The organism is Rhabdobacter roseus (assembly GCF_014202275.1).
Taxonomy (GTDB): domain Bacteria; phylum Bacteroidota; class Bacteroidia; order Cytophagales; family Spirosomataceae; genus Rhabdobacter; species Rhabdobacter roseus.
Genome location: NZ_JACHGF010000001.1, coordinates 1157712 through 1198712 on the forward strand (window position 1 = coordinate 1157712; position 41001 = coordinate 1198712).

Below are 41001 nucleotides of genomic sequence, written 5' to 3' on the forward strand. Positions count from 1 at the left end.
ACCAGTCGCCGGAGGTAGCCGCGCTGGTGCGTGATTTCCTGCGCCAGCGCCCGGCGTATAATCCCCGGCTGAAAGCCAAGCTGCTGCAAGCGGCCGACGGTACCTTTCGGGCCAGCCGGTTGCTGTACGAGTGAAAGGGAGCGGCCCGTGCATACTGGTATAATTATTTAACGCTACTCCTGCTGTTCAGGTAGGTACTTGGCCACTTTTCCTATCCCGACAGACCCTTTTCATGGATAACTACTTCATTGTCATAGCCCTCATTGGCCTGGCAGCCTTAGGGATGGCCTGGATGCCTTTGCTCACCAAAAAGACCAAAGTCTCGTACGCCATTCTTTACGTACTCTTTGGGGGACTAATCTACACTTTTTCGGAAAGCCTGCCGTTGCCCAATCCCATTCGGCATCAGGAGTATACCGTACACCTGACCGAGCTCGTGGTGATCATTACCCTGATGGGGACCGGCCTGAAAATCGACCGTCCTTTTTCAGTGGAAAACTGGGCCTTGCCGCTCCGGCTGATCAGCCTCACGATGGTGCTGAGCATTGCCCTGATCACCCTGATCGGCTGGAGTTTACTGGGCTTCAACCTGGCTTCGGCGCTGCTGCTGGGTGCGGTATTGGCCCCTACCGATCCCGTGCTGGCCTCGGATGTGCAGGTAGGGCCGCCGCGGGAAAAAAAAGAAGACGAGGTACGCTTTGCGCTCACCGCCGAGGCCGGCCTGAACGACGGCATGGCGTTTCCGTTTACGTGGCTGGCCATTTTGCTGGCGATGCCCCCTTCGGGCGAGGTCAACGTACTGGAGTGGCTGGCCGTGGATCTGATCTTCAAGATTGTGGCGGGCGTGCTGGCGGGTATTGTGCTGGGGCGGGTGCTGGCCTGGGCTATTTTTGGGGGCGGAAAGGTAGGCAACGTCATGGATGCTCAGAACGGGTTCATTGCTATTTCGGCTACGCTGCTCATCTATGGCCTCACGGAGCTGCTCCACGGCTACGGTTTCGTGTCGGTTTTTGTGGCGGCGGTTACCATCCGAAATTACGAGCTCCAGCACGCCTACCATACCGAGCTACACGCCTTCACCGACCAAATCGAGCGCATCCTGGTGGCCATTGTCCTGATCCTTTTTGGCGGAAGCCTCGTAAACGGCGTCCTGGATGTACTTACCTGGCCCATGGCGCTGGCGAGCCTTTTATTTATCGTGCTGGTGCGCCCGCTGGCGGGCTACGTGTCATTGTGGAAGAGCGGCCTGCATCCCAAGCAAAAGTGGGCCCTTTCGTTTTTTGGCATCAAAGGCATTGGCTCGTTTTACTACCTGGCCTTTGCCCTGGCCCAAACCCATTTTCAGTACGCGGACGAAATATGGGCCACGGCGGCCTTTACGGTGCTGGTGTCGCTGGTGCTGCACGGTACTACCGCCGCCTTGACCATGGAAAGCCTGAGCAGGCAATTTAACGAAGAAATCAACGAAGACGAGGTCTCGGTCAAAGACCGGAAACCCAATCCCTGATCGATCCCAATCCATTCTCGTTTGTACTACGGATTCCGTAAAGCAATATTAATTGCCGATGGGGTGGTTAAATTCCGCGCGCAGGTGGTCTTTTAACTTGCATAGAGGTCATATTAAAAGTACCCTTCCCTTCTGAATGATTTTGGATATGATAAAAACCGCTTACGTTATAGGAGTCGATTTTGGAACGGATTCCGTGCGGGCGCTGGTGGCCGATGCCCAAACGGGCGAAGTACAGGGCACGGCGGTACACGCCTACCGCCGCTGGGCGCAGGGCCTGTACTGTGACCCGGCCTCGTCGCAGTTTCGGCAGCATCCGCTCGACTACCTCGAAGGCCTGGAGCAGTCTGTCCTAGGAGCGCTGGCCCAGGTACCTGAGCAGGTACGAAAAAGCGTGGTAGGGATCTCGGTTGATACCACCGGCTCTACGCCCGCCCCGGTGGATGAGCAAGGTACCCCCCTGGCGCTTTTACCCGCCTTTGCCGACAACCCCAACGGCATGTTTATTCTCTGGAAAGACCATACTGCCAACCGGGAGGCGGATGAAATAAACGCCCTGGCGCGCCGGTGGTCGCCGGACTATACCCAGTACGTAGGAGGCATCTATTCGTCCGAGTGGTTTTGGGCCAAAATGCTGCGCACGCTGCGGGTAGATGAGCAGGTCCGGGCCGGGGCTTTTTCGTGGGTAGAGCATTGCGACTGGATCTCGGCCGTGCTGACGGGCCATACCAACCCCCTGAGCATGAAGCGAAGCCGCTGCGCGGCGGGCCATAAAGCCATGTGGCACGCTTCCTACAACGGCCTGCCGTCTGAAGAGTTCCTGTCCGCGCTGGACCCGCAGCTGGCGGGCTTGCGGCAGCGCCTCTACACGGAAACCTACACCGCTGACGAGCCGATGGGTACTTTGTCGGCCGCCTGGGCCGAGCGGCTGGGGCTTTTGCCGGAGGTAGTCGTGGGCGTGGGGGCCTTCGATGCGCACATGGGAGCCGTGGGTGCACAAATCGAGCCCTACACCTTTGTGCGGGTCATGGGTACTTCCACCTGTGATATGCTTACGGCCCCATCCGACGAAATGGGCCAGCGGCTCGTCAAAGGTATTTGTGGGCAGGTAGATGGCTCCATTGTGCCGGGCATGATCGGCATGGAAGCGGGCCAATCGGCTTTTGGGGATGTGTACGCCTGGTTTGCCGGGCTTATTACCAAGCCCGTTCGGGAGCTGCTGGGCGATGAAGCCGCCGACCGGCTGGCCGCTCAGCTCATCCCGCACCTGTCGGAACAGGCCGCCCAACTACCCCTCCGAGAAACCAGCCCCCTAGCCCTCGACTGGATCAACGGCCGCCGCACGCCCGACGCCAACCACACGCTCAAGGCGGCCATCCGAGGGCTTCACCTGGGTACCGACGCCGCCCAACTATTTAAAGCCCTGGTAGAGGCGACGGCCTTCGGTTCCCGGCGCATCGTGGATCGTTTTCGGAGCGAAGGGGTACCCATTCATCACGTCATAGCGTTGGGTGGCGTAGCCAAAAAATCGCCCTTCGTGATGCAAACGCTGGCCGACGTGCTGGCCATGCCGATTCGGGTGGCGCGCTCGGAGCAGGCTTGTGCCCTGGGAGCAGCCATGTGCGCGGCCGTAGCGGCGGGCGTACATCCTTCGCTGGAAGCGGCGCAAAAAGCCATGGGCTCGGGCTTCGATGCCGAGTACCTGCCCCGGCCCGAGGCCTCGGCCTTTTATCAAACGCAATACGAGCGGTACGTACAGCTGGGCGATTTCATCGAAAGTACCCCCTGAACGGCCGCGCTAAACTCCCACGAAACAAAGAATTTCCATGCTCAATCTTAGTCAATTCGAAGTTTGGTTTGTTACTGGCAGCCAGCATTTGTACGGGTACGAAACCCTCCGGCAGGTAGCCGAGCATTCGCAGCAGATAGCCCGCTACCTGGACGAAGCGCCGGAAATTCCGGTACGGGTTGTTTTCAAACCCGTGCTCACTACCCCCGACGAAATATACCGCCTGTGCCAGGCGGCCAACGCCGCCGAACACTGCGTGGGGATCATCACCTGGATGCATACCTTTTCGCCCGCTAAAATGTGGATCGGAGGCCTGAACGTGCTTCAAAAACCCTTGCTGCATTTGCATACCCAGTTCAACCGGGACATTCCGTGGGGCGAGATCGACATGGATTTTATGAACCTGAATCAGTCGGCGCACGGCGACCGGGAGTTTGGCTTCCTGATGGCGCGGATGCGCCGCAGCCGGAAAGTGGTAGTAGGGCACTGGCAGCACCGCGACGTGCTGGACCAAATCGAGGTGTGGGCGCGCGTAGCCGCCGCCCGCCACGACCTGCAAGGGGCGGCCTTTGTTCGCTTCGGGGATAATATGCGCTACGTGGCCGTTACGGATGGCAACAAAGTCTCGGCCGAAATCACTTTTGGCTACTCCGTCAATACCCACGGCGTGGGAGACCTGGTACGGGTCATTGACCAAATGTCGGACGCTGCCGTGGAGGCACTCTGTGCCGAGTACGCCGATACCTACCAGATGGCCCCCGAGCTGCTTCCTACCGGCGACCGCCATGCTTCCCTCCGCGAAGCGGCCCGCATTGAGCTGGGCCTCCGGGCGTTTTTAGAAGACGGAAACTATAAAGGCTTCACCAATACCTTCGAAGACCTGCACGGCCTGAGCCAGCTCCCCGGCATCGCTACCCAGCGCCTCATGGCGGCGGGCTACGGATTTGGTGCCGAAGGCGACTGGAAAACCGCCGCTTTGCTCCGCGCCATGAAGGTGATGGCGAGTGGCCTGCCAGACGGCAATTCTTTCATGGAGGATTATACCTACCACCTGGCCGAGCCGCTGGACCGAGGTACCCGCGACCGCTTCAGAAACCAGTGGGTACTGGGGGCGCACATGCTGGAGATTTGCCCCACAATTGCTGCCCAAAAACCTATTTGCTGCGTCCATCCCCTGGGCATTGGGGGCAAAGATGATCCGGTGCGGCTGGTGTTTTCTACTTTTGCCGGGCCGGGGCTGAACGCATCGCTGATCGACCTGGGCAACCGCTTTCGGCTGTTGGTAAACGAAGTGGAGGCCGTAGTACCCCCGCACGACCTCCCCAAACTACCCGTGGCAAGGGTACTTTGGAAGCCCCAGCCCGACCTCCCTACCGCCTGCGCGGCCTGGATTTTGGCCGGGGGCGCGCATCATACCGTTTTTAGCCAAAACCTGACCACGGAGTACCTCGAAGACTTTGCGGACATGGCCGGGATTGAACTGGCGGTGATTGATCGGGACACCCGTTTGCGTACCTTCAAAAACGAACTCCGCTGGAACGAGGTAGCCTACCGATAGTGCCGGTAGTTAACCCATGCGCGAATTGTTGTTATGTCAAAATGTACAAGGTACCTGTGGGTACTTTTTTGACTATAATTTTCATAAAAAATAGTTACAAATAAAGCCATGTATACAAGCCTGAAGGAAGAATGCTACGAAGCAAACCTGCAGTTGCCGAAGCTGGGTCTGGTCCTTTTTACGTTCGGGAACGTGAGCGCCGTGGACCGGCAAAGGGCCGTGTTTGCCATCAAACCCAGTGGGGTTTCCTACGAAACGCTGACTCCCGCCGACATCGTGATCTGTGACTACGAAGGAAAAGTGGTGGAAGGTACCTTGCGGCCTTCTTCGGACACCAAAACCCACGCGTACCTCTACAAACAGTGGGAGGCGATCGGGGGCGTGGCCCATACGCATAGTACCTACGCCGTCGCCTGGGCGCAGGCCGGACTAGACATCCCGGTCTTTGGAACTACCCACGCCGACCACACCCACCGGGACATACCCTGCGCGCCGGTCCTGACCGACGCCATGATCCAGGGCGACTACGAACACGAAACCGGCTGCCAGATCCTAGATTGCCTCACCGAAAAAGCGCTGAGGTACCAGGAAACGGAGATGGTACTTTTGCAAAACCACGGCCCCTTTACCTGGGGAAAAACCGCGGCCAAGGCCGTTTATAACTCGGCCGTGCTGGAAGAGCTGGCCAAAATGGCCTACCTGACGCTCCAAATTAACCCCGCCACGCCGCGCCTGAAAGACGCCCTCTGTAACAAGCACTACGAGCGCAAGCACGGCCAAAATGCCTACTACGGCCAGGGGTGCTGAGGTGATTCAGTAGGCCAAGTACCCCCCGGCTCAATCCTCGATTTTTTCTTTCTCGTAATCCGAGTCATTCACCCAGCCGGTGGTGAGCTTTTCGCCGTTCATGAAGCGCTCGTAAAAATTCCGCAGCTCCGTGACGGGGTACTGCTCGTAGAGATAGCCGTAGCCGCTCATGCGCAGGTCGCCCTCGGCGCGCAGGCGGGTTTCCATTTCGGTGCGTAGCTTCTGGATGGTGGGGCGGTAGGCGGGGGTAGTTGCGAGATTTTTCACGCAATCCGGGTCTTTCCGCAGGTCGTAAAGTTCTTCGGCGGGGCGTTTGCCAAAGTTCAGTGCCCAGTAGTGCGTGTCCACGCCGTTTCGGCGCAGGTTGAGCAGCAGCGTTTTGGTGGGGCTACCGTCGCAGTTGAGGTAGCCGGTTTCGGGGTTGCACACGGGCCAGCGGCTGGTTTCGTAGTTTTTGAGGTACAGCATCCCGTTTTTATGAAGGCCCCGAATGGGGTACCCTTCGTCGTTGGGGCGGCCCACGTCGTGGCGTTCTTGCCCTACCAGCACAAAGTCCCGCGCGGCTTCTACTTGCCCGTTTTTGCTAGATTGCAAAATCGGGAGCAAGCTTTTTCCGGCGGCGGGCTGCATCCCGGATTTCTGCCAGTTGAGGCCCGCTATTTCCAGAAACGTCGGTGCCAAATCCACGAAGCTCACGTAGTCGTCGATTTTGCGACCGGTACTTTTCAGGCCGTTTTTCCACATGAGCGCCATCGGCACGTGGTTGGCGTGCTCGTACTGGTTGCCTTTGACGCGCGGAAACGGCATGCCGTGGTCGGAGGTGAAGACGACGAGGGTATTTTCCAGCTGGCCGCTTTTTTCGAGGGTTTCAAGTACCCTGGCTACGTGCGCGTCCATGTACTCGATCTCGTAGGCGTAGTCGAGCAGGTCGGTGCGGATGCGGGTGGAGTCGGGCCAGTAGGAGGGTACTTTGGAAATCATGTCCAGGCGTTTTCCTCCTTTTCGAATACCGGCCCCATACTCGTAGTCGCGGTGAGGCTCGTGAAAGCCCAGCCAGAATGTCCACGGCTGCCCACCAGGTACCTGGCCGAGGAAATCGGCGAAATTGGCCGCGTAGTCGTTATTGGAAATAAACTGGGCGGGTGGGGTAGTTTGGTGGCGGTCGTAAGCTTTGCCGAGGAGGGCGCGCGGGCTGCCGTCTTCGTGCAAGGCCTTGCCGGGGGCGTAGCCTTTGCCGGTGTAGCCGGTGGCGTAGCCGTGCGCCGCCAGGGCTTCGGCGTAGGTTTTGAACTTCGTGGGGAAATAAATGACGTGGTTGGCGGCGGCATCGAGCTGCCAGGAGTTGCGGCCCGTGAGCAGGCAGGAGCGCGAAGGCGCGCACTTGGCATTGGGCGTGTAGGCCCGGTTGAAAAGTACCCCCTCGCGGGCGATGCGGTCGAAGGCGGGTGTGCTCACCCAGCTGCGCCCGTAGGCACTCATGTCCAGACCGGCGTCGTCGGCCACGATCACCAGGATATTGGGGCGGGGTACTTCCGGGGTACTTAAAAAAGAAAAAAGTACCAGACCACTGAGCAGTGCCGCGCCGGCCAAGCTAAGTTTTTTCATGAAAAAGGGTAAGGATACCGTTGATGACTCCCACAAAGAAAGGGCAGCAAAAGGATAACCTACCTGGTTTTTTCGTAAAACGCTTTAAAAAAAGTAAAAGTACCTTACCGGCTCAAAGGTACCTTGAGCAGGAAGATCTGCTTGGTAGAATCGGAGCCGGTGGTGGATTTGACGTAGCGGTTGTAAGCGAGCGTTTGCCCGTCGTGCGCCCACACCAGGTTGGTAGGGCCGGGCTGGCTGGCGGACGTCAGGCGCTGGGCGGAAGCATCGTCCGAGGTAGTTTCCAGCGCACATAGCACAATGCTGCCGTCCCAGACGTACGCCAGGCGCTGGCCGTCGGGGTGCCAGCGAAAGTACCCCTGCACGTCGGACGAGTGGCGGGTGAGCTGCCTGGAAGTACCTCCCGTGGGGCTGATGACAAACAGCTGCTGAATCCCGGCCTGGTCGCGGGCGAGGTAGGCCAGCTGGCTGCCATCGGCGCTGGACCGCACGATGCCCGAGCAGCCGGGGTACTGGGTGTCGGCAGTGCGGGTGAGGCGGCGCTGGGAAGTACCTTTAGGCGGCATGGGTAGTTGGGTAGAGGTACCTTCCAACGGGCCGTACTCGCCTGGCTGGTCTATTTCCTCGGGAATATCTACCACAAATACCTCGTTGACGTCTTTTCCCTGTTTGTCTTTTACCGTACCCAAAAAGGCCCGGGCTATCTGCCGGGTACCGTCGGGTTTCAGGTACCCTTGCTGGCCCACCCAGCTGTCGCTGGCGGCTCGGCTGATCTCGTCGGAGCCCGGCTGAGGCTGGGGTACTACCCGCACCACCAGCACGCTGTACCACGCGCCGGGGTAGTTTTCGCCGGTGGCGGTGTCAGGTACCTGCACGGCTTTTCCGCGCTTGGACACGCCGATGGTGCGGAGGTTGTGGGGCTGGCCGGTGGTTCGTTCCAGAGCTTCCATCAGGGCGTCGTTGTAGGTATAGCCAATCCACTGGCCGTCGTGGCTCCACTCGTGGCGGTGGGTACCTCCGCGCAGCGCACCGGGCGTGAAGTGCGGAACCACGTGGCGGGCATCCAGGAAGGTAGCCTGGCCCGGCCGCTCGTCCTGGACGATGGCCCCCAGCCTACGCCACTGCTGGTAGGGATTGCTGGCCGTGACGGACGGCAATCCGTGGATAAAGGCCACTTCGGGACGGGTGGGGCAGTAGCTCACCGCTCCAGCTCCGGGGCCCCAGTCTTGGTTGTGGGGTAGCTCGTAAAGTACCTCCTTCTCGCCCGACGGCACACGTACCCGCTCGATGCGGCTGGAAGCCGCGATGCCGCCCGCGTGGGTGCGGGTGTCGTAAACGAGCCACTGGTTGTCGGGCGAGAAGTTGTCGTTGTTGTCCAGGTCGTGGTTGTAGCGGAGGTCGCGGGTCAGCTGGATTTCTTCCGGCTGGGTGGCGGTGTGGCAGTGGCTCATGAGTAGTAGGAGAGAAAGCGCGAGAAAGGTACTCCGGGTCGAGAGAGGCATCGCTTTTTTACGTTAATCGGTAGTACCCTCTTGGCGAGAAGAAAGGTACTACCGATGAGAATATATTAAAGATAGAATGGGACCTAGGCGCTACACCAGCACGTTGGTGGCTTTTTTCTCAAAAAGGAGGTTCAGCAACTGCTCGCCCTGCGAGAAATCCGGGATGATCAGGTGCGCCCCCGCCCGCACGAGCCGGGGCCGCTTGGCCAGGTTGGGGCCGTAGCGGCGTACTTCGTTGCTGATGATGCCAATGGCCACACCCCCCGAGCGCCGCCCTTCCCGAATCTCATCGGGGCCGTCGCCAAGTACCATCAGCTCTTTACCTTCGAGCTGGTTGTCGGCAATGATTTTTTCAATCACCATCCGCTTCGAAAACTTGGTGTAGTCGCGCAGGGCCCCGTAGATTTTCCCTTCAAACAAATCGGCGTAGCCAAGTACCCTGGCTTCGTTGATGACGTCGTCGACGTCGGTACCGCTGGCCAGGTACAGCTCCACGCCCCGCGCCTTGAGCGCCCGCAGGAAGTCCACGGCTCCTTTGAGCGTATAGTCTTCGGTGCCCAGCTCGCCGGAGAGGCGCTTGTTCATGCGCTGATCCACCTGCTCCATGAGGGCGTCGTTGTAGATTTGCTTGTACTGAAACTTGTCCAGTACCTGGTCTTCGGGTACGTAGCCAAACTCCCGCACCATCTGGGCCAGGCCGTCCATCTGGTAGATGGTCTGGATGCCCGTTGTTTTGTTAATAAAATCCCTTACATCCTCGAGCAGGCTCGCAAAAGTACCCTGATCTACCTGGTCGTACTGATCGCCCAGGATGGCCTTCATCATCACCGGCTCCATCACTTCTTCCCAGCCTTCGCGCAGGGTACTGATGGTGCCGTCGTGGTCAAATACGGCGTATTTGATGTGGCCCAGCTGCTCCAGAATGGCCGGATCGCAGAGCTCAAACTCTGTTCCCGGCACGTACACCGCCTCGCGCGGATTGTTGGCCAGGTCCACCTGGAAGTTGTAGTCAGGGGCCTGGCTGATGGCCAGGATTTCCTCGCCGCTGGCGGTACCCGTCCGGAAGAGTTTCTGTACGGTCACGGCCGAGGCAAAATTGGCCAGCTCGGCGGCTTCGCCAGGGGCAATTCCGGCCGCCAGGCAAAGCGTAATGGCGCTGATCGCCGTATCGCCCGCCCCCACGGTATCGAGCTTGGCGGTGAGCTGTAGGCCGGGTACTTCGTGCACCCCCGCGGCATCAAAAGCCCGGATACCCCGCGCGCCGCAGGTTACGAAGACCGGTTTCTGGCTTTGCGCAAACACCGCCTGGCCGTACTGAAGTACATCCTTAATAAGTACCGTAGCCGAAGGCTCTACCAGTACGCCGTTCAGGGCGGCTATTTCCTTTTCGTTGGCCTTCAGGCAGGTACCCTGGAAGCGGTCGTTGAAATGGCGCGAATCCAGCATGATGATCTTGTGGTCGTAGCGCTGGAAGAGCGCGTTGGCGGCCTCAATGAAGCGGTCGTTGGTGATACTACCCAGTACCTGCTGGTTAAAGATGAGGGCGTCATAGCTTTCCAGGGCCAGCTCCAGCCCGGCCAGAATACCGCGGTCCGTTTCTTCCGAACGCTGATTATATACGCCGAAGTCGATGCGGGGCGCTTCTTTTCCATCGGTGTACCTTTTCAGATACGAATAGGTATTGAAATTTTCTTCCTGTACCACCAAATGGTCCGTGTTGGCACCCAAAGCGCGGAGCTGGGCCGTGAGCTCCCGGCCGTGGAGGTCGTCGCCCACGACCCCGATCACCTTGATCTGGGCGGGCTCCAGAGCGGCCAGGTTGGCTACCACGTTGGCGGCTCCACCCAGGGAGTAGTAGTGGCTGGCTACGGCTTCGGCCGGCAGGCCAGTTTCAATGGAAACCTCCGAGCCTCGCTGGTCCATGATCCAGTAGGCATCCAGGCAGAAATCTCCGTAGACGGCTATTTTAACGGCTTTAATTTTTTCAAGAATGGCACTAATACGACTTTGATCCATAAGTACTTAATAAAAAGATGATGGGGTGGCTCGGTAGCGTTGCTTCCGCTGGCGAAAGTAGGTACGGAACGGCCCCGGTTTGAGTTTCGGATACTCTTTTATACTCACTCCGGGCGGGGGAGTACTATTTTTTCTGGTTTATATTTTGCAAAAATCCCGTTCAAAAGCGGAGGGACACCAGGGTTTAAGTCCGACGGCCGGGGCTGTCTGCCCGCCGTTTCTTATATAAGGATTAAGAGAAAGTACCTTGAGGGAACGGAATCGGCAGGTCATGGCTTTTTTACCGGATCATTAAACCTGCGTGAATAAACGGTGAACTTTAAAGTGTGTGCGTGATTTGAGGGTATATTTACGCATTTTACGCTGCATAGTAGTTGGTAAGTACGTAAATTTATCCTCATAAAATGACAGCTAAGGATAGGTACTTCTATTGATCAGCCGTCACGCCGTCGAATCTGCCGTTCTTCTCTGGGGGCCGATTCTCTTATTCCCACCACTCCAACTACCAAGGTACCTTGGGCGCACAGTAGCCAGAGCGTATTCTCATGTCGGAATGTATATAGGAGTATTTTTATTATTTGTATTGTTTTTTGTATAGAAAGTAAACCCAACTTGATCTGAAAAACGCACTACCCTCATGGCTATTCCTACCGAACATCTGCTACGCAAAGTGTCACAAGGTGATCAGGCGGCCTTTGCTGAACTGTTTAACTACTACAAGACGCCCGCGCTTAAGTTTTGTAATTCGATCCTGAAAGATGAAGAGGAGGCTGAAAATGTGCTACAGGAAATCTTCATGAAGATCTGGGATCGTAGGACTTTCCTGAAGCCCGATCATAACTTTCATTCGTACCTGTTTACCTGCCTGCGGAACCTGTCGTTTGACTACCTGAAAAAAATTGAGAAAAACCACAGCCTGCGGCAGCACTACCTCGAGCGCATGGAGCTGAGCCGGGAAAACGAGAAAGACGAAAAGGAGCTGCGGCTGCAGTTTTTGCAGACGGCCATTGACTCGCTTTCCGTCAAGCGCAAGCTGATCCTGATGCTGAACGTGGAGCAGGGCAAATCCTACCAGGAGATTGCCGAGCACCTCAATATTTCCAAAAATACGGTCAAGAACCAGCTGGTGAAAGCCAAGCAATTCCTGCGCGACCGCGCCGAGCAGGCCGCCTATTTGTGAGGTACTTTTCTTTCCAAAGTACCTCACCGCTACTTATTCAGGTACCTTATGCAGCCTTACTTCCCCGCCAGGTACCTATTGCGGTATTCCATGGGGTTGCAGCCTTTGACCTGCTTAAACTGCCGGGCAATGTTCTTGCCGTCGCCCAGGCCCAGATCCAGCGCGATCTCAAAAACCGTCATGTCGGTTTCCAGTAGTTTTTTGGTGAATTTCTCGATCCGCAGGTTGGCAATGTACTTGTAGATGGGGTAGCCGGTCGTGAGCTGAAAGCGCTTCTCCAGCGCCCGGCGCGAGAGCGGAATCTGCTTCACGACGTCGTCCACGTGCAGGTTTTTCTCGATGTTCTGGTGAATGTACTTGAGCGAGGACGCCACGTAGTCGTCTTCGGTAGCGTAAATATCGGTCGACTGCCGCGTAATGACCTGCGTGGGTTTCACCACGATGTTGTGCCAGTCGGCCATGCCGTTTCGGATGAGGTGATCGAGCAGCCGGGCGGCGTCGTAGCCACCCTTTTCGACGTCGAGCCCGATGCTCGACAGCGGCGGGTCCGACAGCTCACAGAGCATCACGTCGTCGTCCACGCCCAGCACGGCCACTTCTTCCGGAATCCGGATGCCCGAGTGCCGACAGGCCTCGGTAATGTGCTGGCCCTGGTTGTCGTCGCAGGCCATGAGCGCAATGGGCTTGGGAAGCTCCTTAAGCCAGCGGCTCAGGGAGCTGGGCTTGTAGTACCATAGCTCGCTGGAGCGCGACTTCTTGTGCTCGAAGTAGTGTACCTGGCGGCCGGCGGCATTGATGCGCTGCTCGAAGCCCTCGGCCCGCTCGCGCGACCACACAATGTCGCTGAAGCCGTAGAAGGCAAAGTGCTGAAAGCCTTTTTTGAGAAAGTACTCCGCGCCCATAACGCCCGTTTCGTGGTAGGCCCCGGTGATGTTGGGGATTTCGCCGAAGCGCTCCTTAAAGTCCTGCGCAATGACCGGGATGCCCGCGTCCACGATCTTACCGATGTCCTTGTCGTTGTAGAGCTGCCCAATGATGCCGTCTGCGCCCCACTCGCGGGCCCAGGCCAGAATCCCCTCGATCCCGACGGTTTCGCGGTGGTAGAGCGGCATGCGGCAAAAAGCCCAGGGCCCGTGCTCCTTGGAGTACTTAGTAATGCCCTTCAGGAGGCTTTTGCTGTATTCTTCCGCAAAATCCAATAAGAGTATGATCTTGTACATGGGAAGTATCGGGCTAGCAAGCTACACGGTGCTCTCGAACAAATCTTTCCAGCGCCGCACGGTGGCGTTCGTGACGAGGGGGCGCGCCCAGATGCCGATGCTGAGGATGTACCCCAGGGTAATAAATAAAAATAGCATCCCCATGCGCAGCCCCAGCCAGTCACCCAGTACCCCTACCACCAGCGGCACCAACGCCCCCCCGGCAATGCCGGTACACAGAATACCGGAAAAAGTACCGTGGTGGTGCGGCACGGAGTTGAGCGCCAGCGACACAATGACCGACCACATGACCGAGGCAAAAAAGCCCGTGAGCGGAAAGGCCACCAGCGATACCTCCCTCGGCCCAAACAGCGCCGCCAGCAAAGCAAAGATAGCCCCGATGGTGAAGATAATCAATACACGGCGGCTATCGACGAGCTTGAGCAGCACCAACCCCAGCAGACAGCCGATGGTGAGCAGACCCCAGAAATAGGAGATCACCGAAGCGCCCACCGTAGCCGGATCGACGCCGTGGTAGGTCTGTAAGAACTTGGAGGCCCAGTTGGCAATGCCCTGCTCGGTACCTACGTAGGCGAAGATGCCAAAGAAAAAGAGGTACACGGCCTTGTTGCCCAGCAGGTCTTTGAAGGCCTGGCCGGTGTCGATGCGCTCGTCTTCTTTGAGCTCCACCGTGGGAAACGACACAAAGTAGATCACCACGACCATCAGCAGCGCAATGACCGCAAATACCCAGTACAGCGACACCCATTTGAGGTTATCCGGAACGAGCTGATCGAGTAGGGCGAGGAGCGTTGCCGGGTTGCCGGTGTGGACGTTCTGAACCAGGTAGCTGTACAGCAAAGGGCTCAAAAACGAAGCCCCGCCGAAGAAGAGCTGCCCCATCACGGAGTTGAAGGCAAAGTGCGGTTCGCCGCCCGTAACCCGCAGCAGCGGATTGATCACCACCTGAAGCATGGCCATGCCCAGGCCGATCAGAAAGAGCGAGAGTAGCGCAATGGTAAAAGTAGGGATAAGCGCAAAGAGCAAAGCCCCCGCAAACGCCAGCGCGAAGGCCGCCAGCAGTACTTTCTTTTCGCGGTACTTTTCTACCAGAAGCCCCGACGGAATGGACATGACCCCGTAGGCCACAAAAAACGCAAAGGGCAGAAAACCCGCTAACCCGAGGCTGAGGTCAAAACTATCGACAATATCGGGAATGAGCGGCCCCAGGATATTGCTCAAAAAAGAGATGACGAAGAAAATAAGGAAAATCAGCCAGACGAGCAGCGTGTTTTTTTTCATGGGTATTGAAATAAAAATAAAGAGGGTGTCAGGGAAATAAGAACTAGGGCCGGGCTAATATACCTACCGGCGGGCACATTCCCGAGAAGTACCTACCCAAAAGTAGAGATGGACGCGACCTGCTTCCGCAGCTGCGAGTGGGCCAGCGCCGCCGCGCCGAGCAAAGCGATGCCCTCGTTTTGGGTTTGTAGTACGTTCAGGTTGCGGATGGATTCCGGGTAGGCAAAGTCCTGAAGGGCTTCCTGCATGGCACACTTAAAAAAAGGATACGCTTTGGTGATGGAACCTCCCAGTACGATAGCCTGCGGGTCGTAGGTATACAGGATAGCCTTCACTACCTGCCCCAGATGGGTGCCAAACTCCGCCCACTGCCCCAGGGCGGTGCGGTCGCCGGCCTGCGCGGCTTCGTAGGCTTTGTGGGCGCTGATGCCGTGAAGCAATTCAAAGAAGCGCCCGCTGGTGTACTGCTCAAAGTTGCTGTCGAGGTAGGGCAGCATCCCGATTTCCCCCGCCCCGCAGTTGTGGCCCGCGTGCAGCTCTCCGTTCACGATTATTCCTGAGCCCAGTCCGGTGCCTAAGGTAATGCCCACCAGGGAGTTGAATGACTGCCCGATGCCAAAATGAAACTCGCCCAGCGTGAAGCAGTTGACGTCGTTATTGACAAACACCGGTACGCCAAACTCCTTTTCCAGGATGTCCTTTAGCTCTACCCTTTTCCAGGAAGGAATGTTGACGACGTCGTAGACGATGCCTTTTTCGACATCCACCACGGAAGGTACCCCTACGCCGATTCCGGTAATTTCTTCATTGAATAAAGGCCTAATGAGTTCAATAAGCTGTTGTAACGTAGACGATAGAGAATCTTTATCTACAAGCAGACGACTCTCCTGACGAATGATGCTGCCTTCGTGTTCCAGGCCCGCTCTGATGTTGGTTCCCCCTAAATCAACCCCGATGATCATGTAATAATAAGCTAGTATGGTTGGATGGTACGGCCCATTGGCTGGGCGGTATTTGTTTTACATTGGATTCTATTCCAGATTGACGACCCGGCTCGGTCGTCCTGCCGCATCAAAGCTTCGAAGCCTGACCGCCCCCGTAGGTACCTTGACCGGCCCGGTGTATACCGTGGAGCGCGCACTGGGCTCGGAGCCGTCGGTGGTATAGCGGATGGTGAGTCCGGGTAGCTCGGTGTTGGCCTTCAAAGTACCCTCTTCCCACACGGCTCCCGGCGGAGGTACCCGGTAGGCATAGCCGCCGTTGAGCAGGCTCAGGCGGGGTAGTTCGCGCCGGGCCAGGGTGGTAGCGAAGGCGTCCCATTCGGTCTGGATCGCCTGCGCGCGGTTTTTGGCGTTCTCGCTGGTTTCCCACTTCCGCGCGGGTGCCCAGGCACTTTCGGCAAAACCCAGCAGCTTAGGCAGCAGGTAGTACTCCAGCATGTCGCGCCCTTTGACGGTTTCGCTCCAGAGCTGAGCTTCCAGGCCCAGGATATTTTTCCGGGCGGCCGGTTTGAGGCGTTCGCGCCGCGGAAAGTCACGGGCCCAGTCGATGGGCTTCCCCATGGAGGTATGGGTAGTTGTTTTGAACATGTCAAAAGGTGCAAACGCGTAGGCATCGCGGGTATTGACAAAGCCCGCCCAGTACAGCCCCGGCTCCTGCGGATCGTTGTCATAGGCCAGGTCGAAGTAGAAATTGGACACGTTGCACAAAATCACCGGGTAGTTGGCGTTGGCGAGGCGGTACCCCAGGTCGGGGTAGTCGAAGAGGTTGTTCCAAATGTAGATAGCCACCCCCTGGCCCGCAAATTCAGGATTGGCCTGGTAGGAGCCGTCGGGCATTTTCAGCAGTGCTACTTCTTCCCAACCGTGTACGGTAAGGTTTCGTTTCTGGAGCCGGGCCAGCAGTTTTTTGAAAAAGTACGCGTGCAGGTTATGCGGATCGCCCACTTCGGGATGCTGCTTCAGGAGCTGGGCCGCCAGCGGAGACTGCGTCCAGGCCCCTTCGGGTACTTCGTCGCCTCCGGCGTGGATCACGTCCATCGTCAGGCCCGCTTCGCGGTACATCTTGGCCATTTCGTCCACTACTTTTTCGTAAAAGCGGTAAGTCGACTCCCGTGCCACGCTCACGACGTTGTCCTTATATCCTTGGGCCGACAGGTACACCGAACGGTCGTCCGGGTCGATGAGGCGGTACTCTTCGGCCTCCTCTTTTTTGCCAGCTTTGAGCAGGCGCTCGTAGCGGGCCTCCATGGCCTTGATGGCCGCCCGGGCGTGGCCGGGGAAGTTGAGCTCGGGGATCACCTTGATGTGCCGCGCTTTGGCGTACTTCAGGATCTCAACGAAGTCGGCCTTGCTGTAGTACCCGCTGCCGTGCTGGCCTTCGGCGTAGGCCACGGGGCCCGAGCCGTAAGCGGGGTGCAGGGCGGCGGCTTCTGGTCCGGCTACGTGCTGGCGTTGGGCACCTACCTCCGTGAGCTCGGGCAGGCCGTCAATTTCCAGCCGCCAGCCTTCGTCTTCGGTCGTGTAGAATAAAAAATGGTTAACCTTGTAAAAAGCGAGCAGGTCAAGTACCCGCAGGATGCTTTCTTTGGTCTGGAAGTTGCGGCTCACGTCCAGGTGCAGACCCCGGAAATGAAAGCGCGGCGCGTCTTCGATGTGTACGTAAGGTACCTTCACGGCGGGTGTTGGCTGGGCCGTAGTCCGCACCGGCAGCAGCGCCAGCAGGCTCTGGGTGCCGTAAAAGACCCCCGCGGCGTCGCTCCCCAAAATATCCACCCCTTCGGGCTGTACCCGTAGCTGGTACGCTTCCTGGCTGGTTTCGTTGACCGTAACGGCCCCCGTGCGCAGGGAAATGCCCGGTCGCTGGCGGGGCTCTGGGGTAGTGGGTAGGCGCAGCCCGCTGAGTGCTTCGAGCTTTTCGGCCAGGAGCCGGGCTTCGGTTTCGAGGCCCTTGGTGTAGTGAATGGCAAACTGACTGGTCAACGCCAGGGTACCGGGCTGGGTTTCGAGCTTCACGGGGGTAGGAAGTACCTTGAGCCACCGGGCCGAATCCACTTCCGTGGTGGCCAGGTTGGCCTGGTAGCGTTGGGCCGCGCTGGAAGCGGGCTCCTCGTCCTGGGGGCCGCGCCGGGTTTGTTCGGTAGTGGTAAAAGGCAGGACCTGGTAGTCGTCGATCAGGACAATCTGCTCCTCGCCGCCGTTTTGGTCATAAAAGACCAGGTACAGCCCCAGCGGCGCGTCCGTTTCCTTAATGACCCCCTCGGTACCTTCGTAGGAAATGACTACGCTGGAGTCGGCGGCAAGCCGGAAGCCCTCGTTGGGTACCAGCTTGTACCAGTCGCCGTTGAGGTGCTGAACGGTGGCGGGCTGGGGTGTTTTGTTGGGCAAAATGGGGCGGGGGGCCATGTTGAAAAACAACGCCCAACGGGTACCTTCCAGCGGCTTGTTGCTTTTGTTGATGAGCTCAAATTGGGCCCGAAAACCTTCTTCGGTATCCGTAAAGTTGCTGAGCAGCTTCCAGGATACCGCGATCGGACTGTCTGAGGCTGACCGGCCTGAGGGCTGGCAGGCACCCATCCAGAGGCTAAAAAAGAGGATTCCGTACGTAGCTAGAATTTTATTCATAAACCGGGCTGGCAAATAGCCCTAATACTACGGTAAGAAGTATTAAAAGGACTACAACCCCTTCAAGACTTTTTCATGAAATTACCCTCCGAACGGCTCTTTTCCCTGGATCTCCTGCGGGGATTTACGATGGCGGCCATGATCGTCGTCAACTTTCCGGGCAGCGATGCGCACGTATACCACCCGCTGAGCCATTCGCGCTGGAACGGCCTTTCTTTTACCGACCTCATCGCGCCCTTTTTCCTTTTTATCGTGGGCGTGTCCATTGCGTTGGCTTACACCAAGCGGCTGGGCACCGGTACCCCTAAGTCCGGCCTGTACGGCAAGATCGTGGTGCGGGCGCTGAAGATCTTTGCCATCGGGATGTTCCTGAACCTGCTGCCCGATTTTGACTTCACCGACCTGCGCTGGACGGGTACCTTGCACCGCATCGCCATCGTGTTTCTGGTGTGCGCGCTGCTGTTTCTGCACACCAGCTGGAAGGCCCAGGCCTGGATTGGCGGCCTGACATTGGTACTTTACTGGCTCGCCATGACGCAAATCCCCACGCCGGGCCTCGGGCGGGTGGCGCTGGAGCCGGGCCAGAACCTGGCCGCCTGGGTAGACAGCAAGTACCTGCCCGGCAAAATGTGGCAGGGTACCTGGGACCCCGAGGGCATCCTAAGTACCTTCCCGTCCATCGTGACGGGCATCACCGGGATGCTGGCCGGGCGGCTGATGCTCACGGGCTTCACCCGAAACGAGAAGACCAACTACCTCATGACGGCGGGCCTGCTCTCGGCCGTGGCGGGGTACTTTTGGGGGCTGCATTTTCCAGTCAACGAAAACCTTTGGACCAGCTCCTTCGTACTAGTTACGTCGGGCCTGGCGGCGCTGCTGCTGGGGGCGGTTTACTTCCTGGTGGATATTCAAGGCCGTACTAAAGGTACCTCGGTGGGCCTCATTTTTGGGGCCAATGCCATTACGGTGTATGTCCTGGCCGACGTCCTGGCCCTGATCTTCTACGGCTGGCGCGTGCAGGGGAGCTCGCTGAACGAGCATTTCGTAAGTACCTTCACGCAGGCAGGCCTGGCACCCGAGCTGGCCGGACTGCTGTATTCCCTGCTTTTTGTGGGCGTTAATTTTATCCCGGCCTGGTGGCTCTACCGCAACAAGATTTTCATTAAGCTTTAATAATAGCGGATTTGAGGCTATAAAAAGGGAAACGATCGGCTACGTGTAGACGTAGCCGGAGGTACCTTTTTCTTAAAGTACCCAAGCCCGATAGTGCAGGATAGAGCCTGCCTGGTTATTTGATTAATTGCACTAATAAAGGTATATGTAGGATAATTTGAAATCCACTTAGGCTGCAATTCATGAAGAACGGGGCAGGCGGCGAATCGGAACAAGCGCTTCTGGAAGCGCTGAAAGAAGGTAGTCGGGAGGCGTTTACGGTCATCTACGAAAAGTACTGGTATGACCTGTACCTGACGGCTTTTCGCCGCCTGAAAAAAAAGGAAGTTGCCGAAGAGCTGGTGCAGGATGTCTTTGTGAAGCTCTGGGAAAACCGCCAGGTACTGCACGTCCAGCAGCTCGAAAACTACCTCTTTCGGGCCATCAAGTACTCCGTGATTGACTACATTCGGGCCGAGCTGGTCCAGAATCGCTACCTCGACTACCACAAAGCGTTTGTTTCCCTGCAAGATACCCAAACCGAAGAGACCGTCGCGTACCACAACCTGCAACTGCTCCTGGAGCAGGGCCTGATCACGCTGCCGCCGAAGTCGCAGGAGATCTTCCGGCTGAGCCGTATGGAAAGCTGGTCTACCCACAAAATTGCCCTTCATTTTAGCCTGTCCGACAAGGCCGTTGAATACCACCTCACCCGGTCCCTGAAGGTACTTCGCCTTTATCTGAAAGAGCTGGTCGTGTCGTTGCTGTGGCTGCTTCAAGCCTAAGTACCCTTTGGTGGCTTGCTTGGTACTTACTAAAGAAGTACCGGGGAAAAGCGGCATTTATTTATAATTAAACAACTATTTTCTAAAATAATTTAGGGGTTGCGCCTGATTGCCCGACTTCTGTATAGACCCGTTGAAAAAACGTATGCGCCCATCGAAGCAAGAGTTCCAGGAATTATTACAGCGCTATCTACAAGGAGCGTGTAGTGCCGAGGAGATGGAGAAGATTCAGGCGTGGTACGAAGTCATCGGGGCGGAAGAGCTGGCAGCGCTTTCGGAAGGTGAAAAAGAGGAGATGCAGGAGCGAATGCGGCGCGGCATAGCCCAGCGTACGGGCGGGGAGCCGTCAGCGCCCAAAGTACCCTGGAGCCGACGGGTTGGGACGCGTTGGCGTTATGGGTACCTGGCTGGGCTGGCCGCCAGTACCTTACTAGCGGTAGGGTGGGGCTGGTACAGCCAGCAAGTACCCCCGCAAAGTACCCCCGTGGCGGGGTCGACGGAGGAGGTAGTGCCGGAAGCGCAGCGGCAGCAGATCAATAACACAAGTACCCAAGAGCTACGCCTGACGTTGGAAGAGGGAAGTACCGTGGTGCTGTCGCCCGGAAGTACCCTGTCGTATCCGGCTCATTTTGAAGGCGACCGGCGGGAAGTCGCGCTCGTAGGAGATGCTTTTTTTGATATAGCCCGGCAGCCCGAGCGTCCCTTTCTGGTCTACTGCGGCGGGGCCGTAGCGCAGGTATTGGGTACCAGTTTTTGGGTCAAAACTACCAAAGAAAGCGGAGCGGTAGAGGTAGCCGTAAAAACGGGGCGGGTGTCGGTCTATGAGCATACCCCCGGCACCGGCCCGGCGCAAGTACCCCCCGGCACCGCCCGCATCAACGGTGTGATTCTGACACCGAACCAGAAGGTGGTTTTTTTTCCGAAAGAGCGGCACCTGGTGACGGGCCTGGTACAGGCCCCCACTTTGCTGCCTTCGGTAAAAGTACCTCCCGGCTTTGCCTATAACGATACGTCGCTGCAAGAGGTACTTGCTGAGCTCGAAGAAGGCTACGGAATCCAGATCGTGCTGCTGTCGGAGAAGCTGAAAAAATGCACGTTCAGTGGCGATTTAGCCGATCTGTCGCTGGACGAAAAACTGCTGTTGATCTGTAAGTCGGTAGGGGCTACCCATGAGCTCATCGGTACCCATATCGTGATCAACGGCCCCGGATGTGATTAAAAACCAACCTATTACATAACGCTTCCTAAACCAACCGACCGATGAACAAAACCTAATACTTCCCCCCCAAACAAAGCAACCGATAGTGAGCCACCACTACCGGTTGAGAACACACCTGCTATAAGCGTAGTCCAAGAACCTTTTTCAAGGCTCTCAGGAGGTGTTTTGTCTTATTTTTTCCAAATAAAACCTTCAAATCTATGAATGAATCGCGACAATTCCAATTGTACGCCAGGCTGTACATGCTTATGAAACTATCTCTAATTCAGCTACTCATCGCCTGTTTCCTGACCGCCCTGGCCTTTGCGGGCCCCACCCGCGGACAAGAAATACTGAGCAAGAGTGTTACGCTTAAAGCCGAGCGCGAAAACCTCAAAACGGTACTTCGCCGCGTGGAGGAGCTCACCAACGTGAAGTTCGTATATAGCAAAGAGCTCATCAAAACCGACCGACGGGTGTCGCTCAACGTGACCAACCAGCAGCTATCCGTAGTACTGGAACAACTGCTGGCGCCGTTGCAGATTTCTTACCAGATTGTGTCCAACCGCATTCTGTTGCAACAGAAAACCGCCGATGCCGCCCCCACGAGCCAACTTGCCGCTCCCTGGGCCCTGACGGTGCGCGGGCGCGTCACCGACGAAGCCGGGCAGGGCCTGCCCGGCGTGAGTGTGGTACTTAAAGGTACCAACACCGGCACGAGCACCGACGGCTCAGGGGCCTACAGCCTCACGCTGCCGGGCAACGACGGCATCCTGGTGTTTTCGTTCGTAGGGTTTATTTCGCAGGAGATCCCCGTCAATAACCGCACCACCCTCGACGTCCAGATGGCCACTGATACCAAGGCGCTCTCCGAAGTGGTGGTAGTGGGGTACGGTAGTCAGCTCAAGAAGGAGGTAACCGGCGCGGTGCAGACCATTAGTAGCAAGGAAATCCAGGACATTCCGGTTTCGCAGGTGACCCAGAAGCTGCAAGGGCAGCTGGCGGGCGTGCAGATCAACCAAACGACCGGCCGACCCGGCCAGGGGATGTCCGTTCGGATTCGGGGGCAAATGTCGGTCTCGGCCGGTAGCGAGCCTTTGTACGTCGTGGATGGCTTTCCGATCACGGGCAATATTGGTTCGCTGAATCCGGATGAGATCGAGGATATTTCGATCTTGAAAGATGCTTCTTCTACTTCCTTGTACGGCTCAAGAGCAGCCAACGGGGTCGTGCTGATTACCACCAAACGCGGCAAGACCGGGCAAACCAACGTTAGCTTCAATGCCTTTTATGGCGTTCAGAACGTACCCCAGCGCGGCCGCATCGAGATGATGGACGCCGTAGAATTTGCGCAGTTCAAAAAAGAAACGTTTGAAGATCACGGCAAGGTAGTTCCCGTGGAGTTTCAGAACCCGGCTCAGTACGAAGGTAAAAACAACGACTGGTTCGATGCCTTACTAAGAACGGCCCCCATGCAGAGCTATAACCTGACCGTGACCTCTAACAAGGAGAATTTTAGAACGGCGATCGTAGCGGGTATTTTTGACCAGGAGGGCGTGGTGTTGAACACCAAATACAAGCGGTACTCGCTACGGATGAATACCGATTACGCCATTTCGGATAAAATAAAGATAGGGTTCAATATAGCGCCCAACTATATTTTTGACAATACCCCCCGCACGGACGGTACCCGCGGTACGGGTATCTTGTTCAATGCCCTGCACACCTGGCCTATCATGCCCATCCGGGATGCCAAGGGCGAGCTGACGTTGTTCAATCAACTACCTGGTAACACGGGAAATATTTACGCGTACCCAAACTGGGTAAGGGCGGCGGAAGAACTGGTGAACGAAACGCGCCAAACCAACCTGCTGGGCAATACCTACCTACAGTATAACCCCATCAAAGGGCTGACGTTGAAATCGACTTTTAACGTAGAATTCCTGAATTCGAAGTTCTTTTTCTTCAACCCCTCCACGGCCACCAGTGCCATCAATGTGCCCATCCCGACTACGGCGGTTTCGATCCGGCAGAATTCGGACGACCTAAGTTGGCTCAACGAAAACCTGGCTACGTACGCCACGAGCATCAAGGAGCATAGCTTTGAGCTGCTGGCGGGTTTTTCCAACCAGAGCTTTCGTCGCGAAGTAACCCGTATCCAGGCTGATACCTATGCCGATGACCGGCTGCCTACCGTTCAGGGAGCCTTGAATATCAACCGGGCGGGCACGACCAACTCCGTGGGACAATGGGCGCTTACTTCGCTGATTTCCCGCTTAAACTACAACTACAAAGGCAAGTACCTCTTTACGGCGGCCGTTCGCCGGGATGGTTCTTCGCGTTTTGGTTCGCAAAATCGCTGGGGTACTTTCCCGTCCGTTTCGGCCGGCTGGGTGGTGTCGGATGAGAATTTTTTCATAAGCAGCGTTCCAAAGGTATCTTTTGCTAAACTGAGAGCCAGCTACGGCATCATTGGCAATAACAACATTGGCGACTACACGCAGTATGCGTTGATCAACAATACCGTTAATTCCGTGTTTGGGAATACCATTGCTCCCGGAGCCATCATAACGTCACTGGCTAACCCTAATTTGGGCTGGGAAACTACCCGCCAGCTGGATCTTGGGCTGGATTTGGGGCTGTTCAATGACCGGATACAATTCACGTACGACTACTACACCAAGCGTACTACCAACTTGCTCTACAGCGTACAAGTACCTCAGGAGTCGGGTTTTAGTAATTTCAATGACAACATCGGCGAGATTAAATTCTGGGGGCACGAGTTTGCACTGACGACCCGCAACCTGGACGGACGGCTGAAATGGACTACCAACGCCAACATATCCATTAATCGCAATAAAGTGATGGCTCTGGCCGATGGCATCGATCGCGTCTATGGTACTTTCCACATCACGCAGGTAGGCCAGCCGTTTGGGATGTTCTACGGCCTGCAAGCAGATGGTGTGTACATGAACCAGGAAGATTTAAACAATTCGCCTAAGGTACCTGGTCGCTCTACGGTAGGTAGTATTAAGATAAGGGATATCAACGGCGACGGAATCATCACCTACGGTGGCAACGAAGACGACCGCACGATTATCGGCAATCCTTTTCCTAAGTTCACGTACGGTATTGTCAACAATTTCCGCTACGGCAACTTCGATTTGTCCATCGTTGGCTCGGGCTCTTACGGAAACCAGCTGCTGGTGCGCCACTTGTATAGCACCGCTAACCTGGATGGCGTCTTTAACATGGTAAAGGAAGTGAAGTACCGCTTCCGGTCGGAAGCGGATCCGGGAAAAGGCTTTTACGGGATTGCGCACAAGGACGGAGGTACCATCACGGGCGTAGAGCGCGACTGGATGAATAGCCGCTTCATTGCGGACGCCTCCTTCTTTACCATCAAGAACATCACGCTGGGTTATACCATCTCAAGGAGCAATAAATTCTTTAAGTCGGCCCGTTTGTACACGTCCATTCAGCAAGCCTTTGTCTTTACCAACTACTGGGGCGGGCCTAACCCCGAGACCAGCGCGCAGGACAACGGCGCCGGTGATGGTGGCAACCTAAGCCAGGGGGTAGATCTCTCCAACTACCCCGTGCCGCGTACCTTTACACTGGGGGTTAATCTCAACTTCTAGAAGAGAAGATAGGCTACTGAATCAATTGTTTTTAATCGCTTTATCGTACGTAAAGAATGAAAAAAAGAATCATACTGGCTACCTGGCTCACCGGCCTGGCCATCACCAGCTGTCAAACTGACTTTTTAGAAATATATCCCGAAACGGCTTTGAGCTCGGCTACCTTTTTCACCCGGGAGGCTGATTTTCTGCAAGCCGTCAACGCGGCCTATGTGCCGTTGCGGGGTATTGCCAACGAGCGCTCCTGGCTCTTGGGCGAGCAGCATTCTGATAATACCTACTACGCCCGGAATACGCTGTTCGGCGCGGTAGATAACACGCAGAACATCGCTGACTTCGCCGTTCCGTCGGCTCAGGGAATCACGACCAACACCGTGGTGCGGGACCAGTACCGGCTAGACTATCAGATCATTGCCCGGACCAACCAGATCCTGACAACCATCGACGGGGTTGATTTTAGCGCCGATTCGAAAAATAACCTAAAAGGCCAAGCTCTGTTTTTACGAGCCTATGCCTACTACGAGCTAGTGAGGTACTTTGGCAAGGTGCCGCTACACTTAACGCCCGTTACGGTAAGGCAGGAAGCGGCGCTGCCGTTAGCGTCCGTTGAAGAGGTTTATGCGCAGATCATCAAAGATGCCAGCGAAGCGGCCACCCTGCTGTTGCCCAAGTCCAAACAGGAGCCGGGACGCGCCACGTCCGGAGCGGCCAAAATGTTACTGGCTGATGTGTACGTGTTTCGTAAAAATTGGGCAGAGGCCGAAAAGCTTTTGAAGGAAATCGTAACGAGTGGCGAATACTCCCTCATGCCCGACTACAACAATGCCTTTTCGAATACGTCCAGCAATAAAAACAACCAGGAGTCGGTTTTTGAGATTCAATTTCTGGAAGGCTCCGCCGGTCTGAACGGCAATTTCATGTACCGCTTTTTGCCCCGCCCGATGTTAGCCGCTGAGTTAGCTCCTATATCGGGTACTTCTAACCCGCAGTTGCTGTCCGAAGAAGGCAATAATATCCCGACGCCGGACATCATTGCCGCCTACGAAGCGGGCGATAAGCGTAAAGAGGCCTCTATTGCCTACGTAACACTCAGCGGGAGCGAGCGTGCGAACAAGGTGTATCCTTACATTAAAAAATACGCTCGTCCTCACGCCTTGCATAACAATACGGGTAATAACTGGCCGGTCTATCGCTACGCCGAGGTACTTCTTTTCCTGGCAGAAGCCTTGATCGAGCAGAACAAGCTTTCGGAAGCGGTACCTTACCTGAACCAGGTTCGGGCCCGGGCCGGACTGGCCGCTACTACGGCCTCCTCGCAGGCCGATTTGCGGACGGCCATCTACCGGGAAAGGAGGGTAGAGCTGGCTTTTGAAAACAAACGGTGGTTCGACCTGGTCCGTACCGGGCGCGTACAGGAAGTAATTACGGCTTATGGAAATAGGGTGAAGGCCAATCCGCAGGATTATTACTTCCCCCAAGGGGCGGCACCTCCCAGCAATGCTTTTACGAATCTGGAGATTTACTACCCGCTACCGGCCGAAGAGTCCATTCTTACGCCGCATTTTTAGGGGTAGACGAAATAAGCAGCCCATGCTCTAGGTACCTAGAGCATGGGCTGATACCACAGGATAGTGTTGCCAGAAAAGTTAGGGAATTTGCCTGCTACTAATAGTAATGCGACACCCATCCTGCGTATAATAGCATAGACTTTTACGTGGGCTACCCCGTTGCGTAGCCGGTCTTTTTTAGAAAGCGCGTGTAAAAGCAGGTATTAATAATCCAAAAAGTACTTATATACCTACAATCGTGACGGATGGGTGGCCAACCAGTAGATTGAACCCTGTAACCTATCGAAAAAACAGTTTAAAAATCAGCGTAACTATGCTTACAAAACAATCATCCTCAGCAAGGAAAGCGAGTGGAGTCGTGCTGGGGTTAGTCATCCTGAGTGTGGTAGCGGCTTCGTACACGCACGTCACCAAGACCGCCCCGGCTCAATCGGCTTTTGAAGACTCCAAGGTAGGAAAGCTGAAACTCCAGCCGGGTTTCAAAGCCGAGCACCTCTACAGTCCTTCGGAAAATGAGCAGGGCTCGTGGGTATCCATGGCTTTTGATCACAAGGGCCGTATGATCGTTTCTGACCAGTACGGAGGATTATTTCGCCTGCAGATTCCTGCCATCGGCGCGGCTTCTGTCAAGCCCACGGTCGAAAAACTCAAAATTGGTTCGGGAAGCGATACCCTGGAGATGGGCGCTGCGCAAGGGCTGTTGTATGCATTCAACAGCTTGTACGTGGTAGTCAATAACCGCGCCAGCGAAAAACTACCCCGCGGCAGTGGGCTCTACCGCTTGCAAGACACCAACGGCGACGATCAGTTTGACAAAGTAACGCTCATGAAAGCGATGGTAGGAGACGGCGAGCACGGCCCGCATAGCATCATCCTGTCGCCGGACAAGCAGTCGCTCTACGTCATTGCCGGTAACCACACCGACCTGCCCCCGCTGGATGCTTACCGCTTGCCTACCAATTGGAAAGACGATAACCTCTTCCCGCTCATCAAAGATCCGCGCGGCCACGCCAACGACCGCCACGCCCCCGGTGGCTGGATTGCCCAGCTGGACCCCGACGGAAAAAAATGGGAGCTGATTAGCGCGGGCTACCGCAACGCCTTCGACATGGCTTTCAACGAAGTAGGTGATTTGTTTGTGTACGACGCCGACATGGAGTGGGACTTTGGCCTGCCCTGGTACCGCCCCACGCGCATTTGCCACGCCACCAGCGCCAGTGAGTTTGGCTGGCGTACCGGAAACGCCAAGTGGTCGCCTACCTTTGCCGACAACCTACCCCCCATCATCAATATTGGGCAGGGCTCACCGACCAACCTGCTGCACACCAAAGATGCACGCTTCCCAGCCAAGTACAAGCATACGTTGCTGGCCTTCGACTGGAGCTTCGGGATCATCCACGCCATTCACCTCAAGCCTTCCGGCTCAACTTACGCCGGCGAGCGCGAGGAGTTTTTGTCGGGTATTCCGCTGCCCCTGACCGACGGTACCATCGGCCCCGACGGCGCCCTGTACTTCCTGACCGGCGGTCGCCGCCTGGAGTCGGATCTGTACCGGGTGTCTTACGAGGGCTCCGAAAGTACCGCTCCGGTGGCCGCAAAGCCCATCAACGCCGAGAATCAGCTACGTCGGAATTTGGAAAAGTACCATACGGGCGGCCCTAACAAGCAGGCCATCAACGACGCCTGGCCGCAGCTCAAAAACCCAGATCGCTTCGTTCGCTACGCCGCCCGCCTGGCCGTGGAGCACCAGCCGGTAGCCGAGTGGCAGCAGAAAGCCCTGCAAGAGAAAGATCCCATCATCGCTACTAATGCCCTGATTGCCCTGGCCCGCCACGGCGATGTAGCGCAAAAAGCGGGCATATTCAAAGCCTTGACTTCCATTAACTTCAAGGCGCTCACGGAGCCCCAGCAGCTGGATGTACTACGGGCTACGGAGCTGACGCTCTCGCGCATGGGCCAACCCGACGCCGCCCAAAAGACGGCGCTGGTCGCCTTCCTGGACCCCAACTACCCCGCTAAGTCGGCAGAGCTGAACCGCGCGCTGAGCAAGGTACTTATTACCATCGAGGCACCGGGCGTGATTTCTAAAACGCTGGCCCTGCTCGAAAAGAAAGAAGGGCTGGACCTGGTGCAGGCCGGAGGCGACATGGCTACGGCCTCGTCGGACCTGATCATGCGGAATCCGCAGTACGGGCTGGATATTGCCGGGATGCTCGAAAAAATGCCCCCGGCGCAGCAAACCTACTACGCCACCATGCTGAGTGCCGCCAAAACGGGCTGGACGCCGGAGCTGCAGGAGCGGTACTTTAAGTGGTTCCGGGGAGCCTTCAGCTACAAGGGCGGAAGAAGCTACATCGGGTTCATTGACAAAGCCCGTAAGCTGGCCCTGGCCAACGTGCCCGAAGCCAAAAGGGGGTACTTTGACAAACTATCCGGCGGAGAGCTGCTGACCAGCAACGGCAACGACCTGGTGGTGACCAACTACCCCAAAGGCCCCGGAAAACGCTGGCAGCTGGAGCAGGCCATGACCGTAGTGGATAACAACCTGCATAGCCGCAACTACCAGCAGGGCAAGGACATGTACCTGGCCATTACCTGTGCGCGCTGCCATACCATGCGCGGCGAGGGCGGTAACGTAGGCCCTGACCTGACGCAACTGGCCACGCGCTTCTCGGCTAAAGACATGCTGGAGGCCATCATCGATCCCAGCAAAGCCGTATCGGACCAGTACGCGGCTACGCAGTTTATTCTCAAAAGCGGGGAGTCCATCGTAGGGCGGCTTACCAACGAAGACAAAAACGCCTACTACGTGTCGCAGAATCCCTTTGCCCCCGACATGCTGCAAAAGATCCTGAAAAAGGACGTCGTGAGCAGCAAGTACTCGGCGGTGTCGGTGATGCTACCGGGCCTCATCAACAGCCTCAACGAGGAGGAATTGAAAGACCTCATGGCGTACCTCATGGCGGGGGGTAACGAAAAACATCCCATCTATACCGAAAAAGCGGCCGCCAGTCCGGGCAAATAAATAAAGCTTCCCCGCGTAGAAGAAAGTACATTTACGGGTAGTTTTCTGAGGCCTCCGTCTTAGAGAACTACCCGTACTGTCAAGCGCGGTAGCTCATTAAATAGTACAGCGAGGTACTTTACTAAGTACTATTACATTCTTTTGAATTCATTTTAAACCAACGAATCACGATGTCGATAAATAGCAATTTCTGGAAGTTACGTTTGGGGCTGATCCTGGTAGTAGTAGGTACTTTTGGTACCGTGTGCCTGGGCCAGCGCGATAAGGAAGGATTTGTGAAAATATTTGATGGCAAAAGCCTGAAAGGCTGGGAGGGCGACACCAAGTACTGGCGCGTTGAAAACGGCAATCTGGTCGGAGAAATTACGCCCGAAACCCTCCTGAAAACCAATTCGTTCATCATCTGGAAAGGCGGGGAGCCCGCTGACTTTGAGCTGAAGGGCGAATTCATGATCACCAAAGACGGCAACTCGGGCATCAACTACCGCAGCGAGCGCCTCGCCGACATCCCCTACGCCCTGAAAGGGTACCAGGCCGACATCGACGGGAAAATCAACTACACCGGCCAAAACTACGAAGAGCGCGGCCGCACAACCCTGGCCTACCGCGGCGAAGCCGCCCGCATCCTCCCGCAGGAAGGTACCTCCGCCTCGGCCGAGGGTGTTCGGGCCAAGGTAAGCCGCAACGCCTGGACCGACCGCAGCGTCACGGGCTCGCTGGGTACTTCGGACTCGCTGAAAACGCTCATCAAAAGCGAAGACTGGAACGAATTTCACCTCGTCATTAAGGGTAATCGCCTGCAGCACTACGTCAATGGAGTACTGATGAGCGACGTTACCGACGACGATGCCGTAAACGGAAAGCGCAAAGGACTGCTGGGCGTGCAGGTACACGTGGGGCCACCCATGAAAGTACAGTATCGTAATCTCCGCATCAAGCAGTAGTTTTAGGGCCGGTCGCTGGTAAGTACCTTGTTTTTCTGTTTTTGGAAAAACGCAATCGGTTTATAACCAAACTATTGTATCATTTTTTAGTGATTCACCATGAATAAAATAGGATTCAACGTGCTGGCATGGTCAGCGGCCATGTCGGATGATTTATTCCCCATTATCGATCGATTGAAGAGCATTGGCTACGACGGCGTCGAATTTTTTGTGGGCTCGCCGGATACCGCCGCCTACCAGCGCATGGGTCAGTACGTGCACGACCGGGGCCTGGAGGTCACAACGGTTTTTGTGGTGGGAAAAGACGAGAGCCCTATTAGCGAGTCGGTGACGGTACGAGCGCAGGCCCTCGACCGCATCAAGTGGGCCGTAGATCGCTCCTACGACCTGGGCTCCAAGGTACTTTGCGGGCCGTTTCATTCGGCGCATACGGTCTTTGCGAGCCGCCCGGCGCTGGAGCAGGAGTATGCCCTGGCGGGCGAGGTACTTCAGGCGGCGGGCGAGTACGCGGCGCAGGCGGGAGTTGTTTTTGCGCTGGAAGCCCTCAACCGCTTCGAGTGCTACCTCTGCAACACCGCCGAGCAGCTTTACCGGCTGGTGAAGGCGGCGGATCACCCCAACGTCCGGGCCATGTTTGACACCCACCACGCCAACATTGAGGAGAAAAGCTACGCGGTAGCCCTGGACACGATCGCGCCCGTGCTGGCCCACGTCCACATCAGCGAAAACGACCGGGGTACCCCCGGCGAAGGACAGGTACTTTGGGACGAAGCCTTTGCGTCGCTGGCGCGCATTAACTACCAGGGCTGGCTGACCATCGAGGCGTTCTCGCGCAATGACCCCGATTTTGCCAACGCTATCGGCGTGTGGCGTGAGTTTTCGGCCCCCTGGGACATCGCCGAAAAGGGCTACCGGTTCATTCGGGAAATGGGCCAGAAACATGGCCTCTGAGGATCAAGTACCTGACTATTCCTAAATCCTTGTTCATGCACAAAGTACTTCGTCGAATCCTGCTGCTTTGCGTGGCCTTTTTTTCGTTAAGCCTTGCGCCGAAAGTTGTTCCGGTGCTCCTGGCTCAGGACGAGGCCAGCCCTTACCGGGTCGTTTACCAAGGCAGCAAGGGGCCCGGAAAGGGCAAACACATCGTTTTTATCGCCTCCGACCACGAGTACCGGAGCGAAGAAAGCCTACCGGCGCTGGCGCGAATACTGGCCCAACACCACGGCTTTACGTGTACGGTGATTTTTGCCCTGGACGACGAAGGGCACATCCTGCCCGGCGGCTCGAACCTCAAAGGCCTCGACGCTTTGGACAAAGCCGATCTGATGGTACTGTTTACCCGCTTTTCCAATTTCCAAGACGAGGAAATGCAGCACTTCGACAACTACCTCAAACGCGGCGGGCCCATCGTGGCGTTGCGCACGGCCACCCACGCCTTCAACATCAAGGACAACCCCACGTGGCAACACTACGACTACCGCTACAACGGCCCCAAAACCGAGTGGAAGGATGGCTTCGGCGAATACATCCTGGGCGAAACCTGGGTAAGCCACTACGGTACCAACCATAAGCAATCGTCGAAACTGACTGCCGCCGACGACCAGAAAAACCATCCCATTTTTCGGGGCGTGAAGGAGATGTGGGTGCAGTCGGGAGCTTATACCGCCGAGCCCAAGGGTACCGTGCTGGCCTACGACCAGGTACTCAACGGCATGACGCCCGACGCCGAGCCCGACCGCACCAAAAAGCCCGTTCCGGTGGCCTGGACCAAAACCTACCAGGTGGCGGGCGGTACTAGCGGGCGGTCTTTTACCACCACCCACGGCGCGTCCGAAGATCTGCTCGACGAAAACTTCCGGCGGATGCTGGTCAACGCTACCTTTTGGGCCATGGGCCTGGAGAAGGCCATAAAAGCCACTAACAACGTAGCCCTGGTAGGGCCGTACCAACCTACTACCTTCAATTTCAATGGCTATAAGGCCCAGGTCAAACCGGCCATGCTGGCGGGCTGGGACTCGCTGATTATGCCCGGTGAGGTAGTGAAGAAAAAGTAGCCAGCGGGCAGAACCAAGGTATAGAAGATGGTTGAACATCCGAATGGATTTTGATCGAATGTATTAAGTTAAACTCACTAGCCATTACCCTTATCGAATTATGAATTCGCACATCCCTTTTCGTTTTGGATCAGAAGTATATACCTGGTACATGAGCGGTAATGGCACTACCTACGCGGGTCGGCTGAGCCACATGATTGACATCATTTCCCAAGCGGGCTTTACGGGCATTCAGCCTATATTCTCCTGGATGGGAGCCTTGCGCGATCCGTACCTTCTGGCGGATAAGTTGAAAGAGCAAGGGCTGGAACTGGCCGCTTTGTCGCTGGCCCTGGAATGGAACGGCGCGGAAGAAACCGCCGCCGAACGCGCCGAGGCTGATCAGGCTATTGAGCTACTTCGCCATTTTCCGGAGGCCATTTTGTGCACGGTCCAGATTCCTACCGGTCGGCATGATCTCGCTGAACGTCAGCAAAATCTGATCAACATCGTCAATGCCGTCTCCGCCCGGGCTACGGACCAAGGTATTCCGTGTAGCTTTCATCCTAACTCCCCCCACAGCTCGATCATTCGAACCGCCGATGATTATCGCGTGGTGCTGGAAGGGCTGGATGCGTCCGTTACCGGCTGGACTCCCGACGTAGGGCACATCATCAATGGCGAAATGGACCCGCTCCAAAAAATGCAGGAATACGCCCATCTGATTAACCACATGCACTACAAAGACTGGGATGGTACACCGGAGTTTGCCCTGATGGGCCAAGGCAAAGTAGATTTCCTGACTATTACTCAATGGCTTAAAGACCGCCAGTACAGCGGCTGGATTGTGTGCGAAGACGAGGGGAAAGAGGCCCTGGATGACCCTGATTACGTCACGCTGCACGATGGCCGCTGGATTACGGAAGAACTCATACCGGCGTTAAAATAGCAGGAGTGCTATCCAAATCAAGAAAATCCGAGTACCTGAACGAAGTACCCTTACCCCCAAAACCAAGCCCAAAAGCCAATCCGTTGTGACGGACGGTGCCGATGGCCAGAACACCCAAAGCAATGCCTACAATCCAAACCAACGGAATCAGCCTATATTACGAAGAAAGAGGACTGGGTGAGCCTGTTCTGCTGATCATGGGGATTACCGCCGCCGGATCGGTATGGGAGCCGCACGTGGCTGACTGGGAAAAATACTACCGCTGTATTCTGCCTGATAACCGGGGCGTAGGGTTTTCTGATAAACCCGATGGCCCGTACACCACCGAACAAATGGCCGACGACTACGCGGGATTGCTCGACCAGCTTGGTTTGGAAAAAGTACGCGTGGTGGGTTGCTCCATGGGTAGTACCATAGCCATGCAATTGGCCCTACGGCATCCCCATAAAGTAAAGTCCATGGTATTGATGTGCCCCTGGGCGCGCTGCGACGCGATGGCTAAAGGAATCTTTGAGCATATGATGCATTGTAAAGCGCGCTTCACGCCCGAAGAATTTAGCCTTTACATTCAGCTATTGATTTTTTCCAAATCGACCTGGGATAAGGATGAAAAACGAGCGGAACTGGAAGCGGGCCGGAGAGAGAACCCTCCGTTTCCGCAACCCTTGCACGGACTGCAGGGGCAGGCCGCAGCCTGCATCAATCATCACGTCCTGGACCAGCTGGGTACCGTACAAAGCCCTACGCTGGTTATTGGTGGCGAGGAAGATGTCTTCACCCCACCCTGGATGGGTCAGGAAATAGCGGAGGCAATACCCGGCGCGGAAATCTATTTGTACCAAAAATTGGGGCATGCCTTTCATTTTGAAGCTACCGAAGATTTTAACAACCGGGTAAAAGAGTGGTTGGATAAGCATTGATTCGAAAACAAACTACATGGAGCGCAAAAACTTGAATCATCCAGATTGGCAGGATAAAATAGGAAACTCCCACCAGCTGGGAGGCATCGAAACCGCCGTGCTCGACAACGGCGCCGGGCGGGGCACGCGCATTGCCTGGGTCAACACCGGTACCGGCCTGCGCTACAAGGTAGTGCTGGACCGCGCCATGGACATTGCCGATGCGTTCTTTAACCAGCACAGCCTGGCGTGGCTGAGCCACCTGGGCATCACGCCACCGCAGCCTTTCTCCGACAAGGGCATCGACTGGCTACGTACCTTTGGCGGCGGGCTGCTCACGACCTGCGGCCTCACGCACGTGGGCGGGCCGGAGTCAGATCAGTACGGCGAGCGGGGCCTGCACGGTGAAATTGGTAACCTACCCGCCGAGATCGAGTCCATCGTTCAGCCCGACCCGCGGGCCGGAAAGCTGGACATGAGCATCACGGGTATTATCCGGCAGACCAAGCCCTTCGGTCCCAGCCTGGAGCTGCGCCGTACCATTTCAAGTACCTTGGGACAGGCCAGTATCCGCATTCAGGACGAGGTGATCAACCGGGGCAATACGCCCGCACCGCACATGCTGCTCTACCACTTCAACTTCGGCTGGCCGCTGGTGGACGAAGGTACCCAGCTGCTCTGGGAAGGTACCTGGCAGCCGCGCAACGGCCCGGAGAACGCCACCATTTTTCGGGAAGGCAACAACTTTCGACAGTGCCCCCCGCCCCTGGACGACCACCTGGGGAGTGGCGAAGAAGTGGCGATTATTGACGTAGCCGCCGACGCGGCCGGACAAAGTACCTGCGGGCTGCACAACGAAAAACTAGGCCTGGCCGTAGCCCTGTGCTTCCCGAAGCAGCAGCTACCCTGGCTTACCAACTGGCAGCACTGGGGCCGCAACGAGTACGTGACGGGCCTGGAGCCGGGTACGCATCCGCCCGTCGGGCAGGCCAGGGCACGCGAGGAGGGTACTTTGCTCTTCCTGGAGCCGGGCCAGAAAAGTACCTATACACTAGAGCTGGAGGTACTTACGCAAACGGAATCAATCAAACATTTTTTAAAAGGGATTCACTAAACCCAAATTTTTCAACTACAAACAATGGCAGATCAGAGTATTGCCCAACGGGCACTGGAACAAGGAAAAGGAATACTGCGACTGGCCCCTACCTGGGTACCCCGCTCATTTTGTGTACCCGGACGGCGCATCAAGCTCCACCCGGACGACTACTACGTACTGGGCGGCGTGCGGGGCGGTATCGACGAGCGCTGGCTGTCGTCGACGACCCCGGCCAAAAACGGTCCGCTTACCGGCGAAAACGAAGGCTTGAGCGCCGTCGTGTTCAAGGATGGCGACCAGGAAGTACAGGTACTGCTCAAGGATGTGATCGACGAGCTCAAGGGCGAGATCATCGGCGACCGCCTGTGGGACGAGTACCAAAGCTGGCCCATGTACTCCAAGTTTTTTGACAACATGGGGCCGCTGCCGCACCACATTCATCACAACGACGAGCACGCCGCCAAAATCGGTCAGCTGGGTAAGCCCGAGGCCTACTACTTCCCGCCGCAGCTCAACAACCACGGGGGCGATTTCCCCTACACGTTCTTCGGTATTGCCCCCGGTACTACCAAGGAGCAGATCAAGGAGTGCCTCATGAACTTCACAAAGGGCGACAACAAAATCACGATGTACTCGCAGGCGTTTCCGCTCATTCCGGGTACGGGCTGGGACGTACCGCCCGGTATGCTCCACGCGCCGGGTAGCTTATGTACCTACGAGCCGCAAAAAGCCTCCGACGTATTTGCCATGTACCAGTCGCTGGTCAACGAGGCCATCATCCCCGAAGAACTGCTCTGGAACGGTACGCCCGAAGACCGCATGGGTGACTACGACCAGCTGATGGAGGTGATCGACTGGGAGCTGAACACCAACCCGAACCTGCTCGAAACCCGCTTTATGCGGCCCAAGCCCGTGAAAGACGTTGCCGAAATGGAAGCTGATGGGTACTCTGAAAGCTGGGTATGCTACCGCTCCGATGCCTTCAGCGCCAAGGAGTTGACGGTGTTTCCGGGACAAACGGTAACCATCAAAGATAGCGCGGCCTACGGGCTCATCATGATGCAGGGCCACGGCACAATGGGTGAGTGGAACATCGAAACCCCGGCGCTGATCCGCTACGGGCAGCTGACCAACGACGAGTTTTTCGTGACGGAGAAAGCCGCGCGGGAAGGCGTCACCATCGTGAACCACTCCACCACCGACCCCATCGTGATGCTGAAACACTTTGGTCCGGGAAATCCCGACCTGGTGCTGGAATAACGAAGCCATCAATGCCGGAGCAGGGTACTTTCATTCTGCATGAGGTACCTGCTCCGGCTTGCCAAGGATTTGAATACAAACTAGTTAAGCCAATTTATTTTTTTAATTCCTAAATTCTTACAGCTATGCCGGAAAATAATTTCCCCAAGCTCCACAATGCCACCTGGCCGGGCATTGTGGGCAAAGGTTCGGATTCGGAGCCTGTCATCCCTTTTGAAACCCTCCTGGAAAAAACCGCCACGGCCGAGGTAGACGGCGTGAAGTTCGACGGCGTGGACATTGATCTGTTCGACGCCCATTTTAGCATCAACAGCTCCGACGACGACATCAAGCGCCTGGCCGACCAGGTAGCGGGCTACAACCTCAACATCGGGTCGATCGTAGCGCCCATCTGGCCGCCCGAAGGGGGCTCGGCTATGGGCTCCAAGGAGGAGCGGGCGCAGTTTGTGGAGCAGGTACGGAAGGCGGCCCGGATCGGGCAGAAGCTGACCGAGCTCGGCGTACGGCCCAGCGGCGTAGTGCGGATCGACTCCGCCAGCAGCCCCGAAGCCTGGCTGCAAGATCCGGGCAATAACACCTTGCTCATCGCCCAAACCTTCCGCGAAGCGGCTGACGCGGCGGCGGAGTACGGAGAGCGCCTGGCCGCCGAGGGCGAGATCTGCTGGGGTGGTATGCACAGCTGGAAAGCCATGCTGGAAACGCTGGAGGCCGTGGACCGGCCCAATGTTGGTTTTCAGGCCGATATGGCGCACACCTTCCTGTACTTGCTGGGCTATAACAGCCCCGAAGACCGGCTGCTGCCCGCCGACGTAGACCTAAGCAACCGCGATGCCATGGACGAAGGCTTCCGGAAGCTGACCAACGCCCTGCGCCCCTGGACCATCGACTTCCACGTGGCCCAGAATGACGGCACGGTATTTGGCTCCGGCTCGCACGATAAAACGGGCCGCCACTGCCTGGCTACCGATCCTAACGGAAAGCTGGATATTGCCTACCACGCGGGTTTCTGGCTGCGCGACGAAAACGGCGAACTCACCAAAAAGATGCGCCACATCTGCTGGGACGGCTGTATGTTCCCGAACGAGGTGATGTACAAACAGGAAACCTGGAACAACATCCTGGCGGCGATGATCAAGGTACGGCAGGCGCACGGCTGGTACGAGGCCTAGAGCCCACACCAGGGTACTTGCCAGGTACCTTTCCCCTTGAGAATAACTTTTCTACCAACTGACAATTGAGAATGGTGCGCGATTGAGCGCTTTAAACGTAATATTAGATTATGAGCAATAAAAAAGAAATAAGAATTGGACTCATTGGCTGCGGACTCATGGGACGCACCCATACCAATGGCTACAAGCGCTTGGGCGACTTTTTTCCGGAATATGAATACCGTCCCGTCCTGAAAGCGGCCTGCTCTCGTAGTGCGGATAAAGTGAAGGCCTTTGCTGAGCAGTGGGGCTATGAATCGTACGAAACGGATTGGAAAGCGCTGGTGGCACGTGATGATATTGATGCTATTGACATTTGTACCCCCAACGACACCCACGCCGAAATCGCCATGGCCGCCGCCGCCGCCGGCAAGATGATTCTGTGTGAAAAGCCCCTGGCGCGTACACTTGATGAAGCCCAGCAGATGGTGGATGCGATCGAAAAAGCGGGCGTAAAAAACACCGTTTGGTACAACTACCGCCGGGTACCCGCCGTAACACTAGCCAAACAAATTGTGGAGTCGGGTAAGCTAGGAAAAATATTTCACTACCGCGCCAACTTCCTCCAGGACTGGACCATCAATCCCGAGTTACCACAGGGCGGAACGGCCCTGTGGCGCCTGGATGCCGACGCCGCCGGGTCAGGTGTAACGGGCGATCTGCTGGCGCACTGCATCGACACCGCCATGTGGATCAACGGGGCCATTACCGACGTATCCGCCGTGACCGAAACCTTCGTCAAAGAACGCCTGCACCAGGAAAGCGGTAAAGTCCAGAAAGTGGGTATTGACGATGCGTGTATTTTTCATTGCCACTTCAAAAATGGCTCCCTCGGGTTGTTTGAGTCGACGCGTTACGCCCGGGGTCACAAAGCGCTTTATACGTTTGAAATCAACGGGGAGCACGCTTCAATTCGCTGGGATTTGCACGACATGAACCGCCTGGAGTACTTCGATCATGAAGATGAGGCTATCGTACGCGGCTGGCGCTCCATTCTGGTTACGGACAGCGATCAACCCTACATGGGGCGCTGGTGGATACCCGGTACGAGCATTGGCTACGAGCACTCTTTTGTACATCAGGTAGCTGACTTCTTCAAGAGCCTGGAAACCGGCGAGCCTTGCTCACCCACCTTCCAGGATGCACTGGAAACCCAGAAGGTCTGCGAAGCGGTACTGGAATCGGCCAAAACCCGCAGTTGGCAGGACACCGGCGTGGAAGCCGATATCCACTAAGCGCTTCCCAAGGTACTTGATTGCTAGGTACGAGATGCCCGCCAAATTCCCGGCGGGCATCTCGTATTTTTATATGGGAGGTATTTTAAGAGAAGGTATTAGCTAAATAAGTGAAGTACTTTAACGGGAAACGGGACTTGCCAGTAAAATTGAAAGTAATGGTTTTTGTAGGAAGGGATGATAAAGTTCAGGATAAATACTAGCAGAATTAGGGTGAACAAAGTTGTTTTAGTGGTAGAAAGGGCAACCTGACGTAGGCAAAATAATATAACAGGGAAACCATAAACTAGACTCCTCGTGACATCCCACACGGACCATGAAACTAACATAATTATAAAAAAAGCCACCATGTAAAGTGAAACCTCTAAGCGCTTATGCTTGCGCCAGGCGGCATAAATTCCCACAATAATGAGTATCCATAGCCCCTCATAACTTAGAAAAGTAGCTAGTGGGATAGTTCTGATCTGCTGAATAATAAGACCTAGTCCGGCATCGTGCTCAGTCCCGATGGGTACTGTCAGCCCAAATTTGAGCTCCAAACCTTTGCGTATGGTTATATATACAACATAAGCAACTAAAAATGGAAAAGCCTTCAAAAAAATACTTTTGAAGTGTTCTTTTCGAAAAATATTTTCCGGCTCTGTGAGTAAAAGAAAAATCAAGCCGGAGGCGAGAACGGCTCGCTCGTCGATCCAAAAAGAAAGGAAAAAGCACAGCACGGCCCACCAGGCTCGTGGATAGTATACACTAATTAGTAGTAAGGTAAAAGCTACTCCGTCAAAAAAACCAAATAACTCGTAAAAAAAACAATGGCCTAAGTAAGTAACAGATATGGCTATTGCTAATAGAGCGGACGTGGCTTTGTCCTGAGTATATCGCCAAGCTAGTTTAATTAAAAATAAAAAGAAAAAGAAGCCTGCAATATGCTGTATAAAGAATAGATAGGCCATTCTTATATTGAGATCCTTAAAAGGGGAAAATCTGGCGAGTAAAGGCATTAATAATCGAAAGGAAATCTTAGCCTCATGTACTGCTGGTGGATAATCATAATGAGTAAGTGGATGATCCGCTTGCTCATTGATTCTGTTCCAGAAGGAGTTATAATCATTGATTTGAGGATCTTTACTAACAATTCTATTATAGCTTGGGAAAGCCCAGAAAAGAGAGTTAGCAAAGCAAAAAAGCGCTGTCCACCAACTCCAATGTTTAATAGCGAGCCCTAAGTTCAACTGATTATGCCAAATGATGAGGGTGGTTCTTAGGAAATTTTGATTCATATATATTACATAATTAAACTTAATAATTAAGTTTATTAAGGAAAATTTTGCAAAGTTGTGTCGAGGTCGATTTGTAAATTTAACTGTAGACTTTTGGTTTTCTGTTGATGTTTACTTGGAGAAAACAACAGAAATTATTTCTGAATTTATAGTGATTATTTTTTTGAATCTATAGCTCAATAAGTCAGTCTATTAGAATAGAAATATAGTTCTTTAAATAATGCTTATGATGAAACATTCCTATTCAACTTGTATAGGAGAAATAAAAATCATTGTGAACGTATTTAGGGACGAAATACTTTTGGTTTGGGCTGCAAGACTTACGCTATATATCCAAAAGATAATCTTTTCACTAGTGTCTATTTTTTGAGAAATATGCTAATCTTTATATTTTCTACTATATCAAATATAAAGTTAAAAGGTAAGTGAAGTAGAAGTACTTACATATCGCGTTGTTACGTCGCGATGTAAATAAAAAAAGTAAAGTATCTGATTGAGAAGCGAGTAGAATTGTAAACTTCTTACACTTTGAGTGTCTATGGGAAGATCAGGGCTTTCTCATAAAACTAATTCTTGGGTCATAAACTGAATCAAGGTTTGGAACTTATCAGCAAATGAGTCTATCTGGGCTGCCATGTTCTTT

At 55.6% G+C, this 41001-nt stretch carries 29 protein-coding genes (1 of these 29 cut by a window edge); 21 read left to right on the forward strand and 8 right to left on the reverse strand.

Annotated features, from left to right (window positions below; all coding sequences use genetic code 11):
* The 5 genes from HNQ92_RS04900 to HNQ92_RS04920 all read left to right on the forward strand — a co-directional run.
* A protein-coding gene (locus tag HNQ92_RS04900; RefSeq protein WP_425504275.1) for a M1 family metallopeptidase crosses the window boundary here: on the forward strand, nucleotides 1-134 show its 3' portion. It extends 2452 nt beyond the left edge of the window; 134 of the gene's 2586 nt are visible here — the last part of the coding sequence; the start codon falls outside the window, past its left edge; the stop codon is at nucleotides 132-134.
* A gap of 98 nt (nucleotides 135-232) precedes the next feature.
* Nucleotides 233-1507, forward strand: a complete 1275-nt coding sequence (locus tag HNQ92_RS04905) for a cation:proton antiporter (RefSeq protein ID WP_184171656.1) — start codon at nucleotides 233-235, stop codon at nucleotides 1505-1507.
* A 151-nt stretch (nucleotides 1508-1658) separates the two neighbouring features.
* The gene (locus HNQ92_RS04910; protein ID WP_184171846.1) at nucleotides 1659-3296 is read left to right on the forward strand and encodes a ribulokinase; all 1638 of its coding nucleotides are present in this window, start codon (nucleotides 1659-1661) and stop codon (nucleotides 3294-3296) included.
* 37 nt (nucleotides 3297-3333) lie between these two features.
* On the forward strand, nucleotides 3334-4854 hold the full coding sequence (gene araA / locus HNQ92_RS04915; RefSeq protein ID WP_184171658.1) for an L-arabinose isomerase: 1521 nt from the start codon (nucleotides 3334-3336) through the stop codon (nucleotides 4852-4854).
* A gap of 108 nt (nucleotides 4855-4962) precedes the next feature.
* Complete coding sequence (locus HNQ92_RS04920; RefSeq protein WP_184171660.1) at nucleotides 4963-5661, forward strand: L-ribulose-5-phosphate 4-epimerase; 699 nt, start codon at nucleotides 4963-4965, stop codon at nucleotides 5659-5661.
* Between the two features lie 30 nt (nucleotides 5662-5691).
* Here the strand turns inward: HNQ92_RS04920 and HNQ92_RS04925 are convergent, their stop codons facing one another.
* The 3 genes from HNQ92_RS04925 to HNQ92_RS04935 all read right to left on the reverse strand — a co-directional run bounded on the left by HNQ92_RS04925 (nucleotide 5692) and on the right by HNQ92_RS04935 (nucleotide 10784).
* The gene (locus HNQ92_RS04925; protein WP_184171662.1) at nucleotides 5692-7266 is read right to left on the reverse strand and encodes a sulfatase family protein; all 1575 of its coding nucleotides are present in this window, start codon (nucleotides 7264-7266) and stop codon (nucleotides 5692-5694) included.
* A 104-nt stretch (nucleotides 7267-7370) separates the two neighbouring features.
* On the reverse strand, nucleotides 7371-8717 hold the full coding sequence (locus HNQ92_RS04930; RefSeq protein WP_246439621.1) for a DUF3748 domain-containing protein: 1347 nt from the start codon (nucleotides 8715-8717) through the stop codon (nucleotides 7371-7373).
* Nucleotides 8718-8858: 141 nt separating this feature from the next.
* The gene (locus HNQ92_RS04935) at nucleotides 8859-10784 is read right to left on the reverse strand and encodes a PfkB family carbohydrate kinase (RefSeq protein ID WP_184171666.1); all 1926 of its coding nucleotides are present in this window, start codon (nucleotides 10782-10784) and stop codon (nucleotides 8859-8861) included.
* 637 nt (nucleotides 10785-11421) lie between these two features.
* Between HNQ92_RS04935 and HNQ92_RS04940 the strand changes: the two genes are divergently transcribed.
* On the forward strand, nucleotides 11422-11964 hold the full coding sequence (locus tag HNQ92_RS04940; protein WP_184171668.1) for an RNA polymerase sigma-70 factor: 543 nt from the start codon (nucleotides 11422-11424) through the stop codon (nucleotides 11962-11964).
* Between the two features lie 56 nt (nucleotides 11965-12020).
* Here the strand turns inward: HNQ92_RS04940 and HNQ92_RS04945 are convergent, their stop codons facing one another.
* From HNQ92_RS04945 to HNQ92_RS04960, 4 genes are all read right to left on the reverse strand, one after another.
* Nucleotides 12021-13184, reverse strand: coding sequence for an AraC family transcriptional regulator (locus HNQ92_RS04945; protein WP_184171670.1), 1164 nt, complete (start codon nucleotides 13182-13184; stop codon nucleotides 12021-12023).
* Between the two features lie 21 nt (nucleotides 13185-13205).
* Nucleotides 13206-14465, reverse strand: a complete 1260-nt coding sequence (locus tag HNQ92_RS04950; protein ID WP_184171672.1) for an MFS transporter — start codon at nucleotides 14463-14465, stop codon at nucleotides 13206-13208.
* Nucleotides 14466-14557: 92 nt separating this feature from the next.
* Complete coding sequence (locus tag HNQ92_RS04955; protein WP_184171674.1) at nucleotides 14558-15427, reverse strand: ROK family protein; 870 nt, start codon at nucleotides 15425-15427, stop codon at nucleotides 14558-14560.
* 69 nt (nucleotides 15428-15496) lie between these two features.
* A complete protein-coding gene (locus tag HNQ92_RS04960; protein WP_184171675.1) occupies nucleotides 15497-18088 on the reverse strand; it encodes a family 20 glycosylhydrolase in 2592 nt (863 codons plus the stop codon).
* 75 nt (nucleotides 18089-18163) lie between these two features.
* Here HNQ92_RS04960 and HNQ92_RS04965 point away from each other — a divergent pair, with 75 nt between their 5' ends.
* From HNQ92_RS04965 to HNQ92_RS05035, 15 genes are all read left to right on the forward strand, one after another.
* Nucleotides 18164-19261: an acyltransferase family protein gene (locus tag HNQ92_RS04965; RefSeq protein WP_184171677.1), complete on the forward strand. Its 1098-nt coding sequence runs from the start codon at nucleotides 18164-18166 to the stop codon at nucleotides 19259-19261.
* Nucleotides 19262-19443: 182 nt separating this feature from the next.
* On the forward strand, nucleotides 19444-20025 hold the full coding sequence (locus HNQ92_RS04970; protein WP_184171679.1) for a sigma-70 family RNA polymerase sigma factor: 582 nt from the start codon (nucleotides 19444-19446) through the stop codon (nucleotides 20023-20025).
* 145 nt (nucleotides 20026-20170) lie between these two features.
* Nucleotides 20171-21244, forward strand: a complete 1074-nt coding sequence (locus HNQ92_RS04975; RefSeq protein WP_184171681.1) for a FecR family protein — start codon at nucleotides 20171-20173, stop codon at nucleotides 21242-21244.
* A gap of 248 nt (nucleotides 21245-21492) precedes the next feature.
* Complete coding sequence (locus tag HNQ92_RS04980) at nucleotides 21493-24864, forward strand: TonB-dependent receptor (protein WP_184171683.1); 3372 nt, start codon at nucleotides 21493-21495, stop codon at nucleotides 24862-24864.
* A gap of 56 nt (nucleotides 24865-24920) precedes the next feature.
* Nucleotides 24921-26432, forward strand: coding sequence for a RagB/SusD family nutrient uptake outer membrane protein (locus HNQ92_RS04985; protein ID WP_184171685.1), 1512 nt, complete (start codon nucleotides 24921-24923; stop codon nucleotides 26430-26432).
* A 313-nt stretch (nucleotides 26433-26745) separates the two neighbouring features.
* On the forward strand, nucleotides 26746-29457 hold the full coding sequence (locus HNQ92_RS04990; protein WP_184171687.1) for a PQQ-dependent sugar dehydrogenase: 2712 nt from the start codon (nucleotides 26746-26748) through the stop codon (nucleotides 29455-29457).
* A 170-nt stretch (nucleotides 29458-29627) separates the two neighbouring features.
* The gene (locus HNQ92_RS04995; protein ID WP_184171689.1) at nucleotides 29628-30401 is read left to right on the forward strand and encodes a 3-keto-disaccharide hydrolase; all 774 of its coding nucleotides are present in this window, start codon (nucleotides 29628-29630) and stop codon (nucleotides 30399-30401) included.
* A gap of 99 nt (nucleotides 30402-30500) precedes the next feature.
* On the forward strand, nucleotides 30501-31352 hold the full coding sequence (locus HNQ92_RS05000; RefSeq protein WP_184171691.1) for a sugar phosphate isomerase/epimerase family protein: 852 nt from the start codon (nucleotides 30501-30503) through the stop codon (nucleotides 31350-31352).
* 35 nt (nucleotides 31353-31387) lie between these two features.
* Nucleotides 31388-32455 carry a ThuA domain-containing protein gene (locus tag HNQ92_RS05005; protein WP_184171693.1) on the forward strand — a complete coding sequence of 356 codons (1068 nt, stop codon included), beginning with the start codon at nucleotides 31388-31390 and terminating at the stop codon, nucleotides 32453-32455.
* Nucleotides 32456-32555: 100 nt separating this feature from the next.
* On the forward strand, nucleotides 32556-33383 hold the full coding sequence (locus HNQ92_RS05010; protein WP_184171695.1) for a sugar phosphate isomerase/epimerase family protein: 828 nt from the start codon (nucleotides 32556-32558) through the stop codon (nucleotides 33381-33383).
* Nucleotides 33384-33505: 122 nt separating this feature from the next.
* On the forward strand, nucleotides 33506-34303 hold the full coding sequence (locus HNQ92_RS05015) for an alpha/beta fold hydrolase (RefSeq protein ID WP_184171697.1): 798 nt from the start codon (nucleotides 33506-33508) through the stop codon (nucleotides 34301-34303).
* Between the two features lie 31 nt (nucleotides 34304-34334).
* On the forward strand, nucleotides 34335-35396 hold the full coding sequence (locus HNQ92_RS05020) for an aldose 1-epimerase family protein (RefSeq protein WP_246439624.1): 1062 nt from the start codon (nucleotides 34335-34337) through the stop codon (nucleotides 35394-35396).
* 24 nt (nucleotides 35397-35420) lie between these two features.
* On the forward strand, nucleotides 35421-36638 hold the full coding sequence (locus HNQ92_RS05025; RefSeq protein ID WP_184171701.1) for a cupin domain-containing protein: 1218 nt from the start codon (nucleotides 35421-35423) through the stop codon (nucleotides 36636-36638).
* 125 nt (nucleotides 36639-36763) lie between these two features.
* On the forward strand, nucleotides 36764-37807 hold the full coding sequence (locus HNQ92_RS05030; protein ID WP_184171703.1) for a sugar phosphate isomerase/epimerase family protein: 1044 nt from the start codon (nucleotides 36764-36766) through the stop codon (nucleotides 37805-37807).
* Between the two features lie 110 nt (nucleotides 37808-37917).
* On the forward strand, nucleotides 37918-39081 hold the full coding sequence (locus HNQ92_RS05035) for a Gfo/Idh/MocA family protein (RefSeq protein ID WP_184171705.1): 1164 nt from the start codon (nucleotides 37918-37920) through the stop codon (nucleotides 39079-39081).
* A gap of 98 nt (nucleotides 39082-39179) precedes the next feature.
* Here the strand turns inward: HNQ92_RS05035 and HNQ92_RS05040 are convergent, their stop codons facing one another.
* Nucleotides 39180-40358: a hypothetical protein gene (locus HNQ92_RS05040; protein ID WP_184171707.1), complete on the reverse strand. Its 1179-nt coding sequence runs from the start codon at nucleotides 40356-40358 to the stop codon at nucleotides 39180-39182.
* Between the last annotated feature and the right edge of the window lie 643 nt (nucleotides 40359-41001).

What these genes read in the sequence shown, in the direction of transcription:
- HNQ92_RS04930 (WP_246439621.1), bottom strand. Translation starts at nt 8,717, where the DNA reads ATGAGCCACTGCCACACCGCCACCCAGCCGGAAGAAATCCAGCTGACC.
- araA (WP_184171658.1), top strand. Translation starts at nt 3,334, where the DNA reads ATGCTCAATCTTAGTCAATTCGAAGTTTGGTTTGTTACTGGCAGCCAG.
- HNQ92_RS04960 (WP_184171675.1), bottom strand. Translation starts at nt 18,088, where the DNA reads ATGAATAAAATTCTAGCTACGTACGGAATCCTCTTTTTTAGCCTCTGG.
- HNQ92_RS04920 (WP_184171660.1), top strand. Translation starts at nt 4,963, where the DNA reads ATGTATACAAGCCTGAAGGAAGAATGCTACGAAGCAAACCTGCAGTTG.
- HNQ92_RS04975 (WP_184171681.1), top strand. Translation starts at nt 20,171, where the DNA reads ATGCGCCCATCGAAGCAAGAGTTCCAGGAATTATTACAGCGCTATCTA.
- HNQ92_RS05005 (WP_184171693.1), top strand. Translation starts at nt 31,388, where the DNA reads ATGCACAAAGTACTTCGTCGAATCCTGCTGCTTTGCGTGGCCTTTTTT.
- HNQ92_RS05010 (WP_184171695.1), top strand. Translation starts at nt 32,556, where the DNA reads ATGAATTCGCACATCCCTTTTCGTTTTGGATCAGAAGTATATACCTGG.
- HNQ92_RS05040 (WP_184171707.1), bottom strand. Translation starts at nt 40,358, where the DNA reads ATGAATCAAAATTTCCTAAGAACCACCCTCATCATTTGGCATAATCAG.
- HNQ92_RS04995 (WP_184171689.1), top strand. Translation starts at nt 29,628, where the DNA reads ATGTCGATAAATAGCAATTTCTGGAAGTTACGTTTGGGGCTGATCCTG.
- HNQ92_RS04955 (WP_184171674.1), bottom strand. Translation starts at nt 15,427, where the DNA reads ATGATCATCGGGGTTGATTTAGGGGGAACCAACATCAGAGCGGGCCTG.
- HNQ92_RS04935 (WP_184171666.1), bottom strand. Translation starts at nt 10,784, where the DNA reads ATGGATCAAAGTCGTATTAGTGCCATTCTTGAAAAAATTAAAGCCGTT.
- HNQ92_RS04985 (WP_184171685.1), top strand. Translation starts at nt 24,921, where the DNA reads ATGAAAAAAAGAATCATACTGGCTACCTGGCTCACCGGCCTGGCCATC.
- HNQ92_RS05025 (WP_184171701.1), top strand. Translation starts at nt 35,421, where the DNA reads ATGGCAGATCAGAGTATTGCCCAACGGGCACTGGAACAAGGAAAAGGA.
- HNQ92_RS04980 (WP_184171683.1), top strand. Translation starts at nt 21,493, where the DNA reads ATGAAACTATCTCTAATTCAGCTACTCATCGCCTGTTTCCTGACCGCC.
- HNQ92_RS04970 (WP_184171679.1), top strand. Translation starts at nt 19,444, where the DNA reads ATGAAGAACGGGGCAGGCGGCGAATCGGAACAAGCGCTTCTGGAAGCG.
- HNQ92_RS04990 (WP_184171687.1), top strand. Translation starts at nt 26,746, where the DNA reads ATGCTTACAAAACAATCATCCTCAGCAAGGAAAGCGAGTGGAGTCGTG.
- HNQ92_RS04945 (WP_184171670.1), bottom strand. Translation starts at nt 13,184, where the DNA reads ATGTACAAGATCATACTCTTATTGGATTTTGCGGAAGAATACAGCAAA.
- HNQ92_RS04925 (WP_184171662.1), bottom strand. Translation starts at nt 7,266, where the DNA reads ATGAAAAAACTTAGCTTGGCCGGCGCGGCACTGCTCAGTGGTCTGGTA.
- HNQ92_RS05015 (WP_184171697.1), top strand. Translation starts at nt 33,506, where the DNA reads ATGCCTACAATCCAAACCAACGGAATCAGCCTATATTACGAAGAAAGA.
- HNQ92_RS04940 (WP_184171668.1), top strand. Translation starts at nt 11,422, where the DNA reads ATGGCTATTCCTACCGAACATCTGCTACGCAAAGTGTCACAAGGTGAT.
- HNQ92_RS05035 (WP_184171705.1), top strand. Translation starts at nt 37,918, where the DNA reads ATGAGCAATAAAAAAGAAATAAGAATTGGACTCATTGGCTGCGGACTC.
- HNQ92_RS05000 (WP_184171691.1), top strand. Translation starts at nt 30,501, where the DNA reads ATGAATAAAATAGGATTCAACGTGCTGGCATGGTCAGCGGCCATGTCG.
- HNQ92_RS04950 (WP_184171672.1), bottom strand. Translation starts at nt 14,465, where the DNA reads ATGAAAAAAAACACGCTGCTCGTCTGGCTGATTTTCCTTATTTTCTTC.
- HNQ92_RS05030 (WP_184171703.1), top strand. Translation starts at nt 36,764, where the DNA reads ATGCCGGAAAATAATTTCCCCAAGCTCCACAATGCCACCTGGCCGGGC.
- HNQ92_RS04965 (WP_184171677.1), top strand. Translation starts at nt 18,164, where the DNA reads ATGAAATTACCCTCCGAACGGCTCTTTTCCCTGGATCTCCTGCGGGGA.
- HNQ92_RS04905 (WP_184171656.1), top strand. Translation starts at nt 233, where the DNA reads ATGGATAACTACTTCATTGTCATAGCCCTCATTGGCCTGGCAGCCTTA.